Here is a 57671-nt window from a genome sequence, read left to right on the forward strand (position 1 = left end):
GATCGTATCCCCGGCTCCCGAATCAAGGAAAAAGGTTGGCACAAAGAGCCCCAGGGAAATACCGCCGATGATAAGATCCTTTTTAAGATCCCAGGTATATACGCTTTCCGAAAAAACATTTCCGGCAATCAGCAGCATGGCGCAGACACACAGTATACATCGTTTCATACATATTCCTTTTTTAAAGGTATTGTGGGCGGCCCCGCAGCCCGGGGCCCCGTCCGATTTTAAGCAGAACCAGCCATACCGCCCCCAGGACCGCGCAGATAAACACCAGCACGGATGTACAGCAAAGAACCGCAGCCGCAGCAACCACTTTTAAAAATAACCTAAGAACCGTCATACTTCAACCTTCTTTTCGAACAGCCAGGAGGATGCCCAGAAGAGCAGTGCCGCGATAATCAGGTAGAGAATAAAAGGCGCCACGGGAATGAAGAATTCCTTTACGATCGGAAAATTTATAATCCGTTCCGAGGGATCAATGGGCGGATTAAAATGTTCCCCCATTTTAAAAAACAGCCGGCCGTACCATCCCAGATGACGGCTTATAAAAACCCCCAGGCGGAAGGTCCAGTGAATAATAAAAAAGAAACCCACCGTAGCGATCGCTACGGAAGCGCTTTTCCGCCGTACAATGGACCGCGAAAGCACGGAAACAAAGTTTATTATGATTCCCGTTACGATAAACATAAAAACCAGGATAAAAGCGACCCAGAGAACCGTATCGAAATTCAGAATGAACAGTTCCCTAACCATATATCCCAGGAATTTCCAGAACAGAGCCGGGGTCGCGGAAACGAGAATCAGGCCGATTATGCCGTGAATTGCCGACAGGACTATTATCGAAGCAGCGTATATAAGGTATTCCAGGAGGCCCGCCACAAACCTGCCGCCGAGCACCTGCCAGCCCCGCCGCGGAATGGTAAGCATAAGATAACTGGTATCCTTGTAGAGCAGATCACTCACATGGCCGGAGGAACAGAAGATAAACTGTATTACCATGATGATGAACATTATCCCGGAACACAGGGCAATCCAGAATACCAAAGACGAGGTGAGTTCGTGGCCGCCTTTAAGTATCTCGATGCCCTCCAGGATCCATACCACTGCGTGAAGTACCGTGATTATTCCTATGGTAAGGAGCATGGCCTGCCTGCGGCTTTTAAGCTGGTATTTAATTATGTTTTTCACCGGAGCCTCCTAACGGTTCCCGAAAATATCTATATAAAGCTGGATAATCGACCTGCCTCGTTCGATCCGGAGGGCCTCCGCGTCACCGGTAAGGATAATCTCTCCGGCATCGATAAGCGCCACTTCATTAAAGAGCTGTTCCACATCGCTCAGAAGATGGGTACTGATAATAATCGCGGAATCCTCACTCCAGGTCTTTATGATCGCGGAAACAATCTGCTCCCGGGCTACCGGATCAATCCCGCCCAGGGGTTCATCCAGGAGATAGAGCGAAGCCTTCCGGGAAAAAGCCAGTACCAGATTGAGTTTTTCCACCATACCCTTGGACATGTTTTTTACACGTTCTCCCGCATCGAGCCGCATAAAGCCGAGCATGTCCGCGGCTTTGCTCCGGTCGAAATCGGCGAAAAAATCACCGTAAAAATCTATGGCGTCGGACGCCTTCATCCAGGGATACAGGATGTTCCGGTCGGGAAGGAAGGAAACCCGTTCCTTTGTCTCAATTAGTTTTGACGATCCCTGAACCCGGAAGGTACCGCCGGAGGCTTTCTGCAGTCCCGCCAGTATCTTGAGCAATGTCGTTTTGCCGGATCCGTTGGGACCCGCAAGGCCGAGGATCCTTCCCTTCTCCAGGGTAAAGCTGACTCCATTGAGCGCCTTTTTTGTGATATAGTTTTTCGTTAAGTCTTCAACTTCCAGTACAGGAACCATTACCGCCTGCCTCCTTTTATGGTCTTCCGCAGCTCCGTTAGTATTTCTTCATGGGAAAATCCGAGATGCCTCATACCGTCCAGAAATGTATTGGTAATATCCCGGGCCATTTCGGATTTCAACGCCCGGATGAGATCAGGGTTATCTGAAATGTATGAGCCCATGCCCCGCCGTGTTTCGGTTATCCCCTCCCGTTCGAGTTCCTGGTACGCCCGCTGTACCGTGTTGGGATTAACCGAAAGCTTTTCCGCGTAGTCCCGGACCGAAACGAGCCGGTCGCCCTGGCTGAGGGTACCGGAGACTATGTCCTGCTTAAGGATATTCATTATCTGCAGGTAGATCGGAATATTCGGATCAAAATCGGCCATTCTCCGTCCTTGTCATAGTGTATTAATTAATTAATACACTATGACAGCAATACTGTCAAGGGAATAAAAAATATTAACCGGAAAAAATGGTATCAGGAACTTTTTTTAAGAGTGGCGCAGAGGCGGCATCCCGTAGGGCTGGCCGCAATACCGCCCAGGGCCGTTTCCCGCAGTTCAACGGGAATCCGCTGGCCGACCTGGTTCATGGTATCGACCATTTCATCAAAGGGAACGATTTCCGTAATGCCGCTCAGGGCCATTTCCGCGCAGATCATTGCGTTGGAAGCGCCCAGGGCGTTCCGTTTCTGACAGGGCGCTTCCACAAGCCCCGCGATGGGATCACAGATAAGCCCCAGAAGGTTCGCCAGGGCCGAGGAGGCGGCGCTGAGGCAGGCGGCGGGTTCCGCGCCCATAAGCTCCGCCAGGGCGGACGCGGCCATGGCCGAAGCGGAACCGACTTCCGCCTGGCAGCCTCCCTGGGCGCCTGATACCGTGGCGTTCCGCATGATGAGGTACCCCACCGCGGCGGCGTTGAACAGGGCCATCACCATGGCGCTGTCGGAAAGGCTGAATTCCTCCTGGACCGCCATAAAAGCCCCGGGGATCACACCGGAAGATCCCGCCGTAGGGGCGGCTACAATGAGGCCCATGGAAGCGTTCACCTCGGTAACGCCCATGGCGTACCCCGCGGCCTTGGACATGAGAGTTCCGCAGACCGGGCGGCCGCTTTCACGCCGGGCCCGCATCTTTGCCGCCTCCCCGCCGATGAGCCCGCCCATGGACGGAGCCGGAGAATCCAGGGCCTTTTTAACGGCATCCTTCATTACCGAATACGACCGCTCCATAGCGGACAATAGGACATCCCGGCCCGTACCGCTGATCCGCGTTTCCCTGCGCAGCATGACCTCGCCGATAGTACACCGCTCTTCTTCGCAGAGCTTTAATAATTCCTCTCCGGAACGGAAATCCATGGTTCTCCTCACTGGATCAGTATTGCGCTGTAGACCGCGGGATGTTCTTCAATGGCCGAAACAACGGGGCTTGAAATTTCCTCATCCGCTTCTATGATCGTATACGCCTGTTCTCCCTTGTTTTCGCGGTAGAGGCGCATAAACGCGATATTGATATTATTCTCACTGAGTTTTCCCGCGATATAAGCAACCACCCCGGGGGCGTCCCGGTGCTTGATAAAGATCGTACTGTATTCTCCGGCGAGTTTAATATCCACCCCGTCGATTCCCCGGATTTCCGCCCGGCCGCCGCCCACGGAAATTCCCCGGACCTTCATGGATTCGCCGTTTTTCCCGGAAAGGCAGATGTCCACCGTGTTCGGGTGAATATCCTTGGTTTCCCGGTCCAGGGAAAACTCCGCGGTGATGCCCGCTTTTTCCGCCAGGGCAAAGGAGTCGGGTATCCGGGGGTCATCGGATTCAAAGCCAAGAATTCCCGCAATGAGAGCCCGGTCGGTTCCGTGGCCCTGGTAGGTTTCCGCGAAAGATCCGTACAGGACAAACCTGACCGCGGCGATTTCGGGCCTGAACATCTTCCGCGCGAGCAGGGCAATCCGCAGCGCCCCGGCGGTATGGGAACTGGACGGGCCGATCATAACAGGCCCGATAACGTCAAATGCTCCGATTTCTTTCATGCCTTCCCCGGTTTCGTTTTACACAGCTGCCATCAGTATACGACAAAAGCGGGACTTGTGCGACAGCCAAAGCTGGGATAGGATTTACCCGAGGAGGATCCAATGGATTTTCACCGAATTGTCAGCGCCGCGTTTTCCGGAACCCGGTTCAGGTCCGTGGATACCGGCGGTGAAATGCCCCGGCTGGAAGGCGGCAGGCTCCTTATCCCGCCGGCGCTGCTGCAGGCAGCAGCCCGGGAGGCGATCAGGGATTTTTCATTCTATTTCAGGGAAAGCCATCTCAGGCTTATGGCCGAAGCCGGGGCCTCCCCGGAGGCTTCGGAAAACGACCGGCTGGTCATACGGACGCTGCTTCAAAACGCCGTGGTATCCGCCCGGGGTGAGTTCGCCCTGTGCCAGGATACGGGAACCGCCATCGTGTACGGATGGAAGGATGAAGGGGCCGTTACCGGCGCCGACGACGGCGCCCTGCTTTCGGCGGGTATTGCCGAGGGGTATAAACAAAACTACCTCCGGGCATCCCAGGTGGCTTCCACTTCATTTTTCGGCGAATTCAATACCCGGGACAATCTTCCGGCGCAGATTCATATTGCCGCCGCGGGGAATACCGGAGACGCTCCGGCGTACCGGTTCCTTTTTGTCGCCAAAGGCGCGGGTTCATCAAACAAGACTTCCTATTTTCCCATGACCAAGGCGCTTCTGGAAAAGGACCGGTTCGAAGCGTTCCTCAATGAAAAAATCCGGCTCCTGGGAACCGCCGCGTGCCCGCCCTACCGTCTGGCGGTGGTGGTGGGAGGCCTCAGCCCGGAACTAAACCTGGAGGTTCTCAAACTGGCGACCACGGAAATCCTCGACAGCGCGCCTTATTTTGCCGAGGGAGAGGACGAAGCCCTGTCCCGTTCCATGGGATGGCTCAGGCGGGACCGGTACTGGGAGGACCGGGTTTCAGCCATAGCCCGGGAAAGCGGGCTGGGAGCCCAGTTCGGCGGACGGGCGCTGGCCCTGGACGCCCGGGTTCTTCGCATGCCCCGGCACGCCGGGGCGTGTCCGGTGTCCATAGGGGTTTCCTGCTCCGCCCACCGGAACATACTGGCGGTGATCGACGAATCGGGTCTCAGAATTGAATCCATGGAAACCAATCCCGGGAAGTTTCTTGAAATGATCACCCCCCGGGACAAACCGGTTTCCCTTGAAACCGGGACCGGAACCCAATCTATCCCCGCTGTCGATCTTAACAGGCCTATTCCGGAGATTCTTTCCGATCTTACCCGGTTCAAACCCGGTGACAAGGTCCTCCTCTCGGGGAAACTCCTGGTTGCCCGGGACGCGGCCCACCTCAAATGGCACGAACTGCTGGCGGAGGGGAAGGAACTGCCCGGTTACCTGATGCGCCATCCCATTTACTACGCCGGTCCGGCGGAGACACCCCCGGACAGACCCATCGGGAGCCTGGGGCCGACCACGGCCCAGCGCATGGATATTTACGCAGAAGAATTCATGTCCCGGGGAGCGTCCCTCATAACCCTGGCCAAGGGAAACCGGACCAAAGACTGGACAGAAGCCTGCCGGCGGTACGGCGGCTTCTACCTGGGCACCATAGGCGGCGCCGCCGCCATCCTGGCGGAGGAAAACGTAAGCGCCAGTGAGGTAATCGATTACCCGGAACTCGGCATGGAAGCGGTCCGGCTCATAGAAGTCAGGGATCTTCTGGCGTTTGTGATAACCGACGACAAGGGAAGCGACCTGTACGCGGATATGGTCCGCGGAAGCTGAACAGGGGAACCATGGATATTGCCTCGTACAACTGTGATGCCTGGGAAGAGGAAGTAAAAAAACGGAATAAATGGACCGTGCCGGCGGACAGCGAAACCATTGCCGCGGCCCGGAAGGGCATTTTCTCACTCCTTCTGACGCCGGCGATTCCGGTTCCCGGCGGCTGGTTAGGGGATATTGCCGGAAAGGATATACTCTGCCTCGCTTCCGGAGGAGGACAGCAGGGACCGGTACTGGCGGCGGCGGGCGCCACGGTAACGGTCTTCGACAACTGCGGCGCCCAGCTTAACCAGGACCGGCTGGCGGCGGAACGGGAAAGCCTCAAGCTGAACTGCGTCCGGGGAGATATGCGGGATTTATCGGCATTTCCCGATGGATCCTTTGACCTCATCGTCCACCCTGTATCCAACGTATTCGTGGCACCCATACAGCCCGTATGGGATGAATGCAGCCGGGTCCTCAGGCCCGGAGGAGCGCTTCTTTCGGGGTTCTGCAATCCCGTGATCTATATTTTCGACTATACAGCCTGGGAAAAATCCAAGGAACTGCGGGTCCGGTACGGTATACCCTATTCGGACCTTGATGATCTGCCCGAAGCGGAACTGAAGGAACGGATTGCCCGGAAGGAACCCATGGAGTTCGGCCATTCCCTGGATGATCAGATCGGCGGCCAGCTGCGGGCGGGGTTTTCCATTGCCGGATTTTACGAGGATACCGCCGGCGGCGGCATGCTGGATCCGTATATCAAAACCTTCATCGCCACCAGGGCGGTAAAACAGCGCCTCTGAGAATCAGCCTTGTCAGGCGTCCGCCCCTTCCCGGAGCAGGGCTTCGTAATCCGCGGTTTTCAGCGGGACGGGGTTTGACTTAGCGGCGGCCAGCGCCGCCAGCCGGGGGATCTCCAGAACATCAAACCCGAAGGCAGTCCACGGCGGAAGCCGCGCCAGTTCGGTAAAGCCCCTGATCCGTTCAAGGAGCAGCCCCGCTCCCCGCTCGAATTCAATGCCGCCGGTTCCATAGAAGCACGAGTTGCTGTCGCCGTTCAGGAGGTATCCCGCCCGGGCATAGGCGGCGTAGGCCTGCTCGTAATTCCGGCGGTCCCCGGCACTCAGCTTTCCGGAGCCAAGCCCCCGGGCCAGCCGCTCAATATTGAGCCGGGCGCCGGCGCCGATAAGCCTTCCGCAGATAGTTCCATGGGGAACCGGGAACCGCCCCCCCACAACGGAAGCCAGGGCGTGGACAGAGCCGAGGCCGGCGTTTGCCAGGGCCAGCCCCGAAACATAGGCGGCGTAGGCCAGATCCGCCCGGGCTTCAATATCGTTTCCGTCCTGGAGCACCCGTTCGTACCCCCTGCCGAAGGCCTGCACCGCCCCGGCGCAGAGATCCGAAATAACAGGCGTTACCAGAGGAGACGTCCAGGCCTCCAGCAGCTGGGTCAGGGCATCGAGGCCGCTGGCGGCGGTAATATCCCGGGGACAGGAAAGGGCCAGTTCCGGATCCACCACCGCAGCGGCCGGAAGATACCTGTCGTGGCGCAGGGATTTTTTGAATCCCTCCTCACCGACCCGGGAAATCACCGCGTTTTTAGTGGCCTCAGAGCCGGTCCCGGCGGTGGTGGGACAGGCAATAAACAGAGCGGTAGAGCCGTCGGGTTTTCGGGTGCCCACTCCTTCGAGGAAATCCGCCACAGACGGCGCCGGTATATCCCGGGCCGCAGCGGGAAGCATGGCGGCTATGGCTTTTCCCGCGTCCAGGGCACTGCCGCCGCCGATACCCACCACGGCTATTTCATTCCGGATTGCCATTTCCTGGCCCCAGGAAGCAAAAACATCCCTGACAGCGGTGTCAACGAATTCCGGCGACGGTTCCCCGGAACAGCGGAAATGGAGGATCTTGAAGCCTTTTTCCCGCAGAGCGGCGGTGAACTTACCGAGCTGCGGGATCCGGTCAAAGGAAGCTCCCCCGGTAACCAGGACCAGATGCTCCGCCGTTACACCCGCGCCGCCCGCGTTTTCCCTGATAATCTCCGGAAGGCGGCTGACCGCGCCAGGACCGAATTCAAGGCGGCTGTTTCCGCAGTGGGTAAATTTCATGATAAATCCTCCGTATATGAAAGCCCCTGCCCGGAAAGCCACTGGTCGATTATGCGCCGGGCGATGGCGCCTTTTTTCGGGATAGTGGGGAGTTTATCCCCGGGAAACCACTGTGCGTCATGGATTTCGACCCCGTCCGGCTTGACCGTACCGCCGGTGTACCTGGCTTTAAATCCGATCATGAGGGAATTCGGAAAAGGCCAGGGCTGGGATGTTATGTACTGAATATCATCCAGATCAATCCCGACTTCCTCCTTTGCTTCCCGGGCAACGGTTGATTCGAGGCACTCCCCTGCTTCAACGAAACCGGCAATAAGACTGTACATGCCGTTCAGGAATTTACGGTTGTTTGCCAGAAGAATCCGGTTGCGGTCATCGTAAATAAGAACGATTACCGCCGGAGAAATCCGGGGGAATTCAATCCTTCCGCATTGCGGACAGATCCGGGAGATATCGTCGGGACAGTCCCGGTTGGCGGCGCCGCACCGGCCGCAGAAAACCGATTCCTTCCGCCACTGGATAATATGGTAAGCCCTGAGTATATCCCATACCGGGTGGTTCCGGCAGGAGGATTCTTCGGCCAGCGGAATAAATGAACGGATCGGAAGGGCCCGCCATCCGGGCGGCAGAGCGGCGGATTCATCCAAAAGGATGCAATCTATGGTTTCCGAACAATCCAGAGTCGGAACCGCTGTTATTTCAGCTCCGGGGAAAAACCCGGCGGCACCGCTGCCGGCCCCGAAGATAATTTTATCATCCGGCACTGTTCCGGGCGCGAGCAGGTTTGTTCCATGAAAAATATATACACTCCGGTTCCGGTTTTCTTCAGACATACGTTCTCCCTATTATTATAGTAGGGCATACCGCCGTGGTGAAGTCAAGGGTTACCGGGAGTTATGGCGCCCGCATTGCAGCAGTATCGGTGCTTAACCCAATATCCGGACAATCGTAATAAATAATGCAGGTACCCGGGATATATTTAGTATCTTATATACGAGGGTGCTGTAATGAATAATAAAAAAACCGAAACCGCGGTCCTGGGCGGAGGATGCTTCTGGTGTATCGAAGCGGTTTTCCGGAGAATTCCGGGAATCATATCCGTCACCGCGGGATACGCCGGCGGAAGCCGGGAAAAACCGGATTACGCCCAGGTATGTTCAGGGCTGACCGGACACGCGGAAGTTGTCCGGCTGGAATACGATCCGGAACAGATATCCTATGCGGCAATACTGGATATTTTCTTTGCTGCCCATGATCCGACAACCATAAACAGGCAGGGAGCCGATACGGGACCGCAGTACCGCTCGGTGATTCTGTACGGGGATGATACACAGAAGGAAACGGCGGAAAAAAAGATCGCGGAGCTCGCTGTTTCGGGAAAATTCAAGCGGGACATTGTCACGGAGGTTCTTCCCCTGGAACATTTCTGGGAAGCCGAAGGAGAACACCAGGATTACTTTGAGAAACATCCCTATGCGGGATACTGCCGGGTGGTTATTCAGCCTAAAATCGACAAACTCAGACTCCCAGGACGCGCTTAATCAGGATGTACAGATTTAAAAAGCTTGATTGTCCCCTTTCCTCATTTTATAGTTAATAGAGTAGATTGGGGTTATCCGGAAAGTCCGGACGGCCTGCGGATCATACCACAAGGAGCCTATCGTGAGCATCAGCAGCTATCTGAATACCCTCCCCCTCAGCGAGGTCATCAAATACGCCGGAGGGCCGCCCAAGGACGCGATTCCCTTTGAGGGCGTCCCCAAACAGCATCCGTCGGATAAAAAAAAGCTCATCCTGCTGTACGATCCCCTGGGAGAAACTCCCACGGTAATCGAATTCAAACTGGAGGATCTGCTCCATATTGAGGACCTCCACTCCGCGGTAACCGAAGCCGGGGAAGGCATCCATCTGGTGAAACTGTGGATCCGCAAGGGCGCTCGCGGTGTGATCATGGAACCCTTTGAAGTGGATAATCCCATTTATTTTAAACAAAAAATTGAGGATATACAGGACCGGTTTCTAAAATCCGTCCACCGGCAATGAACGACAGCGTCCGTTATTTTGACAGCCAAGATCCCCGCACCGGCGGAAACTCCCTGATCTGCGGCCTCTGCCCGAACCGCTGCAGTATTCCCCTGGGCGGCGCCGGCCGGTGCCGGGTCAGAAAAAACAACGGAGGCCGAGGAGAACTGCCCTTCCAGGGATATATCACCGCCATGGCGGAGGATCCTATTGAAAAGAAGCCGCTGTACCATTTCCGCCCGGGATCATCGGTATTGTCGGTAGGATTTGCCGGGTGCAACCTCCGGTGTCCCTTCTGCCAGAACTGGCATATTTCACAGAATACCGACTGTCCCGGCGCGTTCAGTTCCCCCGGTGAATTAACCGAAGCCGCGGCGCGCCGGGGCTGCACGGAACTGGCCTACACGTATTCGGAACCTCTGGTGCATTTTGAATTCCTCGTAGCGGCCATGGCTCTTGCCCGGAAGGCGGGAATAGCGAATGTGCTGGTAACCAACGGCTGCATTTCCGAGGAACCCGCCCGGGAAATCCTTGATCTCACCGACGCGGTCAACGTGGATTTAAAGTCGTTTTCTGAAACCACCTACAAAAACACCCTCGGCGGCAGCCTAGACTGCGTGCTCGGGTTTATCCGTGCGGCCCGGGATCTGGGGGTCCATACGGAAATAACCACCCTCATCGTTCCTGATCTGAATGACAGCCCTGATGAAACCGGAGAAATCATAGATTTTATCGCGTCCCTTTCGCCGGATATTCCGTGGCACCTCTCCGCCTACCATCCGGCTTTTAACTGGAACGCCCCGCCCACGGATCCCTTCGCGCTGGCGGAAATAGCCCGCAGGGCAAAGGAAAAACTCCACTTTGTGTATGTGGGGAATCTCCCGGGTTTTGACAACGAAACCCGCTGCACCGGCTGCGGTGCTGTACTGGTAAGCCGCCGGGGTTACCGGACCGAAATCCCGGGCCTCGCGGCGGATAAGCTGCCGGGGCACAAGGGCTGCAGCTGCGCTTCCTGCGGAAAAACCGCTCCTATAATTCCATAACCGTGATTACCGGAGAATAAAATACAGCGCCGCGGAAACCGCCAGCACCGCCAGGGCAGTTACCAGGTATACCCATGGGGGCAGCCTTCCGGCGGTGTGGACTTCACGCTGTTTTAGAGGGGTGCCGCCGGAGGGCGGCGCGGAGTATCCGCAGGAGGGACAGCCCTGGGCGAAGAGATTTTCGGCGCCGGTAAAGTCGCATTTCGGACACCGGACCGACGCAAAGTACCGGCCGCAGCTGGGACAATGCTTGGCGTCCCGGGGTACTTCCGAACCGCAGTTCTCACAGAAGAAACGGGGACGCTTTTTCATGAATTTCCCGGAAAGACCTTAACCGGCCACCTGTGAATTCCCCGCGCAGCCGCTGTCGGCTTTTGAGCAGCCGGCGCAGGCCGTTTCGGAGGATTTGGAAGTCGTTTTCTTTCCGCCGCCGCCTTTCTTGTCGGTAACATAGAAACCGGAGCCCTTAAAAATGACCCCCATCCCGCCGTTGATGACCCGGCGGACTTCCTTCCCGCATTCGGGGCAGACTTTCACCGGTTCGTCGCTCATGTTCTGGAAAACATCGAAATAATGCCCGCAGGTTTTGCATTCGTATTCATAGGTAGGCATAAAATAACCTCATTATAAACGGTAAACCCCTTCCCTGGAGAAGGGGTGAATATTGAAAGGATTGTTTAGTAAACGTACATTCCCTTATTCAGAATATACTGAGAACATGCTGAAAAGTAAAGCCATACCCTCCGCTGTCATGGGCCCTGTCCGTATAATAAGGGAGGAACCGTCCAGTTCCGGCGGGTGCGTGAAAAGCGCCGCCATGGCCTCTGCCGCGGGATCGTCTTCCCAGGCCGCCGCGGAACCTAAAAAGGCCCGGGCCAGGGAAAAAATGGACTGGAACGCCCGGGCCTGGCTCGGGGTTGGGGTTTCAACATAAAAAAGCCCGCTGTACAGGTCGAAACCGGAGGATCCGGTATTGCCGGGGTCTCCATAGAGCCCGAAAAATATCCGTTCCGCCGGAAATTTGAGGGAAATTCCCAGGGCTGAGAAGAAACTGTTGATGGGGTCCGCCGCGTCCTCGACGAGGCCCGCCATGGCCGAACCGGCCTGGAGTTCCCGGAGGCGTTGGGGGGACTCAAACCCCGGGGGAACAATAAAGGGGTCCCCGTCGGACACATAGGCGGTATTCTTATTCAAAGCCATGGAAACACCAAAAGCATCCGAATGCCAGTAGGCATTGCCGGTTTCGGATTTGTTCTTTTTCCATGATGAACTGAACGTAAACGACAGCGCGCTCCGGAAACTCGGGAACTTTCCCTGGGCAACGGCCATATACCGCCGGGCGGTCCCCTTTGGGTAGAGGGCCGCCGCCGCGGTTTCGGTCATGTCCAGGGCATCCTTGGTTGCCAAGCCGCTTATGGCCCCGAAGTCAGCCAGCTCGAGGATGGGCCGGGCGGCGGGCACATCGATATAGAGGTACGCCGACGCACCCGGGGCAAGCGGAGCAAACACATCGGGCAGTTCCTTATAAAAGGAAACCGGCTTCGGATTGCTCGCGCAGGACGCGAGAACCCAGAGCCCCAGTATGGCCGCCGCGGCTTTTGCCGTCCGCATACAAATACGGCTCATGGCGCTACGCTTTCTCAATTTTTACCGACCAGGATTCGTCCCCGGCTTCGAGTTCCGTCATACCCTCTGCGGAGCCCCACTCTATCCGGGTCGCCAGGGTTTCCGCGGCGACGTAATCGGCAAAGTCCTCCCAGGCGGCTTTCAGCCGGTCCGACCCTGACAGGCGCAGAACAATCCGGTCGGTCACGGCCAGGCCTATTTCCTTCCTGAGATTCTGTACGCCCCGGACAAGGTCCCGGACATCCCCTTCCCGGGACAGTTCCTCGGTGACCTCCGTATCGAGCCCTACTGTGAGGGTTCCTTCGTTGAGCACCTTGAGGTTCGCCTTTTCGAGCCGCCGGATGTCGAGTTTTTCCGCGGTGATGTCCACGGTTTTTCCGGCCACATCGATGGAAAGAGTCGCCCCGTCCAGAAGGCCCTGTATCTCGGACTGGCTCAGGGTTTCGATGCGTCCGGCCGCTGTTTTCATATCCTTGCCCAGCTCTTTGCCCAGAACCCGGAAATTCGCCTTGGCCTGGTATTCGACCAGGTCTTCCTCGTTGTCCCGGAAGACTACGTTTTTTACGTTCAGTTCTTCCCGGATGATGTCCTCCATTTCCAGGAGCACCTTTTTCTCATCCGGATTCCGGGTTACCAGTTCCACGGTTTTCAGGGGCTGGCGGACTTTTACGTTGTACTGTGACCGGAGGGCCCGGCCCATGGAGACCGCGTGCTGCACCGCCGCCATTTTAAATTCCAGGTCCCGGTCGCGCCGGGCTTCGTCCACTGCCGGAAAATCCGTCAGGTGCACCGATTCGGGGTCGTTTTCATTTTTGAGGTTGAACCAGATCGCGTCGGTGATAAAGGGCATTATCGGGCACGCCACGGCGATCAGGGTCCTGAGCACGGAATACAGGGTTCCGTAGGCTTCGGTTTTGTCCCCGTCGTTCTCACTGCGCCAGAACCGTCGGCGGGACCGCCGGATGTACCAGTTGTTGAGCAGGTCGATAAAATCGATGATGGGGTCCACCGCTTTGGACAGGTCGTACACGTCCAGGGCGCCGCCGACCTTTTCCTTGAGGGCTTCCGCCATGGAAAGGATCCATTTATCCAGAGGATTGGAGGGATTCGCCGGAGCGGCCGCCGGGGTAATGCCGTCGATGTTCGCGTAAGTTACGAAGAAACTGTAGGCGTTCCAGAGGGGAATGATGATGCTCTTCATGATATCCCGGACGCCGTCGTCGGTGTACCGGAGATCGTCGGATTTAACGATGGCTGAATGCATCAGGAAGAGGCGCACCGCGTCGGAGCCGAAGGTATTTACCACCTCAATGGGATCGGTGTAGTTCCGCAGGCTCTTGGACATTTTCTTGCCGTCCCCGGCGAGGACCAGGCCGCTGACCACGCAGTTGAGGAAGGCCGGCCGCTTGAACAGCGCCGCCGCCAGGACCGTCAAAGTATAAAACCACCCCCGGGTCTGGTCGAGGCCTTCGTTGATAAAATCCGCGGGAAAATGGGCGTCGAAGAATTCCTTGTTCTCAAATGGATAGTGGTTCTGGCCGTAGGGCATGGCCCCGGATTCGAACCAGCAGTCCAGTACCTCCGGGATGCGGTGCATGGTTCCGCCGCATTCGCAGGGTATGGTGATCCCGTCGATGATGTGTTTGTGCAGATCTTCCGGCTCGGCGCCGGAAAGTTCCTTGAGTTCCGCCCGGCTCCCGATGCAGATGGTTTTGGCGCAGTCGCCGCATTTCCAGATCGGCAGGGGATTGCCCCAGTACCGGTTCCGGCTGATAGCCCAGTCCCGGGCGCCTTCGAGCCATTTGCCGAAGCGGCCGTGTTTAATATGCTCGGGAACCCAGTAGATCTGTTCGTTGGCGTCGATCATATCCTGTTTGATGTCTTCCACCCGCACAAACCAGGAACTGACCGCCCGGTAGATGAGCGGACTCTGGCAGCGCCAGCAGTGGGGATAGGCATGGAGGATCTGTTCCCGCTTGACGAGTCTGCCCTCAGCTTTGAGGCGGTCCATGATGGCCTTGTCCGCGTCCTTGACAAAGAGTCCCTTAAAATCCGGTACCTCATCGGTAAAACGGCATTCCGCGTCCACCGGGCAGATTGTGGGAATTCCCGTTCCTTTGAGAACCCGCTGGTCGTCCTCACCGAAACCCGGTGCGGTATGGACAATACCGGTGCCGTCCCCGGTGGTGACGTAATCTCCGGGATAGGTTCTGAATGCGTTCTCCGAAGCGTCCCTGAAGTACGGAAACAGCGGTTCATATTGGATACCGATCAGCTCGGAACCTTTCTTTTTCCAGATAACCTTGTATTCCGATTCATCCTTATAGTAAGCTCCCAGCCGGGCTTCCGCCAGGATATAGCGGTCACCGCCGTCCTCAATGAGCACATAATCAATATCCGGGCCCATAACCAGAGCCAGGTTTGACGGCAGGGTCCAGGGTGTGGTGGTCCAGGCGAGGATATAGGTTTTCCCGTCCCCAAGGCCGTCAAGACCGCCGGCAGCCGCGGGAGTACCCGCCGCGGTTCCTTTTACCGTAAACCGGACCGTAATGGCCGGATCGTGGACATCCTTGTACCCGCCGAGGTTGAGCTCGTGGTTGGACAGTACCGTGGAACACCGGGGACAGTACGGCAGAATGTAATAGCCTTCGTACAGGAGCCCCTTATCCCAGAGGGATTTCATGACCCACCAGATGGACTCCATGTAATCCGGGTCCATGGTCTTGTAATCGTTGTCGAAATCCACCCAGCGGCCGAGACGGGTGATTACCCGGCGCCATTCATCGACGTACTGGAGCACCGAGGCGCGGCAGGCTTCGTTGAAGTTGGCGATCCCGTATTCCTCGATATCGGTCTTTGAGTTGAGGCCCAGTTCCTTTTCAATGAGATTTTCTACCGGAAGGCCGTGACAGTCCCAGCCGAACCGGCGCTCGACCTTCATGCCCTTCATGGTTTTATAGCGCGGAATAATGTCCTTAATCACATTGGGAACGAAGTGCCCGAAATGGGGCATGCCCGTAGCAAAGGGGGGACCGTCGTAAAATACGTACTCCTCCGCCCCTTCCCGCTGTGTTATGGATTTTTTGAAAATTCCGTTTTTTTCCCAAAAAGCCAATACTTCTTCTTCGAGTTTGGGAAAACTGACCCGGGGGTCCACGCTTTTATACACCTGTGTGCCTCCACTAAGACCGGCCCCGCAAAGGGCCGTTTCTGCAATAGTTTCTATAATATGCCATAAGTTGTATACTTTTTCCAGTAGAAACCCAGGGCATCCGCAGTATACTGAGACCTCCCCGGCGCAGCATGGAAAAACAAATTCCCGGGGTCCTGTCGGATGGAAACAATCCCCGGATCCGGGTATTGCGTTCCATCCGACACCCCGCGTTTCCTGTTCTCACCATGCTGCGGGGCTGCTGCCCGGGCATACTGCGGGTGCCCTGCCGCAGCGGGTGGTACGCGGTCATGGCAGCCTGTTCGGGCTATAAGAGGAGGATTTTATGGATTCAGGGGAAAATACAAAACAGAAGGGAAAACGCCTGGAGAAGATAATTACCGTCCTTCAGCCGCTGTATCCCCGGCTGAAGCCCATGCTTCATTATAAAACACCCTTTCAGCTGCTGGTTGCCACGGTGCTGGCGGCCCAGTGCACCGACGCCATGGTCAATACGGTAACCCCTGCCCTGTTTTCCCGGTATCCCGATCCCAAGGCCCTTTCCGAAGCGCCCCTGGACGATCTGGAAACCATAATCCATTCCACGGGGTTTTACCGGGCAAAATCCCGGAACATCAAAACCCTGTCGGCCATTCTCACCGCGGATTACAGCGGAGAAGTTCCCCGGACCATGGATGAACTCACCCGCCTCCCCGGGGTGGGACGGAAAACCGCGGGGGTAGTGCTTTCGGCGTTCTTTGATGTCCCGGCCATCATTGTGGATACCCATTTTATGCGGGTTACCCGGCGCATGGGATTCACGGATTCGGACAATCCGGCACATATCGAAAAGGATATAGCCGCCGCGGCCCCGGAATCCCAATGGACAGCCATAAGCCACATTCTCAACCAGCACGGCCGGGCCGTCTGCCACGCCCGGAAACCCGAATGCGGTGTCTGCACCGCCGAATATCTCTGTCCGAAAAACGGTGTCCCGGAAAAACCGTAGTCCCTGCCTTTCCTGCCGGATTTTCGGGGCAATTGCCCGTGCAGAAATGATAATGCCTCTCGGTCTCGATCTACCATCTCCCCGGAAACGTCCGCCACCCCAGCCGCAGGCCGCTGAGGAGCTATTCCCCTTGTGATACGACAGGCCCCGCAGAACCATTATCCTCGGGTGCTTTCCGGTTTGAAAGACCCGGTACTTCCCCCTCTCCAGCTTGAAGTTATACCAAATTTGTCATACCATTGTACCGGGAATGTTTTTTCATGTCCCCTGGAGAGCAGCATGAAAACAAAGCATCAGATGCTTTTTACGGACATTCAGAATAAGATCCTCAGCGGCGAATGGTACCACAGCATGCTCATGCCCACGGAGAACGAGCTGTGCCAGATGTACGCCGTGAGCCGGATCACCGTCCGCCGTGCCCTGGATGATCTCGAGCGGATCGGCCTGATAAACCGGATACAGGGAAAGGGCTCCTTCGTAAGCCATGAGATACTCCGGTCCGGAGAAAGCCAGAAAGGCTTCAGCCAGCATCTCGGGGACCTTGGCATACGGATTAATTCTGTGCTCCTGGAAAAGGAATTTACCGGTGCGCCCCAGGACGTCAGCCGCCGGCTGCGGCTTCCCGGCGGTACCCCGGTCTGGCATTTTTCACGGCTCAGGCTGATCGGGGATAAACCCGTGGCCATAATGAATACCTATGTCGCCGAGGCCATGGGCAGGGCCATGCTGGACTACAACCTTGAGGAAGAGTCGTTCTACCATCTCTATGAGAAAATAAGCGGAAAGCCGGTGGCAGCCACCGACGGTACGATAACCGCGATTATCCCGAAACCGGAACTCTGCGATCTTCTGAAGGTTGAGCCCGGATCGGCCCACATCTGGTATAAAAGCGTCGGTTACCTCGAAGGCAATGAACCGGCGGAGGTGAACTATTCAATCTTCAACGCTAATTTATATGAATTTTCGGTCAGCATGAGTGACGTACGGATCATGGAGGTGCCCTGACCGTCAGGGCGCTTTCCACAGCCGGAACTGCGGTTCATATACGCCGAAACGGTCCAGGATTTTTTTACCGGTATCTTCCACAATAAGCAGGTTCCTTTTTTCACGCTCCATAAAACCGGTTTCCGTCATCCTGTCCAGCATGGCAATAAGGGGATCAAAAAAGCCCTCTACATTGAGGAGGGCCACAGGCTTGTCCGACAGCCCAATCTGAAGCCAGGTGAAAATTTCGGCAAATTCATCCAGGGTGCCGATGCCCCCGGGCATGACAATAAAGCCCTGGGCCAGGCGGTACATGGTTTCCTTGCGCTGATGCATGGTTTCCACCAGGATGTATTCGTCTATTTCGAAATCCCTGCTGTGGCTGTGGAACCGCTCCGGGGACACCCCCGTAACGTAGCCGCCGCTCCGCTTTGCCGACAGGGCAACTTCGCCCATCAGGCCCCGGCTTCCCGCGCCGTAGATCAGGGTAATGCCGTTTTCCGCCAGGGTTTTTCCCAGTTCCGATGCGTATTCCCGGTACTTTTCATCATTTCCGAAACTTGATCCGCAGAATACACAAATACGGGAAATATCCACACTGCCCTTCCTTACGTTTTTTTAATCCATATCGGATTTGAAATCAGCCGCATGGTCCGGTGGTCCCGGTGGGCCATACCGTAGAACTGGGATTTTACCAGGTCCTCGTGGAATTCAATCCTGAAATAGGATGATCCGGTCACGGCGTTGCGAACCGCCTCGGGGCCGGCGGAAAATGAATGGGTTTTGGTTTCACCGAAATCCGCTGAACCGAAGTAGATGATATCATGGATCATTCCGTCGGTAAATATAAAGAGATTGCCCGAGCAGGGGGTGTTCAGTTCCGCGGTAAAAGTGCATTCCTGCCCCGGGGCAAGTTCCAGGGTATCCCCCATACCGTATTCCTGGCCTCCGGAGCGGCACACAAACCGCAGTCTCGACGTTCCCATGGCAATATAGGAAGCGCCCCGTTTGAGCCCCCGGAGGATATCTTCCCGGCAGAGGGATTCCGCGTATACCCAGTTCCGGATCTGGCCCAGCTTCCACGGGCCTTCTTGGGTGGGATGGTGGGAATCGCTGCTTCCGATCCCGGTAAGGCGGATGCCCCGGCACAGAAAGCCGTCCCAAAGGGTGGGATACAGAAACGCCGTCTCCCGGTCAGGAAGGCACCAGATTTCGAGGAGGTCCGCTTTTTCCAGGGGAAAATCATGGTAGCGCCAGGCCACGAGACCGCTCAGGGGATGGTTTATGCAGAAAAGGCCCCCCTGCCGGTGGGCTTCGTCGGCGATACCTTCCATGGAAGGAGGCGTTTCGAGCCCGAGAAATTCCGCCAGCTCCCGGTTATCATCCACCAGGGGATTGACCCAGGTACGGAGGCCGTGGACGTTGGCGTGGCCGAAATCCCCGGAAACTTCCATACTCTGAATGAACAGGGGCGGCCCCTGCCGCCGCAGTTCTTCTATCCGCAGCCAATGGGCCGCGGTAAAATGGTCGGTCAGGGCAACAAAATCAAGATTTTCCCGCCGGGCGGCTTCGTATATTTCGGCGACATCCGTCCTCCCGGTGCTTTCGTTGGAATGGACGTGGAGTTCCCCGGAATACCATCCCGGGGCATTGCCGTACCGGTCACCAGCGAAGGTGAGGTTCCCGGGGAATATATTCGAAGAAGAGAAACCGGCGCCGTCCGTCTCAAAGGCTGCCGAAACATCCACGGTAACGGGAATATCCTCGGAAAACCGCCGTTTGTACAGCAGCAGGTGCCACTCACCGGCAGGGAGGGGACCGGGAATTCCCCCGGGTCCGGCTTCGCGGATCCCGACGAGGGAAACATCCTCCGTATCCCCGATGGTTCCTTCGGAAATACGCATGAGCCGGATGGTTCCTTGGGAATCGAAGAGAATCACCGGGATCTGCGCGGAAAAAACGGAGCTGCGTCCCACCGTGACGGAGATACCGGAACAGCCCCGGGGAACGGAAAAGGCGATTCTCAAAAACCGCCGGGACTGAGCGCCATCGGAACCGTCATGCAGCAGGGTATATGATTCATGGAATAGTATTCGGGATGTCACGCCAAGTCCTTTTCAAAAAAGGCGGCCCGGAAGAACCGATGCCGCCGTATTCATTGAGTATACAGAAATCAACGGATCTGTTCGATAACTACCGTTACCGGACAGGGTTAAAAAATAAATTCACCGTTGGCCTTGGCCTCGTCGATTTCTTCCTGGAACTGCCGGGTGTATTCGTCCAGGACCTTTTTTACATCCTCATTGTTGAGGATTATCCGGCTGATCATATCATTGACCCGGTTAAAAACATCCCGGATGTTTTTAGTTGTGCTGGGCGCGGCTTTTCCGTACTGGAGCTGGTCCACCATTTTGACGTACAGGGGATTCTGCTGCATAAAGTCCCGGATATCCTGGCGGCTGCTGACGCTCTGGCGGACCGGAAGGTTTCCCGTACCCATGAAGAATTCCGCCACAATATCGGGGCTGGACATGTATTCAAGGAATTTAACCGCCGCTGCCGTCTGGGCCTGGCTGGCGGCCGCGGTGACGGCGAAGTTCCCGCCGCCCATGGTGATGGCGTGGCCGCCCTTTCCCGCCGGAATGAACTCAAAGGAGGATTCGCTCTTAAGCAGGTTCTGGACTGTGGGAATAAAGGATGAAGTCTGGAATACGGAGGCCACTTTTCCGTCCAGGAACGCGCCGTTCTGCTCCTCAAATCCGCCCACCAGAACGGGCTGCATCAGAAGCAGGCCTTCCTTGTACATCCGCTGGAAGTAGGTCATCATTTCAACCATTTCGGGGCTGTTCAGCAGAACCGTACCGTCGGGGGTGCTGATCTGGGCGCCCCAGGAATAGGCAATCGCGTCGAACAGGAACTGGTGGAAAAAGGCGTATCCGTAATAGTAATCCCTGCCGAGCTTCTTGAACTGTTCCGCCTGGGTCCGGAATTCGGTCCAGGTCTGGGCCGGCTTGGTGATGCCCGCCTGCCGGAGCACATCCATGTTGACGAAAAAGCCCTGGGTGCTGCGGTTGTAGGGAACGGCGTAGAGCTTACCCTGAAACTTAAGATCACTCAGCATGGCAGGGTAAAAATCCTGTACCAGGGAAGCGGGAAGCAGGCCGTCCAGGCTTTTCAGGAGGTTGAGCTGGGCGTACCAGGCGACATCGAGGTAATCCACGATCAGCAGGGCCGGCATATTGCTGCTGTTTGCCGCCGCGGCCACCTTCTGGCGCAGGATGCTGTACCCGCCCTGGTGGACCACCGCGACCCTTACATCCTGCTGGGACGCGTTGAACCGGGCTACCTGCTCATCAAAAAGGGTCGCCTTGCTGCCGCTCAGGGAACTCCACAGTTCAATTGAAACCGTACCGCCGGCGGATGCATCCTCTTTTCCGCCCCCGGCAAACGCAAACGGTACAAGCAGGATGGCCAGACAAAAGACCAGCACGCTTTTTTTATTCATACAATTACTCCTTTACAGAAATTAAATAAACCCGCACAGCCCGGTCTGACAGACCCCCGGCAGTACCGGAAACATTACCCTTTCATTCCGCCCTTCATATAATCGTTGGTAAAGTATTTCTGGAGCGCCAGGTACAGTATTATCATGGGGGCGAGAACGATTATGGTCGCCGCCATGAGCAGATGCCATTGGGTGCCGCCGTCGCTGACTTCCTTCATCATGACAATACCCACCGGCATGGTTCTCCGGTTGATGCTCGAGGTCATGATAAGAACCCAGAAGTAGTCGTTCCACCGCCACTTAAACGCCATCAGGGCATAGGCGATCAGCGCGGGCTGGGCAAGCACCCCCATGATGGTAAAGGCGATCCGGCCGTGGCCCGCGCCTTCAATCCGGGCGGCTTCAACGTACGCCTTCGGTATGGTGCTGAAATTCTGCTTAATGAGAAAAACGCCGTAGGCGTCCACCGCGAAGGGTATTATCAGTCCCTTAAAGGTGTCGAGCCATCCCAGCTTCGATATGGTTGAATACAGGGGGATGATTGCGACCTGGGTCGGCATCATCAGCACCGCCAGCACAAGAATAAACAGGAAGTTCTTCCCCGGGAAACGGAGGTTGGTAAAGGCGTACGCCGCCAGGATCGCGGTAATCAGCTGGAGGACCGTGGCGGAGACAGCGGTAATAAGGCTGTTTACCGCGTAAATCCCGAAGGGCTGCACCACCCAGGCTTTCGCGTAATTGGAGAACCGCGGCGGCCAGGGAATGTTGAGCGGCCGGGTAAGCACCGCCGATGAGTCCGGCTGCAGGCTGGTTATTATCATCCAGAGAAAAGGCACCACCATACACAGGGTCATGAGCGCCATAAATACGATGCCGATGCCGCTAAAGATTGTTTTTCCGGCGTTCCGGCCGGGGGATACGGCTGCGGTGCTCATGATTCGTATTCCCCCTTTTTCGATGAAATGGTCCGCTGGATAACGGTCAGAATAAGCAGTATAAAAAACAGAACCACCGACAGCGCCGCGGCGGTTCCCGCGCGGTTCCGGGCGAAAGCGGTCTGGTAAATATACAGATTAAGCACATTGGTGGTGTTGTAGGGACCGCCCCCGGTCATGACCGACACAATGTCAAACACCTGCATGGCCTGAATCAGGGATGTGATAACCAGGAAGTAGGTAGTAGGCGCCAGCAGGGGAATGGTTATCTTGAATACCTGCTGCACCGGGGAGGCTCCGTCGATTCGGGCCGCTTCGTAAATTTCATCGGATATTCCCGCCAGGCCGCTCATGTAAATGAGCATCACATACCCCACACTCCGCCATACCGAAAGGGAAATGATTATCCACATGGCGTATCCGGGGGTTAAGAGCCACCGGGGACTTTCAAGGCCCAGGGCGCCGAAAATCTGTCCTGACAGACCGAAGTCCGGATCAAAGAGCCATATCCACAGGATGGAGACCGCCGACGCGGTGGTAACGTTGGGTATAAAAAAAACAGTACGCAGTATCTTCGAGCCCATGGTCCGGCGCTGGTACAGCACAACGCCGACCAGAAATCCCAGGACAATCGAAATAACCGTGGACCAGATTGTATAGGTGAAGGTGTTTTTCAGGACCAGCCAGAATGTTTCCGAAGCGAATATGGACTTGTAATTCTGAAACCCGACGAACTTTTTAACCGGGGAAAGAAAATTCCAGGATGTCAGGCTGATCCGGAAATTATCGATCAGAGGGAGGTACTTGAAAACGATAAATATGGCGAAGGCAGGCAGCAAAAACAATGCGGCGGTACCGACTTCCTTCCGGGAGTACCTGGCTGAAAAATCCTTGGGACGCTGCTTATTGAGCATTGGACCTCCTTTCCCGGGAAAAAATCTTCTCCAGCACCGCGTTGGTACAGGCGTAGGTGGAATCGACCCCGTCGGTTTCGAGGCTGTTATCCAGGCGGTGCAACGAAAGAGGATTGTCCGAAACGTAATGGATTATGCCCAGATCCATATCCAGGGACACCATACTGACGGTCTCGTTTTCGGAATACCGTTTGGGCCAGGTCATTTCATACACCGCCGAAAGATAGGGCCCCGCTTCCATCTCAATGTCGGTGATACCCGCGGCCTGGAGGCCGTAGAGCATGTCCGTGTTCTGGAGCAGCGTTCCCAGAACGGTTACCGCCCGCTGGTTGTCGTAAATTCCATGCACGTCCGCGTCGAGAAAGGGCGTTACATCCTTTGCCCGCATGCAGTTTTCGATAAAGTACTGGTTCCGGGTGTGCTGGTCCAGAATCACCGCGGGAATAATCACATCCCCGCGGTCGGCGATCAGGGACGCGGCCTTGCCGATGACGTATACCCCCAGGAGTTTTGTCGCGTGCTCGGCGATTTTATCGAGGATGAAATACGCGGTCCGCCCCAGGGGGTAATCGATATTCAGGATCAGGGCGTTGGATTCCTCCAGAAAAGCCGGGAGCCAGGGACAGTCCTTCTTCTGGGAGGAATACCGGGCGAGTTTTTTAAGATCGATAACCTGGGTAGGAACATCCAGAGTTTTCGGGCTGGCAATCCTGACAATGCCCGCGTTCGATTCCCAGGCGAGGCGTTTCTCCGTAATCGCCGGCCCCTGTTCCGGGTCCTGTTCGTATTTCATCAGAAGATAGAAAAGGATATTGTCCTTCCGCTGTCTGGAATCACCGGGAATCCCCGATTTATTTTTATGGTACTCATTAAGAAGGTCAGCGGAATCCGGGACCGCAGCGGCGTAATCAAGGATTTCCGTTTCGTGGTACCGGGCGAAGCCGCTGAGGACATTGATAAGGCTGTGGGAATTCGATGAAACGAAATAAATCGGCCGGGATTCGATTTCCGGACACCGGGCGTAAATTTCATTCCACCAGATTTCGGTTTCCTTCCGGTACCGGCAGTAGGAGGCTTCGTAATTCTGGACCGCCAGGCTGCACTGTTTTTCCCGGATGGTTGCAATAATCCGGGGAAAGTCTTCTTCGAATATCCGGCTGAGTTTTCCGAGCTGTTCGGCGGTGATCCCCAGGGCGCGGGCGATGCCGTCATACACCCCGCTGTCCAAGGGCGCATCCCCGGAGGGGAGCTGAATCTGCTGCAGAAGGTCATGTGCTTTGTTCCATTCAATCTGAAACGCCAGAAGCGCGGGGATCATGTCGTCAATGTCCGATTTGCTCGCGATAAAGGCAATGAGCGTTTCCGCGCCGTTGTACAGGTACCGCCGCCGCCGTGACTTGGCGTAGACCTCCGCCCATGAGGCCATGGGGACGCCGTTCTCCTCCAGTATCGATTCGGACTGACCGAAGAGAATCTGCTTAACAGAAAAAATACACCGGGGCAGCCGGGAACATACATAGGAGAACGCGCCGGCGTCGAGAAAATTCTCTCCCGCGGATTCATGGATGACATTGTTCATGGCCAGATAGGATGATTCCAGGCGGCTTAAGGGAACCGGGGCGGAACTGTTGAGGGTCTGGTAGGTCAGCTGTACGAAACGGTTGATCGCTTCATTTTCTTCAAGGTAAATTTTCCGGCCGTTCATGAAAGTCCCTTATCAGGTCTTCGGAACCGCGGCGGTGCGCAGTTCCGAGCGGAGTTCCATGAGCAGCTTCCCGAGCATGCTTTTACCGGTTCCGTCCGCGCCGATTCCCCAGAAATAATCCTTCTGGGAATCCTCCATAAGCACGGCGTCTCCGGTATCCAGGAGCTGCCGTTTCATGGCTACATGCTGGGTAAACTTGGCTTCCAGGGCCTTCCGCATCACATCGACCTTGTACGTACCCCAGTCCTCCCGGAGTACGAGCCCGGGGCTGTTTCCCAGGGTCTTGGCGTCGTCACAGGTGGGGGCGTTTTTTATGCGATCCGCCATTTCCGGGTCAAGGGTTTTCTGGGATTGATAGTAATGCTCCACCGAACGGTACACTTCGCCGTCCACTGATATATCAATAACAAAATAATTGGATAAATATCCGTGTTCCTTATATTCGTAATAAAATTTCACTGCATCCATTTGGTATTCTCCGCATCCGTTCCGGTATTAAAATAGCATTGTTATAACATATTTGTTATAACAATAACGTTACATTACCATGGTTTAAACATGAAGTCAATAATTTTTATCGGGAATGATCCGTAAGCTCCGGTAAAAACTGTTGGGCGGACGAGTTTTTTCTTGACTTTTTTATCGATTTATATTTATCGTATTACTAATTACAAAAATATTCAGTACCTACAAAAAGCTAAGGAAGTTACCGTGGCAAAACAGAAAATAAGCGCCGCCCCGTCGGTCCGCCGTCTGCCTTCATATCTCCATATAATCCGGCAGGTAGAACGCGAAGGAAGCGAATATATCTCCGGTACGATTATCGCCCAGGAGCTCAATCTTGAACCAATCCAGGTCAGGAAAGACCTTTCCATAACCGGAATAATCGGAAAGCCGAAAAAGGGATATCCCGTTCACGCGCTTATAACCGCCATTGAGCACTTTCTCGGGTGGGACGACATCCAGGACGCGGTCCTTGTGGGGGTCGGCAACCTGGGAACAGCCCTCATGGGGTACCAGGAGTTCCAGTTCCACGGACTCAATCTTGTGGCGGCCTTTGATATGGATCCCCGCAAAATCGGTTCCACCGTCCATGGTGTACCGGTCCTTCCCATTGAGTCCATGGATATCCAGGTTAAAAATCTCGGGGTAAAACTGGCAATCCTTACGGTCCCCTCCCCCCACGCCCAGGAAACCGCTGATATCCTTATCAAATCCGGTGTGGATGCCATCTGGAATTTCACCAATGTCAAACTGAAGGTTCCCGACAGGGTTCTCGTCCAGAAAGAGGATCTTTCTTCGGGGTACGCCATGCTCTGTGTGATGATGCAGGCCCGGAAACTCGAAAATAAAAATGCCTGATTCCCCGGCGGATACCAAAACCGCCCTCCAGGCGGAAATGCTGTACAACCGGCTGACGAAACGTTTCAGGCACCTCAGAAAATGGGCCCGCCGGACCGGTACCGGCGCCTACAGGCTGTACGACCGGGATATCCCCGAAATTCCCCTGGTCCTCGATGTATACGGTGAAAATTTGGCGGGGGCGCTGTACAAGCGGCCCTATGAAAAGGATCCGCAGGAGGAGGCGCTTTGGCTTGCGGCCATGGCCGCCGCCGCTTCCCGGGCAGCGGATATTCCCGAAGACAGCATCTTTATCAAACAGCGGGAACGCCAGCGGGGCAAATCCCAGTACGAACGGATACAGGCGCAAGGGGTCTTCCGGGATGTTTCCGAAGGGGGCCTTCTGTTCAGGGTCAACCTTTCGGACTACCTCGACACGGGACTGTTTCTCGATCACCGGAAAACCCGGTCCATGGTGCGGGATACGGCTGCGGGCAAACGGGTGCTGAACCTTTTCTGCTATACCGCGAGCTTTTCGGTGTACGCCGCCGCCGGGGGTGCCGCGGGCATTGACTCCGTGGATCTGTCAAACACCTATCTCGACTGGGGAATGGTTAATTTCAAACTCAATGGATTTGATGCTGAAAAAATAACCCCGGAACAGTTTACCGCCGCCGGCCGGCGCGGAAAACCCTACCGGTTTATCCGGGGGGACGGCATCCGGTTTCTCCGGGAAGCCGCCGCCGCGGGCCTGCGCTGGGATCTCATAATCCTCGACCCGCCGACGTTCTCGAATTCCAAAAAGATGAGCGGAACCCTGGATATCCGCCGGGATTACCGGGAGCTCACGGACCGGTGCCTGACCCTGCTCTCCCCCGCCGGCACCCTCTGGTTCAGCACCAACGCCCGGAATTTCACCCTGGATCCCGGGGATTTTCCCGGCTTCACGGTCCGGGATATGAAAAAAGCGACCCTGGATGAAGATTTTAGGGGAAAAAGCCACCGTTCCTGCTATACTTTTACCTATGAAGTATAAATTTTTCTGCGGGGTTCTCGCGGTTCTCTCCTGGGCAGTGATTTCCGGCTGCGTTTCCGGTCCCGGCGGCAGCACCGCGGAATACGGCGGAACCGGAGCCGCGGCGGAACGGGGGACCGGCGGCAGCCCCGAACGGCCCGGGGATTTCGATGACGGCCTGAATACGGCAGCCTTCCGTTCTATTCCCGCGGAAGCCGGAGCGTATCTCAGCCTGCTTTCCCGGGCTTTTTCCCAAAGGGACGGCGATTTTCTCATGGCCCAGGGGGAGCCCCTTTTTGAAAAACAGGTACGCCCCGATTACGACGAAGACGAATACCTGGCCATGCTGTACCGCATTGGTCCCTATGCCGCGGAGTCACCGGACGCGCCGGACAGGCTGCCCCGCCTTACGGTCCGGAATATCCGGGGAATCCGCTATACCGCCTGGGATGAGGTCGATTTTATGCTGGAAATCAGCGGGAGGATTGTCTTTACCGACGGCGCCGATACTCCCTGCCGGATAATGCTGCTCTGGCACCTTCCGGAGCCGAAAATCCTCGGCTGTTTTCCGTAACCCCGTCAGGCCTGCGGGGATAAAAAAAACCGCCCCTTGGGGGCGGTTTCCTGCAGTAACCTTTTGATCAGCTTTCTTTGATGTTGTACTTCTTCCGGAACCGCTCAATCCTACCGGCGGTATCCACCAGCTTCTGCTTGCCCGTAAAGAAGGGGTGGCAGGCAGAACAGATTTCTACTTTAATATCCTTTGCGGTGGAACGGGTTTCAATCACGTTCCCGCAGGCGCAGGTAATTTTAGTGGGTTCGTATTTGGGATGAATTCCGTCTTTCATCTTCATATCCTCCAAGTATCAATATACTAAAAAATAGGTAAAACGCAAAATTTTACGGCTGCGGTTAATCCATTCCGGCGGATCCGGTATTCATGGACCGCAGGAACGCCTCATTATTCTTGCTTTTCTTCATCTTGTCAATAAGGAGTTCGATAATCTCCACGTCATCCAGGGGGTTGATAACCTTCCGGAGTATCCAAATCCGCTGCATTTCCTCTTCCGTGAGGAGCAGTTCCTCTTTCCGGGTTCCGGATTTTTTGATGTTGATCGCCGGGAACAGGCGGCGGTCGGAGATACGCCGGTCCAGGTTGATTTCCATGTTGCCGGTTCCTTTGAATTCCTCGAAAATAACTTCGTCCATGCGGCTCCCGGTTTCCACCAGGGCGGTTGAAATGATGGTCAGGCTGCCGCCTTCCTCGATATTCCGGGCCGCGCCGAAGAAACGCTTGGGTTTGTGCAGGGCGTTGGAGTCCACACCGCCGGAAAGGATCTTTCCCGACGTGGGGACGGTCTGGTTGTACGCCCGGGCGAGCCGGGTGATGGAGTCCAGAAGGATAACCACATCCTTTTTATGCTCCACCAGGCGCTTCGCCTTTTCGAGGACCATCTCCGCGACCTGCACGTGCCGGGTCGCCTGTTCGTCAAAGGTAGAGGAAATAACCTCCGCCCGGACGGTCCGTTCCATATCGGTAACTTCCTCGGGCCGTTCATCGATAAGAAGAACGATCAGGTATACCTCGGGGTGGTTCCGCGTGATGGCGTTGGCTATTTTCTGCATCATGATGGTCTTTCCCGTCCGGGGAGGCGCGACGATAATAGCCCGCTGGCCTTTGCCGATGGGACAGAAAAGATTGATGATCCTGGGGGAAATTTCCTCGGTGGTGGTTTCCAGGTTGAGTTTCTCATTCGGGTACAGGGGGGTCAGGTTGTCAAAGGGAATGCGGTTCTGCGCCACCGTGGGGTCGTCGTAGTTTACCGTCTCCACCCGGAGCATGGCGAAGAAACGTTCCCCTTCCTTGGGGCTCCTGATCTGGCCGTAAACGGTATCGCCGGTCTTAAGGGCAAAAAGCCGGATCTGGCTGGGACTGATATAAATATCGTCCGGGCCGGGAAGATAGGAATTCTGGGGGCTCCGGAGGAACCCGTATCCGTCGGGCAGGATCTCCAGCGAACCGTAGGCGTAGATGATGCCGCCCCGTTCGGTATGGGCCTTAAGGGTGGAAAAAATAACTTCCTGTTTTTTCATGGCTACCATATCCTCGTGGGATATGCCGTAGCACGCCGCCAGGTCCCGGAGATCCATCATATTGAGCCTGGTTAATTCGTTTATTGAAAGTCTCGGTTTGCCGTTATCCTGGTCGCTCCGGGGTTCGGGTTTTCCGTAGATATCGGGCATGGGAGGAAGGCTTTTCGGAAGTCCCGGCACGGGTCCGGATGCGACCTGGGCCGTCCCGTTGCTGCCCGGTCCCTGGGCGCCGCCCCGGTCATAGGGCCGCCGGCCTTTGCCCCGGCCCTGGAAATTAGCGGTGGCTCCGCCCGTTTCGGGAACGGATTCGCCGGATTCCGGCGGGGTATTCTCATTCCCCTCGGAGAATGAGTCCTGGTCACCCTGATGCGGGGCCTTTCTGCCCCCCGAAGACCGGGAAGCGGCTTTTTTGGGCCGGGCGCGGACTACCACAGCCTTGCCCTGGTTTTCGGCCCCGTCGTCGGAAGCGTTTTCTTCCGAGGATGTTTTTTCCTGGGCTTCTCCGCCGTAATCCTGGGAAGAGGCTTCCGGGCTGTCGAATGCCTGGGAAGAGGTTTCCCGGGGAACAGCATCAGCCAGGGCTAATTCACCCTGCTCCGTTCCTCTGGATTCCGCCGCGTTATCATTTTTTGTCTGTCTTGTTTTCTTCACAATTGCCATGGAGTTGCTCCGTATACGTACCTATCGCACTGAAAGATCTGGTAGGACGTGAATGAATAAGTTATTTTTGCCACGGTTTCTCAAACGTGCTTTTTCCTGTTTGTCTGATTGAATTGGTACTGAAAGGATTGTATTAATAACTATAATTCCTTTCGCCTGTTTCTGTCAAGGCAAGCGTTGTCCGGCTACCGAATACGGTTATACAGCTCCCGGAGCGCGTCTTCCGCGGCGGCCCGCCGGATCGTGTTCCTGGATCCGGTATACCGGTACTCCCGGGCGGATGTGCCCGATCCGGAAATTGTAACCGCGATCCATACGGTCCCCACGGGAAGACCGGATCCGTCGCCGTCGGGGCCCGCCAGACCGGTAACGGAAACCCCGCACTGGACGCCGCTTTTTTGGCAGGCTCCGGAGGACATCGCCCGGGCACAGGCTTCGCTGACCGCTCCGTGCCGGGATATCAGGTCCGGGTCTACCCCCAGCATGCTGGTTTTTGATTCAATGCTGTAAGTAACATAAGAACCCCAGAATACCTTCGAGGCTCCGGGGACAGATGCCATCAGATCCGCCACAAGGCCGGCGGTGCAGGACTCGGCCGCCGCCAAACGCCACGATTTTTCCGCCAGTTTTTTAATTATGGATGACACTGTATCATCAGCCATTGTTTCTCTGCAGTTCCGCCTTTATCTCCTCCGTGGGACGGGAAAATATTTCCACATCCTTGTCGAGGCCGGTCATGCTGCATTGCCCCTCAAAAAGAACGCCGTCCGCGATCCGGAGATGGGCCGCCTGTATATCTCCCCGGACTTCCGCGCCGGGGAACATATCAATTTTATCAACCGCCCGGACGGATCCGATTACGGTCCCGTATACGGTAAGGGATGCCACGGAAATGTGATCCGCTTCAACCAGGGCTCCCTTGTCGATAATCAGCGCGCCGGTAGCTTCGATGGTACCTTTGAATTTCCCCTGAATTTTAAGGGTTTCCTTAAACTTGAGCCGGCCGCTGAACTGGGTTGTGTTTCCGAACACGACAATCGGAGCGGCGCCTTTTTTTGCAGACCCTGAATATTTTGCCATGAAGTATCCTATTTGACCATATCCGGCTCGGGCCGGGAATCCCGTCTGATTTGGTTTTCCAGAGTTTTGAGGCCGATTTCCTTTTTCTTAAGATCGTCCCATTCAACCATGGTCCGTTCGATCCGCGCGTCCAGCTCGGCGATGTTCTTGCGCACCGCGGCGGTCTTAGCCTGAACCGCCTGGACCACCTTAACGGTGGCCTCTTCATCCATGGTTATTCCCTTCTGGTTAAAGACCGCGATGGTATTGTCCAGGTCATCCATGCTCTGGAGGAAGGCCGCAACTTTATTTTTCATATCCGTGCTCAGTTCTTCCGCCAGGGTAAGCCGGGATTCGCGGACAACGATCTGTCCCAGAAGCTCGCGGTTCCGCAGGACCGCCCGGATACGGGCGAGGACAACGGAAAAATTGTAGGGTTTGGTAATGTAATCATCCACACCGAGCTCAAACCCTTCGACCTTATCCTTGACATCATCCATGGCGGAAAACATGATAATGGGAATTTCCCGGTATTTCGGATCATTTTTAAGGGTCTTGGTTACTTCCCAGCCGGACATCTTGGGCATAATATTGTCGAGCATAATCAGGTCGGGCATAAACCGCTTTACCTTTTCCAGGGCTTCGACCCCGTCCTCGGCCTTTTCGACAATAAACCCAAGTTTGGTCAGCATCACATCGAAGAACTCAAGGTTTATCTGTTCATCATCAACGATGAGTATCTTCTTTCGGGAATTCATATCTTCCTTCCTTTGATTAATCCAGGGGAAAAACCGTATTTCATTTTCCTACGACCATAATATCTTGTCAATCGGAATCATGGTATTTCGATTTTCTGATTTTTATGATTTTTACCACAATTCCCGTAGTCAAAGCAAGCAGGGAGGCCCAGACAAAGATTTTCGCCAGGTAATCCCCCCACCGGGTATACAGGGTCGTGCCGGCGGCAACGGGCACAGATACGGTGAGCTGGCTTTCGGTAAAGGGTTCGGCCATGGCGATGATCCGCCCGTTGGGGTCAATTCCGCAGGTCTGGCCCGACGCGGTGGACCGTACCATGGACCGGCGGTTCTCCACGGTGCGGAAGACCGCCATGGACAGGTGCTGCATCTGCGCGGGCAGACTGTGGGACCAGGCGTCGTTGGTAAGGTTGACAATCACCTCCGCCCCGTTCCGGACAAATTCCCGGGAAATATATCCGAAGGTATCCTCAAAGCAGATGGGTGTGGAAAACCGAAGTCCGTTGATATCGAAAACCGTGGCGTCCGCGCCTTTTTCCCAGAAGTGGGTATCCGCGTTCGCCAGGGCTTCATACACCCAGGGAAGCTGTTTCCCGTAAGGGAAATGCTCCGTAAAAGGCACCAGGTGCAGCTTCCGGTACTGACCGGCAATCTCGCCCCGGTCAAAGAGCATCGCCGCGTTGTAATCCACCCGCTCCCAGGTTCCGTTTTCGCTCAGCTCCCGGCGGGCGTCGTCGTTCCCGATCACAAAGGGAACGGTCTGCTCCGAGAGGAAGTCCAGCAGTTCCCGGACAAGCTCATAGGAACCGCGGTCTTCACGGTAGGTGGTATGCCAGTGGATCCGGGGAACAAAGGCGGTCTCGGACCAGACCACAACATCGGGTTTATCTTCCTGGTCCAGGGCTTCCAGGGAAAGCCGTTTTAATGTTTCGTAGTTCATCCGGTACTGCGCAAGGCCGCCCCGCCAGGGGTCGGTGTTGTGCTGGATCAGGGCAAAACGCGCCGCCGGCGCCGTGGAATAATCCTTTTGGGATGCGGCGCCGAATATGAGGGTTCCCCCCAGGGCCGCAATCCATAGGGCCGCGAAAAACCATTCCCGCCTGAAAAAAACCGTTAGGCTGCTCCGGTCAAAACCGTTCTTCAGGGCCCGGGCAATATACGCCGAAGGAAAAATCACCAGGGCCGATACCGCCCAGACGCCGCCAAGGCTGGCGATCTGGATTACCGGCAGCATATTCCACTGGGAGTATCCGGTTATGCCGTAGGGGTATCCCAGGAAGCCCTGGGTCCGCAGGTACTCATAGGCGATCCAGAGCGCCCACTGCAGGATGTACCCGCGCCGGGGAAAGAGCAGCGCCGCGCCTTTCAGAACCGGAAAAAGAACGGCGAAATAGAAAAGGTAAATTATACCGACGATGAGTCCCGCCAGGGGATGGAATACGCTGAGCCAGTAATTGAACAGACCGTAGGCGGCGTATCCGTACAGGGCTCCCCAGAAAATGGAGGCTTTTATGCCGACATCATTGATAAGCCAGAAAATAGGAATATAGGCGATCCAGGCAAGAAGGGGGAGACCGTTTTCAAAAAGAAGATTCGGAAAGGAGGCGGCAAAAAGAACGACCCCCGCAATCAGCGCGCAGAAGTGCAGAAGGAATCGGCGCAGGCCGGGCCGGCTGAAAACTGGCGTCATAGGGCTGAGACCGGCCCCGTATTATTCGGCTTTGTCGGTGATATTCCAGACATCCTGTTTTAACTCTTTTCCCGGCCGGAATGCCGCCACTCCGTGGGAATTTACCGATACGGGCTCGCCGGTCTTGGGATTCCGTGCCTTTTTCCGCCCCTTCCGGACACGGATTTCAAAGGTCCCGAATCCCCGCAGTTCAATAACATGGTTTTTTATAAGGGCATCCTTTATTTCATCCACAAAAGAATCGACCACCATCCGAATATCCTTCCGGTTAAGTCCTTTCTTCTGATAGATTGAATCAATAATGTCAGCTTTGGTAACTTTATTCCCCGCCATTACGCCCCCAATATCCATGTTTTCCCGGAGGAATCATGGGACCGGAATCACAGCCGGCACGTACCTATTACTGTGCTGTTTTAAGAGAATTGAACAGCAGCTGCATCCGTGATTTTTTCCGGGACGCAGCGTTTTTCTTGATAATCCCCTTCTGGGCAGCGGAATCGATTTTTTTGATCATATCCTTGAGAGCAGCTTCCGCCTCGGGGATATTCTTCTGCTGTGCCAGGACAACGAATTTCTTAACACTGGTACGCACTGAACTTTTTGCGCTCTTGTTGCGGATACGCCGTTCTTCACTCTGCCGATGGCGTTTTTCTGCTGAACTACTTTTACCTGCCAAAGGAAAACCCCCAAAAAACTAATATTGCTTATTGAATATACAAAACTCTGCTGTTTTCAAAGCCGCAGCTCTGAAAAACCTTTCGAAAATCAGAATACCAGGCTATCAAAGCGCCGGTATCGTGTCAATTGTTATACGTACCGCTATTTAAAGTCCGAAGGACGGCGTTCGGTCCGTTTGCATTTTTCGCATTCGGCAACATTCTTAACCTTGCCGTTTTCGAACAGGGTCTTCATCTTTACTTCTCCCCCGCAGGAGCAGAAAAACTTCTGGGTGGTGCTGGAAGTACGGGCATTCTTACTGGCCTGAGCCATAATTCTTTCTCCTTGCCATTTTCCTCAATGGCGTCTTTAGGTGTACCTTTTTGTAAGGTCTTTTAATACCATAAGATACTACGTCAGACTACGAACTGTCAACCGCGGCGCTGCGGATAAAAAGCAAAGAAAAAAATTACACTATAGATGAATTTTTCAATACTGTGGTATAATTATATGAGTAAGGTTGTCATAAAAAGTTTTGGAGCAAATATGAGAATTACCACCCGCGGCCGCTATGCCCTCAGGGCAATCCTGACGTTGGCCCGCCTAGGCAGTGAGGGCTCTCCGGTTTCAATTAACGTCCTGTCGGAACAGGAAAACATTTCCTCTGTTTTTCTGGAGCAGATTTTTTTTAAGCTGCGGAAGGCGGGTATCGTTAACTCGGTACGGGGTCCCGGGGGCGGTTTTTGTTTTGCCCAGCCGATTGAGAAAATCACTATAAAAGAAGTTTTAGACGCCGCCGGGGAGGCGCTGACGCTGACGCCCTGCAAAAAGACCGACCTAGACTGCCCGAAGGTCGGTTACTGCCCCGCCCACCCCGTCTGGATGGAAGTAACGAATATAATGAACAACTATTTTAACAGCCTGACCATCGCTTCGGTCCTTGAAAAAAACGGCGATATAACGGACATTATAGGTGCAGAAATAAACACCTGAATCCGGAGTGTCCATGAAGTATCCTGTAAAGGATGAAAAAGCTTACCAGAAAGTTATTGATGCTTTTAAGAAACAGCGCCGGGGCGCAACCCTGGCGGATATTACCGCGCGGACGGCCCTTTCCCTGGAAACAGTCCGTGAACTCGTTCCCGTGGCGGCGGACGAATTTTCCGGCCGCCTGGAGGTTACCGAATCCGGGGAAATCCTGTATTCCTTTCCCCAGGGATTTTCCAGCAAGTACCGGGGGTTCCGGGCGGGTTTAAAACGGTTCGGCAAAAAACTGAAGACGGCCCTCAAAACCGCCGGAACCTGGACTTTCAAAGTCTGGATAATGGTCATGCTGGTGGGCTATTTTGTTTTTTTCATGCTTCTTGCGCTGGCCTCCATGGTCATATCCGTAGGGGCCAGTTCTTCCTCCCGGTCTGACAGCCGTTCCTCAAACCGGGGCGGAGGGTTCGGCGGGATGTATATGGCGTCGTCCATATTCAACCTTATTATCCGGATCTGGTTTTATTCGGAACTGACCAAACCCCTGGACCCTTCGTATTACAACAATCCCCGGAAACGGCCGAAAGGCCGGCCCCTGTACCACGCCATATTCTCATTTGTTTTCGGCGACGGCGACCCCAACGCCGACTGGCCCTCCAGGGAACGGCAGAGCGTGCTGGCGTATATTCAGGCCAACCGGGGGGTGATCTCCCTGCCGGAGTTTATGACGTTGACGGGGAAATCCCCCGAAGAAGCGGAAAAGGAAATCACGGCATACTGCGTCGAATACGAAGGGAGCCCGGAAGCAACCGAAGACGGCACCATTGTATACCGGTTTGACAGTCTGCTCCTCCGGTCCGACACAAAGGACCGCACGTTCCGGGGATTTTCATCCCCCCTTAAACGGCTTAAGGCGTTTTCGTCCAATTCAAAAAAAATGAATACCTGGTTTTCGGTTATCAACGGGGTCAACCTGGGATTCGGCTCGTATTTCCTGTTTAATGCCCTCAATACCGGCGCGATCATTACCCAGGCCCAGCTGGAAGCGAGTTCCTACCTGTACGGGGTTTCGTACGTCCTGTTTTACCGGTTTCTTGAAAATCCCCTGCCGGTAATCACCATCGGCCTCGGGATCATTCCCCTGGTGTTCTCGGCCATCTTCTGGCTGATTCCCGGACTCCGCAAGCTCTTCAATAAAAAAGAAAATGAAAAGATAAAATTCGAAAACCTCAGGAAGGATGCCTACGCCCGGATATGGGAAAAGCCCGTTGATTTTTCCGAAAAGGAAATAGACCCCCAGACGGAACTGTGCCGCCCCGAGAATATGGAAACCAGCCGGGAGACCATCATAAAGGAAATAGGCAGCTATGCCATGCCGGAGGTTGCCCTGGATGACCGCGGAAACACCCGGTATACCTTTACCGGTCTGCAGCATGAAAAGGAAGCCCTGAAAAAATACCGTGACGAAATCGATCCCGCGGAAGCCGAGCTGGGAAAAACCATCTTCGACAGCCACGGCAGGGAGTAGTCCTCCGGCAGCTCAGGGAAACAGGAAGGATTCCGTTTCCCGGAGCATGGAGTGGAAATCCGAAAAGCTCTGCCGGGTTTCGGGAAGGGACCGGATAAACAGTTCCCCGTACCGTTTGTGGAGCACCCGGCCGTCCAGGACGGCCACAACCCCGTGATCGCTGGAACGGCGCATGAGCCGCCCGAAGCCCTGTTTAAACTTCATCACCGCATCAGGAAGGGACAGTTCCATAAAAGGGCTGCCTCCCCGTTCCTCCACCGCTTCGGACCGGGCTTCAAATACGGGATCGCTGGGAGCCCTGAAGGGGAGCCGGCAGAGGATCACCAGCCGCAGGGTATTACCCGGGGCGTCCACCCCTTCCCAGAAGGAGTCAGTGGCGAAAAGCACCGATGATTCATCCTCGAGAAAAGCCTGGAGCAGCCGGCCGCGGTCGTCGTCACCCTGTTTGAGGCAGCGGATTCCCAGTTCCGTCAGAACCGGGGCCGCCGCCGCGTAGGCGCTCCGGAGGGCGTCGTAGGACGTAAACAGCACCAGCGCCGATCCGCCGGAAATTTCGGCAAGCTGTCCCACCGCGGCGTCCACGAAGCCCCGGTAGCTTCCCTGATCCGGAAGGGGCGCGTCCTGAGGTATTGCCAGGAGAACCGACCGGGAATAGGGAAAGGGCGACGGATACTGGCCGGTGAGTGTTTCCCGGGTTTCCCCGAGCGAAAGCCCGGAACGGCGCATCCAGTAATTGAATGAATCCGCGATGGTTAAAGTCGCGGAAACACAGACCACGGTTTTATTCGGCGAAAAAAGCGCGTCCCCCAGGGACGGCGCCACATCCAGGGGGGTTTCGGTGAATTTAACCCAGGGATCTCCGGAGGAACCTTTGTGGCGTTCCAGCCAGAGGACTTCATCGGGATGCTCCTCAAAGGCGATAAAATTCCCCGCGGTGCTTCCGATAGCCTCAAGTCTCCGCACCAGGGATTTTACCTCCCAAATTACCGGATTGTCGTCATCATGGGACGGCACCGATTCGATCATATCCCGGACCATTCCCGCCAGAGAGGCGATGTGCTTTCTCACATCCAAGAGATGGGGAACCAGGGTGTTTTTTACGGCGGAAGCCCGGTCCCGGGTCAGCCGGTATACCCCTTCCCCGCCGCACAGCTCCAGGGCCGCGGTATCCAGAGCGTCCGCCGCGGAACGCAGCCGCTGGATCAGGTCCACCGCGTCATCGAGCTTGTCGCCGTTGGCGCTGATAGCGGCCAGCCTGAGCAGCAGGCCGGTCTGCTTGGTCCGGCGTTTGCGGTAAAGCCGCCCGGTCTGGCGGAAAACACCGAGCCGGCTGAATTCCCGGGAAAAGAAGGACGTTGCCGCCCCTTCGATAGTATGGGCTTCGTCAATAATTACCCGCGTATAAGGCGGAAGCACCACCGTGCTGTCGTAGCCTGCCCCCTCATGCCGGGCCGCGAGGTCCGCGAAGAGCAGATGATGGTTGACCACCAGAATCCGGGCGTCGGCGGTCTCCCGCCGCAGAGCAAGGAAAAAACAGCGCTCCCGCTCCGGGCACCGCATACCCAGGCACATGTCCGGTTCCGAACAGACCCGGGACCAGCTGCTCTCCAGCGGCAGAAAGGGAAGATCCGAACGGCTGCCGGTTTTGGTGGTTTCCGCCCATTCCGCGATGGACCGGATTTCGGTATTTTCGGTTTCATCCAGGGATGGCTCGGTCAGGGCGTCCTGCAGGCGCCGCCGGCAGAGGTAATTGCCCCTGCCTTTAACCAGAACGGTCTTTATTTTTTTCCCCAGGGCCGACGCGACCAGGGGGATATCCTTGTCAAAAAGCTGCTGCTGGAGGTTGATAGTGGCCGTGGAAATTACAATCCGTTCGTCGTTGGCCAGGGCGAAACTGAGGGCCGGCAGCAGGTAGGCGAAGGATTTCCCTACCCCGGTACCGGCTTCCGCGGCCACCAGGGCGTCTTCGTTGAATCCCCGGATGATAAGCCGCATCAGCCCGAGCTGGGATTCCCGGTTTTCATATACCGGGAGCCGGGAGGCGATGGCACCGCCGGGCTCCAGCGCGGCGGTGATTTCCCCGGGATCGAGTTTTTTTAAAACCCGGCGGCGGGTCGGCTCGGCGATCACGTACACCCGGGTTACCCCGTTGTCCACAATAAAAGAACCGATTCCGTTTTCAGCCGCCCGCGAGGCTATTACCAGATCGTTGTCGCTGGGGGTGAGGAATCCCGACGGATGGTTGTGGATCATCACATCGGCTTCGCCCATCCGGTCCCTGAGGGCAAGGACCGAATCCTCATTGCCCCGGGACGCGACTTCCAGCCGATCGATTATTCCGTCTTCTCCGATATATCCCAGGGCAAATACCTCATTGCCCCCGGCGTCGGCTATTTCCGAACGGAGTTTTGATAATGCTGTTTGAGAAAAACGCTTTGAAGCCTGCACGGTCAGTTTTGATTCCCTGGCCGTAGCTTACTATGAATACCGGATTTTTCCAACCCGGGATGAGGGGGAACACCGGGTCTTTCAATCCGGAAAGCACCCGTGTATAACGGTGCCGCGGGGCCTGTCATAGAGCAATGGGTTTGGCTCCTCAGCGGCCTGCGGCCTCGAAAGTCGTTTTATACGACAGACCCGGCGTTACCAGTACGCCGGGTACTTTCCGGCTTAACCGGCCCGGCGCTGCCCCGGTCAGGAGGGCTTCGCGTGTTCAGATCTATGACATCTAAATATATCATACCTACCGTTAGGTATATGTCTTTACCTCATAGGACAACTGATAATCGGAGCCGGGCACACCACCACCCCGAAATACCAACCCATACCCAGCACCTCTCAACGGCAGGGTACCCGCAGTATCTGCCCGGCAGCGGCACAGAAGCATGGTTGTTTATTGGTAACGCGGGGTGGCTTGAGGAAAGGGTGTATGAGCGACTTTCGAGGCCGAAGGCCGCTGAGGAGCCATACACTCTTTCCTCAAGACAGGCCCCCGGACCCGTTACCGCCATGCTTCTGTGAATGGTCTCTGTATACTGCGGGTACCCTGATTCCCTACCTGGGCCACCGTTCCATTCTGGGAAGCAGCGGTCCGAAGGGTACATGGGGTTCAGCCTGGTACCAGTACGCCACGGTGGAAACATCATCCTGCCGCTCGAACAGCCCCCGGGCATTCACCCCAATCTGCTGAACCGTAACCTTCAGATTCTCTTCGAAACGGATAGGATCGAGAATGTGCCACCGGTAAAAACTCCGCATAGCCGGAGTATAATCGTCGTGGTACGGAAAGGTCACCGCCGAGTTCCTGGTCGAATGGAAGGGATATCCCAGGAAAGGAGTACAGTACTGGGTTTCGTGCATATTATTGAATTCATCGTATCCAGCGAAACTCCAGGAGCCGCCGAAATAATCCTCGAGGCCGGTACCGCAGATGGTCGGATAGTCCGTATCACCGTCAAAGTAGAATTTGACTTCCCCTTCGCCCCACCAGTACCGTTCCAGGGCCGACAGAGCCATGAACGTTCCGATATAGTGGCCCTTTCCCCTGACATTATCCAGAATCACGTAATCCACGCCTTTTTCCGTTATTGCCTGACGCCGCCACTGGGCGTGGAAATAGGCGGTTTCCGCGGGAAGCTCATCGTACAGACAATAATCAATATGGTAGAAGAAGGACGGGATCGGTTCTTCGTTCTGGTTTTCCAGGGTTATCCGCGCTTTTTTTCGGAAGGGCAAGGCGAAATAACTGTTGAGGCCCCGGCTGGGGTTAACCGCGATGGGCATGGAATTAACCGTATAGCTCTGGCCGAACCCGCAGCAGAAGAAATCCCCCAGGGGGGACTCCACCGATGGATTCTCCTCATCGTCCCAATACATCCGCAGCACCAGATCCCGGAGCACAAAGGGATTGCGGTCACTGGTTTTGTTGATTACCGTAAACCAGATATGCTGAATGATTCCCGGGCCGTCGATTTCCGCCAGCACCGCGGTTTCTCCGGGTTTTATTTCCGGAAGGCAGGGCGCTCCTTTGCGGGATTTTCCCAGAATACTTGAAGCCTGGCCGCCGGCGCCTTTTTCGCCCCGGGGGTTTTCGGCGTTGATAGCCCTGCTTTTCCCGCTGTTCATCAGCGGCAGCGATGACAGTCCGTTCATAAAAATATGCATTTTTTCTCCTTACGATGACAACCTGCGGTGAGGTTCAATATTTAAGAATGAGTTAAAAACTGCGGTAACTTACCGGGGCCTCCGCTGTTCCGCCGGCGGCAGGGCCGGGAAAGCACCGTGGGGTTCCATCTGGTACCAGTAGGCCGTGGAAGCAATATCGTCGGACCGCTCAAACAGGGTGTCCCCGTCGTGGCCGATCTGCTGCACCGTAATAAGGAAATCCTCTTTGAACCGGATGGGATCCAAAATATGCCAGCGGTACAAACCGTGCATGGGCAGCGCGTCGTATCCGTAGGCCTTGGGCCGGGTATTGTCGATTTTTGAATAAAACGGATAGCCCATAAAGGGCGAACAGTAGGTTGATTCCTCGGTCCTGAAATATCCCGATTCATCGAGTTCGTAGAAACCCCAGGCTCCGCCGACGTAATCCTCCACACCGGTTCCGCATATAGTCGGGAAGTCCGTATCACCGTCGATGTAGCACTTTATTTCACCCTCGCCCCACCAGTACCGTTCCAAAGCGGTCCAGGCCAGATAGGTCCCGACGTAATGGCCCGTTCCCCGGATGCCGTCGGCAATAACGTAGTCCCGGCCTATTTCGGTGACCCGTTCCCGGCGCCACTGGGCGTGGAAATAGGCCGTCTCCGGAGGAAGTTCCGGAACCAGAGAATAGTTTACCGTGTAAAAAAACGCGTGCATCGGTCCGGGATGCTGGTTTTCGATGGTGATCCTCGCCCGGCGGCGGAAGGGCATTGAGAAAAAGGAATTGAATCCCCCATAGGGAGCCACCAGAATCGGCATGGAATACACATTGCATTTGGTCGAAAAACCGTTGCAGAAAAAGTCGCCCAGGGGAACCTCAACGGAGGGCGTCTGTTCATCATCCCAGTACATGCGGAGCACAAAATCCCGCAGTACGAACACACCCTTATCGGTTTTGTCCTGTACGGTAATCCAGATATGGTTTATGACCCCGGGGCCTTCAATGTCGGCGAGAACCGCGGTTTCACCCTGATCGATATCAATATACGCCCGGCCTTTCCTGCCGGGACCGAGTTTGCCCGCGGCCTTTCCGCCGCCGCCTTTGGATCCGCCGGGGTTTTCCGGGCTGACCGAACGGGATTCTTCATTCTTAACAAAGGGCAGACCATTGAGACCTGAATACAGCATTCCTCACCTCCGTCCTACTGTTTTACTCCGCCCGCCATGAGGCTGACGAGATAACGCTGGAGATAAATAAATAACACTACAATAGGAAGGGTGACAATCACCGACATGGCCATTATTTCGGCCCAGAGAATGGTATGTTCCCCGCGGAAACTGGTAAGCCCCAGGGGCATGGTCCACTTGGAGGCGGACTTGATCATCACCGACGAGAACAGATAATCACCCCACCCGGAAACGAACGCCACCAGCGCGATGGACGCGATGGCGGATATGGACAAAGGAATAATCATACTGAAGAAAATCCGCCACACCGAACATCCGTCAATCTTCGCCGCTTCCTCAATCTCAATGGGAATATTGTTGAAAAATCCGACAAACAGCCAGGTGCTGGTGGGCAGAAAAACCGCCAGGTAAGTGAGGCTCAGAGACCACAGCTTGTTCACCATCCCCAGCTGGGCAATGGTTATGTAATACGGGATCAGGATTACGATCCAGGGAACCGTCTGGGTCAGCATTATGATGAACCACAGTACGGGCTTTCCGGTAAATTTGAACCGGGAAATCGCGTATCCGCACATGGCCGCGAAGAAGGTCGCCAGGAACGTGGCAGCCAGATTGACCGCAAGGCTGTTCCAGCTCCAGGTAAGAAACCCATATCCGCTGTAACTGTAATTAAACAGCGCGTGCTTGTACGCCGCCAGGGTTGGCTTTGAGGGGAACAGGGAAACATCCAGGGAAAAAATATCCGTGGAAGTCCGCAGGGAATAGGTAACCATCATCACAAAGGGAAGCACAATAAAAATGCTCACAATGATAATAAGAAGGTAAAACCCAAACCGGGAAAAGCCCTTTAAGAATTTACTGCGGGCCATATCAACGCTCCATTTTTTGCTGCTGGCGGTAGTAGATAACCGCGAAGATCAGGCAGAATACCAGAAGCATCATGCCTTCCGCCGAGGCGGTCCCGACTTTGTAAAACCGGAACGCGTTGAGGTAAATATCAACCCCGATAACCGCGGTTCCGTTGTCCGGCCCGCCCCGGGTTATCAGGTATACGAGTTCGAATTCCTTAATGGTCCAGAGTATCTGGAGTACCATGGTGGTATTCCAGATCGGCCGTATGCTCGGCCATGTTACGCTGGCAAACTGCCGCAGCGCCCCCGCTCCGTCAATGGACGCAGCCTCGTACAGATCCTTTGATATGCCCTGGAGAGCGGCCAGCAGCATCAGCGAAATAAAGGGAAAGTTCTTCCAGATGCCGATGAGGGTTACCATGGTCAGGGCAGAGCCCTTCTGGGTAAATACGTCAAAGGGCTGCTTCATGATGCCGAACTTAACCAGGTAATGGGTTATGATCCCGTAAGTCGGCGAGAGGGATACGATAAAAACGGTACAGACCACCACCGCCGGCATTGCCCAGGGAATGAGCATCAGCCCCCGGACAAAACTGCGCCCGAAAAATTTCCTGTTGAGCAGCAGCGCAACCCCCAGGCCGAGGAGCATCTTCCCCGCGACGCTGGCGGCGGTGTAAATCAAGGTCACCGAAATCATCCCGGGAAAATTCGGGTTTGTCACCGCGTCAATGTAATTCTCAAATCCGATAAAGGGATGGTCCGGACTTCCGGATGATAAAAACCATTCCTGGAAGGACATGACCACAGTCCGCAGGATAGGGAAAATAATAAATAAGAGGATAAGAATCAGAGCGGGAAGAATGAACTGCAAGGCAATGATGTTGTTCCGGGCTCTGGGTGAGAACTGGGTCATACCAACTCCGTTACAATAATTTTCCGGGCAGGGACAGAGCCTCCCGCCCGGAAACAAACACTACCGGCGCTGTCCGAGGATCCGGACCATTTCAGCCTGTCCGTCATCAAGGGCCGCCTGTACGGATTTTGTCCCGAGAAGGGCCGACTTGATTGACTGCTGAACCACATGGTCGAACTGGTTCCACTGGACAATGTCCGGTACGATCCACATCTCATAGGGCTGCACCATCTGGACCATCTCAGCCTGCTTCGGGAACAGCTGGGAGTATTCATCATACACGAGTTTGTTCGTCGGCGATGCCCTCACCATTTCCCGCTTCTGGGCGTCCTTGGAATGCAGGAAAGCGATGAAGTCAAAGGCTTCCTTGGGGTTTTTGCACTTTGAAGAAATCGCCAGAGGATTGCCCCAGGAAACACAGACCGGCTCCATGCGCCTGCCGCTGACCACCGCCGCCGGGAACGGAACCATCCCGACATCGTTCATGTAATCCGACTGGGACATATCATTGGCAAAATTCGCCAGGGTCCAGGTGGCGATCTGGATTGTGGAAATGGCGCCGTTGGCGAACATGGTATGGAGTTCGCTTATATTCGTATCCCCCGAAGGCGCGGCGGCGTCCCGCAGTTTCTTGAGGAATTCAATGGCCTGCACATTCTGGGGGCTGTTGAAAATAAGACGGTCCGCCGTATAGGGGCCTTCCTCCCGGGGGAAGATGCCGCCGCCCATGGTCCACAGCCAGTGCATGTGCCACCAGCGGCTGATGACTTCGGCGTTGCTGGGATGGCCGAATCCGTATTTGTCGGTCCTGCCGTCACGGTCGGTATCCCTGGTCAGTTTCCGCGCCGCCTCATAATAGCTGTCCCAGGTATCGAGTTCCTTGGGATCGACTCCGGCCGCGCGGAGGTCGCTGACGCGGTACGCCGTAACCGGAGCGGAAAACATAAGGTACGGAAGGGCGACTATTTTTCCGTCCTGCTTGACCGAATCAATCAGGAGGATATCCTCTTCCAGCCTCGTTCCGTCGGGCAGTACGTAACCTTTGATGTAATCATCCAGGGCAATAAAAGCGCCGCCCTGGCGCTGGGAATAGTACCCGAATACCCCCGCGCCGGTATCGAGGGTAACGATATCACCTTCCACGCCGCTGGCGATATCCAGCGAAAGCCGGTCCCAGTAGGCGTCATTGGTGATTGCCGCCAGCTCAATTTTAACATTCGGATGGAGCGCCTCAAATTCGGCGATGGTCGGTTTAAGGACATTCTCATGGGTCGCCGCGTCAAACCACTGATACCAGGTAAGGACGATCTTTTCGTCCTTTTTCCCGGAACAGGAAGAAAATACAAGTAGCAAAGCAGCTAAAAGGACAAGACAACTTTTCCGCATATATACTCCTTTAATTTAAGTTTTAACGTAAAGAATTAGCTAATTCCTTACGTTAAAAACAGTTACAATTGGAAATAGTAAAATAAATTATTTTACTATAAACCTCCAGGGATTTTCTAAAAGATCAGATAGCCGCAGTATCTTTTTTGATATTATCACGGTATATATAATGGTTTGTCAATGTTTTATTTCATTTTATCAAAATATAATTATTTTATCATTACACTTTATCATAATATTTATTGATATTTTTATTATTTTAGATATTGTTAACAAAAATCACGGATACTGAAGAGGATACGGCGGGAAATGAGACAGGATTCGGGGGTTAGATTTTCCGCTGCAGCGGAAGCGGATACGCGCCGGTCTCCCGTTTCGCGATCAATACGCCGCAGAGTTCCTCCCCCAGGGTTCTGAAACTCGGCGCCGTACGCCGCACCGGGGCAAGGCCGCTGTAGAGAAATTCGTCCCCTTCACAGTCGTACACCAGGAAATTGTTGTTCCGCACCGGAATGGAATACTGGATGAACTTTGCGCCGGCGATATAGTTGGCGGAATAATCGGCGGAAAAAACGGCGCACCGGGAATCAAAGGAATGGAAAAAGGAATCGATGCGGTTCATTGATCCCATATCGGTCAGGCAGATATACTGGATGTCCTCAAAATGGTCTTTGACGGTATCGTATATTCCCTCGTACCGCCGGTTCCGCTCCTTCGGATTGTAGCCGACAATCAGGAGCCGCCGGTATCCCGATTCCAGCAGGATCCGCCCCGCCTCGGTTGCGTGGCGGTAATTGTCGGTCTGAACCGCCGGAAGGACCGGCAGCTCATCAATAATAATGTCCGCCACCACATCGAGTCCTTCCTTGAGAATATGGTAAAACGGAAGGGCGGATTTCCGGAATGACAGGGCGATGATTCCGTCGGTTTCCAGGTTGAGCAGGTACTCGCCGAATGACAGGGCTTCCACATTCATATCGTGGACCTCCGTACACATGACCGAAATACCCCTGCCGTCTGCCACCGCCTGAACGCCGCTCATAAAAGCGTTGTTGAAGCGGGTCTCCGCTTTCGCGGACACCACAGTTATCCGGTATCCTTCCAGGGTCTTCTGCGGCCTGTGGGAGAGAACGGTAATACCGGCTTTCTGCTTAACATCTATGTATCCGAGATCCTCAAGCTTCTTTACACCCCGCTGGGCAGTCTGGAGGCTTACCTCGAATTTTTCCGCAATACCGCGGATGGAAAGATATTTATCCCCGGGACGGTAATGTGTTCTGATATCCCGCAGTATGTTCGAAAAAAACGAATCAAAAATTTTTTTTGGCATAATATATCCTTATAAATTATGATTAAAGGATACAGTATGGCGGATTGTTTGTAAAGAATTTCTATTTTTCAGAAAGGTACAGCCCGCGCCGGCTATACTCGATTCCGCCTGCGCGGCGGATCACTCGTCCGGGTCCAGGTATACGGTTTTATGGTACGCCTTTTTGCAGCTTTTAAAATCCTTCGCCTTCAGAGCCTCATAGATTTTAACATGGGTATCTTCTTCGGAAGTATATCCCCCCACACTGCCTTTCTGTTTGCGGATGGAAATGATAGTAGTCAGATACTGCCGGATATAATTGCGGGTCAGGAGAAAAATATCCTCATATATTGAATTGCGGCTTATCCTGCAGATCTGGTAGTGGAACAGCAGATCCTCATCCACCAGTTTTTCCAGGTCCGCGGGGTCTGCGCTGTTCTGGCAGATTTCCTTGGCCTCCAGGTAGCGCCCGAGCTGTCTGTTAAGGTCTTCCATCTCTTCGCCGGTGGCATTGTCGATGGCCAGGCGGCAGCACTCCACTTCAATCAGCATACGCAGCGCGTAAATTTCATCATGGGGTTTGCTTTCGGCGAAAAACTCCGAAACACCGTCAAATACCCGGGCAAGCGAAAAGTCCCGTACATAAGAACCCGCTCCCACCTTGGTTTCGATGATACCCAGCACATTCAGCTTCTGCAGAGCCATACGTACCGTAAGGCGGTTTACACCGTAGATTTCCGCCAGTTCACCTTCCGAAGGAAGACGGGTGCCAACCTTCCATTGGCCCGAAGTGATGGCCTGCTTGATTCGTTCGCTCACCTGGTCCACGGCGGAGATATGGCTGATTTTCGTTTCGTTTTTATCGTTCATGTACACCGTTTTCCATAATTTTATTCAATTCACATATTTTTGCATAAACCATGATGAATTGCAACGTCAGGGCGGCCGCAGTACACGAAGCACTCTCCACAGAAGCATGGTGCCGCTGCGGAAGGGAATAACTGGTATGGCAATTTATTTGGCTGTACCCCGGATCCGCAGAAACAACACCCGAGTAATATATAAAGATTTTATTGACATGGCTTTTATCTGTGGTATCATTTTTACCTAGCGAACAGGTCGCCTAGTCGCCTTTACGCTATCTTTATGTCTTGGAGGAAAAGACCATGAAAATTACCAAAATAGACGTGTTTCAAATCAACGATCCGGCAAATCCCATCTGGAAGCCCGTGCTGTGCCGCATTTACACCGACGAAGGCCTCTACGGTGACGGCGAAGCGGCCATGGCCTACGGTATCGGCTCCACCGGCGCGTACGGTGTGGTTCAGGACCTGGCCAAGCTCATCATCGGCATGGACCCTCTGGACAATGAAGTAATCTGGACGAAACTGTACAAACAGACCTTCTGGGGCCAGAACGGCGGCAGTGTGTTTACCGCGGGCATGAGCGCCATTGACCTTGCCCTCTGGGATATCCGGGGTAAATTCTTTAATGTACCGGTTTACAGGCTCCTGGGCGGCAAACGGCAGGACAATCTGCGTACCTACGCCAGTCAGCTGCAGTTCGGCTGGCAGCCCAGAATGGAAGAGGCCCGCACCCTGGAGGATTACGTACGGTATTCCAAAAAGGCCGTGGCCGAGGGGTACGACGCCATTAAAATCGACTTCTTCACGTACAAGGAAAAGAAGGAAGAAGGCAGCTACAGCGATATAGAGCACACCACCCTCCTGCCCCCGGAACGGCTGAACACCATCGTGCAGCGTGTGGCGGCCGTTCGTGAGGCCGTTGGCCCGAACGTGGATATCATCATCGAAAACCATTCTATGCTGGACGCCCTGTCCTCGATACAGTTCGGACGGGCGGTGGAACCCTACAATATCTTCTATTACGAAGAACCCAACACACCGGATCCGTCCACGGCGCGGTACATCAGCCGCAGCCTCAATATTCCCATCGCCAGCGGCGAGCGTATTTATACCCGCTGGCAGTACGCAAAGTATTTCGAAGACGCCTCCGTCCAGGTCATCCAGCCGGATCTGGGCACCTGCGGCGGCATCACCGAGGTAAAGAAAATCGCGGATATGGCCTATACCTACGATGTGGCGGTGCAGATTCACGCCTGCGGCAGCCCCATCTCCACGGCGGCAGCGCTTCAGATCGAATGCGTGATCCCGAACTTTATCATCCACGAACACCACATCGTCAACCTGTGTGATTTCAACAAGCGGCTCTGCAAATACGACTACCAGCCCGAAAACGGCCGTTTTAAGGTGCCGGAGCTGCCCGGCCTGGGCAACGAACTGTCGGATTTCGTACTTAGCCAGCCCAAAGCTACCATTTCGGGAGACAATGTTTCCTGGAGCATGTAAAGAGAGTCTGCGGTACAGATCCGCATAATCAGGGGGATGTATGAAAGAAAAAGATGTGAATCAGAGTGAAGGCGTACTTGGTTTTACCGAGCTTTGGGCCCTGGGTATCGGGCAGGTCATCGGCGCGGGGGTCATCACCCTCATCGGGCCGGCCATTGGACTCACGGGGCACTCGGTTTGGCTGGCCTATCTGGTGGCTATCCTTCTGGGCGGCCTCACCAACCTGCCCATTATAATTTTTTCGTCGGTTACAAAATACTCCGGGGGTGATTACTCTATCATCACCATGCTGGGGGGCCAGAAAATCGGCGGTATGTACATTGTGGGTTTCTCGCTGCAGATGCTGGGAATGTCCTTATTCGCGACGGCGCTGGGGATCTACGTACACTCGATGTTCCCGATGGTAAACGGAACCATCGTGGGCATTGTGTTCCTGGTGCTGTTCTATATCATCAACATGATGGGTATCGCCAACATGGCTAACGCCCAGAAGCTCATGAGCGCCATTCTGATAGCGGCCCTGCTGATGTTTATTATCGGCGGCGCCATCAAGGCGGATTTCAGCAAGTCTTTCAGACTATTCGACGGTTCATTTTACATGGGGGGAGCATCGGGTTTCTGGTCGGCGGTAATGCTCCTGGTGTACTCCTGCCAGGGCTATAAATTCAACGTGAATTACGGAGGGCAGACCCGCAACCCCACCCGCAACATGCCCCTTTCAATGCTGGCGGTCATCCCAGTACTGATTGTGGTGTACTGCGGCGCGGCGCTCATCGCCTCCAGTGTTCTTCCCCTTGACCAGGTTGCCGGCAAGCCCCTTACCCTGGTAGCTCAGACCGTCCTGCCTAAGGCGCTGTTTTACGCCTTTATGTTCGGCGGCCCCATTATGGCGCTGCTGACTACCATGAACTCCAGCTTCGCGGCCATGGTAGGTCCTTTTACCAAGGCTTCGAAGGACGGCTGGTTCCCCGCGAAACTGGGGGCCACAAATAAACGCGGCGGAGCGTATATCATCCTGTCCATCCAGCTGGTGGTAGGACTCGTACCGGTGCTGCTGAACTTTTCCGTGGGACAGATCGTGAACAACCTAATGCTGATCACCACCATATACAATTTCCTGCTGTTTTTCTCCCTGCTGCGGATGCCGAAAAAAATGCCCGCGAAATGGAAACAGGCCACCATGCACATGCCCAACGGCGTATACTACGCCATCCTGGCCCTGGCTTTTATGGGCCAGGCCCTCATCGGCTGGAATTCCATGCGTTCGCTTACGCTGCCCCTGGCCATCTTCAACGTTGTCGCGCTGGCTATTTGTTTCGTATACGCCATCTGGCGCCATAATTCGGGCCGCACCCACGTGGATACCGAAGGCATGCTGGAACTCGAATAGTAATAAAAAAGAGGAGACAGAAATGAAAATTACAAAGATCGAAATTTTCCATCTCAACACGGCCAACAATAAAATGAACAGCCCCATCGGCTGCCGTATCCACACCGATACCGGCCTGTACGGAGACGGCGAGGCCGGTATGGCCTACGGTACCGGCGGCTCGGCGGCCTTCGGCATGGTGTGTGATCTGGCGGAAAAAATCGTCGGTATGGATCCGCTGAACACGGAAGCTATCTGGGAAAAGATGTACAAGAGCACCTTCTGGGGCCAGAACGGCGGGCCGGTGATCTTCTCCGGTATCGCGGCTATCGATGTGGCCCTATGGGACATCAAGGGCAAGCACTTTGATGTGCCCTGCTATGTACTTCTGGGGGGAAAGGTGCGGGACAAGCTGCGCTGTTACGCAAGCCAGCTCCAGTTCGGCTGGGGAAAACAGGGAGAGCCGCAGCTGTGGGCCGTTACTCCGGAGGATTACGCCAGCAATTCCCGGCTTGCCGTGGCGGAAGGCTATGACGCCATAAAAATCGATTTTTTTGACCGGGACGAAGCGGGCAAACCCCTTTCATCCCTGGAACAAACCGGCCTGCTTTCACCCAGGAAAATGCGTATGGTGGAAGCCCGCATCCGCGCCGTACGGGAAGCAGTGGGGCCCGATGTGGATATCATCATGGAGAACCACTCCTACACCGACGCGCTGAGCGCCGTGCAGGTCGGCAGACTGGCGGAAAAATACGATATATGGGCCTTTGAGGAACCCAACACCCCCACGGTGAAAACTTCCGAGTATATTGCCAAAAACCTGAAGATCCCCCTGGCAAACGGCGAACGGCTCTTTACCCGATGGCAGTACGCTCCGTTCTTTGAGCAGAACCTCATCCAGCTGGCCCAGCCGGACATCGGCAACTGCGGCGGAATCACCGAGGTGAAAAAAATCTGCGATCTGGCATATATCTACGATGTGGCCGTACAGGTCCACGTGGCGGGCAGCCCTCTGGCAACCAATGTGGCTTTGCATGTGGAAACGGCTATCCCCAATTTTACTATCCACGAACACCATGTGGCAAACCGCATGGATACTTCCGAAGGGCTGACAAAATACAACCTGCAGCCCGAAAACGGGTACTTCACCGTGCCGGAACTGCCGGGGATCGGCAACGAGTTCCTGCAGGAAGCCATCAAGGCGGCCTATCAGTATAAAGTTGTTGATTAGACGGAAATACCCGCGCTCACCAATGCCCCCGGTTCTATGGAACCGGGGGCATTTTCTTTCCGGCATTGCCCGTAAAAATACCTATGTTCTTGACATTACCGTAACATTTCTGTATAGTCACCAATACCTAGATTACGCGTCTCCTTCGTCTAGGGGTTAGGACATCGGGTTTTCATCCCGACAACAGGGGTTCGAATCCCCTAGGAGATGCCGCTACAGGGTAAGGAATCATCCTTACCCTTTTTTTTGCCCGAAAGGATTCTCCATCGTTCTGGCGCGGGTATTTCCGTCTTTTTTCTTTCGTTACATCTTCAGCTTTTCAAGAACCATGGCCCGGAATTTCTTAATGGATTCCGAATCGGGCTCGAGAACCAGAGCGGCTTCCGCGTCCGCCAGGGCCCCTGGGTAATCCTCGATATGGAAGTACGCCTGTCCGCGTCGGTAGAGCGAGAATGGCTGGTAGGGATTTATCCTGAGGGATTCGGTAAAGTCGTTGATGGCTTCGGAATAATCCTGAAGTACCGAACGGACGACCCCCCGGTAGTACAGAACCTTATACGATTTGGGGTCCAGGCTGAAGGATTGGGAAAAATCATCGATCGCTTCTTCGTATTTGGACTGGGCAAAATTAGCCATACCCCGGTGTTTGTATATCAGGGATTTGATTGTATTGTCGGGATCGGCGTCGAGTATTCTGGTGTAATAGCCGATGGCTTCGTCAAACTGGTTCTTATTATGCGCGTACAGGGCGTTGAGCAGAAGATCATCTATTGATTCCCCGCCGGAGGGCGTGGCATACGGCAGCGGGGCCTCCGCCTGTTCTGGTTTGCCGGGAGTTTCCTGTGCTGAAAAAAGAAGGCCGTCGGTGGAATCCTCGATTTTCTTGAAAAAGGAATCCCGCCGCTTCCCAAGCTGGCTGTTTAACTGGCGCTGGTAATCCCTGATTTCCTGGAAGATTATATCCGCCAGGGAGAGGCTCGCGTTTACCGCCGCAAGCTTACGCTTCATGGGTTCGTCGAAGGGGGTAAATTCAGCTTTGTACACGAGCTCATGCTCAACTTCCGCCCAGGCATCCTGCAGGATGGTCCGGATCTGCACTTCCGCGACCTCGCTGTCACAGCCGCCCCGTTCCTCAAGAATATCCCCGGGGATTTTTATCAGAAGGTGGGTTGATTCATACCCGAATTCCTTGAAGGTATGGTTAGACCCCTTCCGTTCAACCTCGATTACTTCCAGGGTCCGTTTTATGGTCTGTTCCGCGGCGGAAAGATCCTCTATGAACGGGCAGACGATTCTGACAGCGATCAGGTCCGTGATCAGCGGCGGTTCTCCGTTCTTGCCGTTTTCCTTTAAAATCCGCAGATACTTCCGGAAATAACTTTCAAAATTTTTAGTCCTGCTTTTTATGGTGGGATGGGTCGGAAAACTCTGGAAGATTTCCTCCAGACGGATCTGGAGATCCCTGGTTATTAAGGACCGGACTTCGGAGTACCGCTCGTATTTTTTTTTCAGCTCATTTCGGTCGGGCAGCGGGTTGTTTTTTTGCATGTATAAACTCTGGTATCAATTGGTATACTCAGTGTACATCAAACTGCATAAAGGGACAACAAAAAAACTGCCTAAAGAACCGAAGTTCCTTAGGCAGCCGTTATTTAATATTCCGGATTAAAGATAATCCATCAGGCTTTTACTGCTGTTCGTTGGTGGTCGCAGTCGGAGTAAAGGAGTTTTCCGTGGCCTGTTTCTGTGACTCGAGATAGCGGAGCACCTGATTCTGGCCGAAGCGGCTCATTTCCCAGGCTTTCTTCGCATTTTCCCGGTCCCTGATAATATTCCACAGGGATTCGTCGTCAATGTCGCGGTCGGTTTCGAGAACGGCCTTATCGTAGATAACCTTTACATCCTTGAAATAGGTGATAAAGTCGCCGCCTTCATTGGCCGCGTCCCGCTGTACCAGGAATCCGCCGAATTTAATGAAAGGAGTCGATTTGGGGTAAAGCGGGTACAGGCGGAGTTCCCTGTTCCGTACATGGACGACATAGGAAGGATTATCCCAGCGGAGTTCGCCCCAGCCGTCGTAGTTGAGGTAACCCATGTTTACATACTGTTCGTTGCCCTGGGAATCAACCAGGATCACCGCCAGTGAATGGGGGAAGTTAAGGCCATAGGCGTTGACCGCCACGGATTTTATGGTTCCCACGTTCTTGATAACGCCGAATCCGTCCTCAAACCGGGTTGAGCCGGTATTGGTGAATTCACCCGACTCGGGTTCCTGGATATTGCCTTCATCATCGATTTCAGCCGAAGCTTCAAACGCAGGAATATCAAAGGGCGGTTTGATGATTGCCCATGAATGGAAGGGTTCTACCGGGAAATGAACCCGGACACCCATAACGGTTCCGAACTGCTTGGAGGGAGCCTCTACTGTATAACTCCGAATCTGGTTGTCAACGGTGCGGCTTGACGAAGCAAGCACCACTTCCCAGTTGGGTATAGCAAGAGAGGTCTTCATCACCGATTTCTGTTCGGTGGTGAAGCTGCCGCCGGCCACGTTGGCGTAATCCATCATGGTCGCACGGTTTTGAGTAGGTGCGTCGTCCTGATTGGGAATGATGTCAGCTACCAGTTTCGAGAAGTCAATAAGAATGGCTTCATCAGCAAACAACGATCCCGCTGCAAACAACGCGATGGCGACAAGAATGAAAATCCGTTTCATTCACAGCTCCTTTCTATTTACGTGTTGAACATATAAAACTCGACAATAAAAAGTATACGAGATACATTCCATTTGTCAACGCTTTTAGGTCTATTTCCTTACTCATTAAGCGATAAAGCTCTGAATTTTTCGGGAAAAGCTTCATTTCCCGCAATAAAAAGCCGTACATCCCGGACATAAGAGAAATTTCTTCTTATACCCATATTGAATACATATAAATTATGATACAAATCCCCTCCCCCTTCAAGGGGCGGCAGGGCCGCCTGTTCGGAAAGGTCCGCGTACACCACTCCGTCCCTGAAAAGCAGGGATTCCAGGGTTGTGTCCTTGGCGATAAGGGGCGCGGAATCCAGAGAAATCGGCCCCAGGAGGGTTTCCTCGGCGTAACGCCGGATATCCGTTTCCTTTGAACCGGTACGGGGAATCATCCGGTCCTCCACCGTGATAACGGAATCCTTGATGGTGTAAAAAACAAAGGTCCGCCGGTCGGAACCTATATAGAGAAATTCACAGAACGCAAAAAGCCCCAGGACACAGAGGTACAGGAGCCTCCGTACGGGTTTCCGGATGATCTGGGATCCAAGGGTTTTGAAAAACAATGTCACGGAATTGCTCATTGAATCTGGGTAAATCCTCCGGACTGCTCGAACATGGTAACGAAATCGACAATACCGTTATATATTGCTTCGGAGAGTTTCTTCAAGTAGGCCCCGTCAGCCATAAGTTTGGCGTCCTCGGGATTCGTGACAAACCCCAGTTCAATGAGCACCGACGGCATTCTGGCGTTCCTGACCACGAACCACTCCTCCGCCTTGATTCCCCGGGACGGACTCTGGCTGCCGATACTCTGGTCGAAACGGTTCATTATGAACTGCGCCATCATGATACTTTCGGTGGTGTATTCCTCTTCCAGCATGTCATTGAGAATCGAAAGCACCTCCGCGGCGTCGGTGTATTTATCCTTGTCGATAACGGTCCGGCGGTATTCCGGGGAAAGGTACCACACTTCATAGCCCCGGGCGTTTTTGTTGAAGGACGCGTTGGCGTGGACCGAAACGAACACAATAGCCTCGTTGTCCTTGAGCGGAACAGAATGGGCGATGGAAACCCGGTCTTCCAGGGTCGGATAGGTATCCCCCTCCCGGGTCAGGAGGACCCGTTTGTCGGGATACGCGGCGGCGAGCCGGCTATGGAGATCCTTCGATACCGACAGGGTAATATCCTTTTCCTGGAGACGGAGCTGTTTTCCGTTTATGGTATGGGTGCCGATGGCGCCGCTGTCCTTCCCGCCGTGGCCGGGGTCAACGATAATCGCGGCGATCCGGTACCGGTCACGGTCGTCCCGGGCCGCGGTGTCCAGGACCGCTTTGAGGGACGCGACAAAGGCTTCGGGAAAATACAAAAGGCCTTTCTCCACATACGGGGACGGAAGCGTCAGGACATCCCGGCCGTCAACCAGAACCAGGGCTTCCGATCCCCGGGGACCGGTCTCAAAGGCCGCCCGGTGGTTTCCCGCTTCAATAACGCCGGCCTGGAAAAAAGGATTCCACCGGAGGGCGGCGCCGAGGCTCTTCAGGGCGTCATCCAGCGGCATGGAGGAGGGTTGCTGGGCGTGGAGCACCGCGCCGGGCGTGAGCAGAAGAATGAAGAATACAGTATGCAGGGTGCGATGAAAATCCCGGCGGTCCATATCCCGTTCCTACGCCTCCCGGTTCCGGATAAGGGAATCCACCGTATACGCGGCTCCCTGGTATCCGCCCCGGACCAGGGCTGCCCAAAAACGCCTCCCCAGGACCGGGGAGCCATTTTCAGAACCGCCGCCGGCAAAGGGCAGCGGCAGTCCGGTTATTTTCCGTACGGCCTCGATGGATTCCGGAACCGACCGGCCGGTATAATCGGTTATCTCCGGGCGGTACAGTCCGGGAAAGGGAATAATAAAAATCTGCGGACTCCCCTTCCCGGCCGGTAGAAAATCCGGATCGGGAATACGGGCCAGAAGGGACCGCTGTTCCGGGGAAAGGGTAAATGCGTCGGGTGGGAACTGCCCCGCCGGCGGATTTTCGGATTTTTCGGAAAGGAAGGCGTCGGTATCCTGGTCCGGAGCTGCCAGGCGGAGCAGTATTGACCGGGCCGCCCGGTCCGCCGCGGCCGCCGCTGCAGTCCGGGTTTCCGCGGCTGCAATAACGTTGCCCGCCTTTTCCACGTTATTCTCGGGAAAAACCATCCAGGAACCCGGTTCCGCCCTGAGGAAAACATCCCGTATTCCCGGGATGGCCGCCGCTTCTTCGGCCCCGTGAATGGAACGGACCGTGCCGGGAATCGAGATAAACGCCCGTTCCGCGCTGGTCCAGCGCCGTACGGGCGCGGTTTCCGAGGGAGCCCTGCCCAGGGCAATCTCAATGGCCCCCCGCACGGGATTTACCCCGGAAGAATAGGGATAGGTCCACCCCGACATATATCCCCCGGAAAGCCGGGCGGCGATTTCGCCGATCATGGGCCCCGAGGGCGTCAGCTTAATATCCCCCTTGGCCGCTCCGTTCCGGATACCCAGGGCAGCGATTCCCAGCTTAAATGTATCCAATAGCGCAGCAGCGGCTTCGGGTTCCAAAACCGCGGGCATGGTATGGCCCATTTCAATAAAATAGGGGGGGAAAAAAATATGCCGGTCCGCGAGGCCGCAGATAGTCACGTCGCCGCCGAAAACCAGGGCATCCACCGAATATTCCGGACCTTCCATGTAAGATTCCACAATAGCGGAACCGCTCCGGGAAAAAGCCAGGGCGTCTTCCGCCGCGGGAATCAGCTCGCCGGCGCCGCTGACTTTTCGGCAGCCCCGGGAGCCCATATTATCCACGGGCTTGACCACCGCGGGATACGGAAAGGGAAGTTCATAGGCAGCCCCGGGAACCGCGTCCAGGGTTATGAAGGCCGGGGACGGCACCCCGGCGCTGCGGAAGCATTGCCGCATGCGGGATTTATCCGACGCGTTCAGGGCGGTTTCATAGGGAATTCCCGGAAGTCCCAGGCGCTCCGCGACCCAAGCCACGGTGGCTGAAAAATCGGTACCCGCGGTCAGAACCCCGGAAAGCCCGGCGGATTTTTTTTCGGACAGGGCAAATTCGGCGATGGCTTCTTTGTCCTTGAGGTCGATGCATTCAAAACGGTCCGCCAGACCGGCGCAGGGAGCCCGGGGATTCCCGTCGATTACCACCGTTTCCAGCTCCATATCCCGGGCGGTCCGTATGGCGGGCCCCTGCATTATTCCCGCGCCGAGTATCATTATCCGTTCAGCCATGTTTTGCTCCGTTCCCCGGTTTCCTTCACGCCATAAAACTCATAGGTGTCTCCCAGCCTGAACCGCCGGCTCAGACCGCCGAGAAACCAGTAAACCGCTCCCTGCCCCGGCCGGAGTCTCGGCCCGATCACCGGGAACCTTTCAGGATGATGGCCGGTGGTAACGATTTTTTCAAGGCTGAAGCCCTGTTTTTTCAGTATATTTCCGGTTTTTTCCGGTTCCCAGATGGTCCAGTGGTCCTCGGGACTCCGGCGGAGAAATTCCTCCGGTTTTGTACGGCCGCTGATACCGGAAAATGAGGGAGTCGAACAGGCCAGGATTCCGCCGGGTTTGAGAAGCCGGGAAATTTCATGGAGAATGAATCCCGGATCGGTAAAATGCTCAATCACATACCAGAGGCTCACCACATCAAAGCCGTCACCGATTTCAAAATCAGGAAG

At 55.0% G+C, this 57671-nt stretch carries 56 protein-coding genes, 1 tRNA gene and 1 pseudogene (2 of these 58 only partly in view); 16 read left to right on the top strand and 42 right to left on the bottom strand.

Annotation, left to right across the window (positions count from 1 at the left end):
- The 6 genes from JFL75_RS05370 to sdaAB form a co-directional block, all read right to left on the bottom strand.
- Positions 1-168: the beginning of a phosphatase PAP2 family protein gene (locus JFL75_RS05370; protein WP_215625660.1), read on the bottom strand. It extends 603 nt beyond the left edge of the window; the window shows 168 of its 771 coding nt (coding positions 1-168); it begins with the start codon at positions 166-168; its stop codon lies beyond the left edge, outside the window.
- 171 nt (positions 169-339) lie between these two features.
- Positions 340-1191 (bottom strand): hypothetical protein, encoded by an 852-nt coding sequence (locus JFL75_RS05375; protein ID WP_215625661.1) that lies wholly within the window; start codon positions 1189-1191, stop codon positions 340-342.
- 9 nt (positions 1192-1200) lie between these two features.
- Positions 1201-1902 (bottom strand): ABC transporter ATP-binding protein, encoded by a 702-nt coding sequence (locus tag JFL75_RS05380; protein WP_215625662.1) that lies wholly within the window; start codon positions 1900-1902, stop codon positions 1201-1203.
- Positions 1902-2270 (bottom strand): GntR family transcriptional regulator, encoded by a 369-nt coding sequence (locus JFL75_RS05385; RefSeq protein ID WP_215625663.1) that lies wholly within the window; start codon positions 2268-2270, stop codon positions 1902-1904. Before JFL75_RS05385 ends, JFL75_RS05380 begins: the two co-directional genes overlap by 1 nt.
- A 92-nt stretch (positions 2271-2362) precedes the next feature.
- Positions 2363-3241: an L-serine ammonia-lyase, iron-sulfur-dependent, subunit alpha gene (sdaAA, locus tag JFL75_RS05390; protein ID WP_215625664.1), complete on the bottom strand. Its 879-nt coding sequence runs from the start codon at positions 3239-3241 to the stop codon at positions 2363-2365.
- Between the two features lie 8 nt (positions 3242-3249).
- Positions 3250-3915 (bottom strand): L-serine ammonia-lyase, iron-sulfur-dependent subunit beta, encoded by a 666-nt coding sequence (sdaAB, locus tag JFL75_RS05395; protein WP_215625665.1) that lies wholly within the window; start codon positions 3913-3915, stop codon positions 3250-3252.
- Between the two features lie 102 nt (positions 3916-4017).
- Between sdaAB and JFL75_RS05400 the strand changes: the two genes are divergently transcribed.
- Complete coding sequence (locus JFL75_RS05400) at positions 4018-5688, top strand: FumA C-terminus/TtdB family hydratase beta subunit (protein WP_215625666.1); 1671 nt, start codon at positions 4018-4020, stop codon at positions 5686-5688.
- Positions 5689-5699: 11 nt separating this feature from the next.
- A complete protein-coding gene (locus JFL75_RS05405) occupies positions 5700-6476 on the top strand; it encodes a class I SAM-dependent methyltransferase (protein ID WP_215625667.1) in 777 nt (258 codons plus the stop codon).
- A 12-nt stretch (positions 6477-6488) separates the two neighbouring features.
- Here the strand turns inward: JFL75_RS05405 and JFL75_RS05410 are convergent, their stop codons facing one another.
- Together JFL75_RS05410 and nudC are read right to left on the bottom strand one after the other, a co-directional pair.
- The gene (locus JFL75_RS05410; RefSeq protein WP_215625668.1) at positions 6489-7781 is read right to left on the bottom strand and encodes an iron-containing alcohol dehydrogenase; all 1293 of its coding nucleotides are present in this window, start codon (positions 7779-7781) and stop codon (positions 6489-6491) included.
- Complete coding sequence (gene nudC, locus JFL75_RS05415) at positions 7778-8614, bottom strand: NAD(+) diphosphatase (protein WP_215625669.1); 837 nt, start codon at positions 8612-8614, stop codon at positions 7778-7780. The genes JFL75_RS05410 and nudC overlap by 4 nt, the downstream gene beginning before the upstream one ends.
- A gap of 174 nt (positions 8615-8788) precedes the next feature.
- On the opposite strand from nudC, the gene msrA reads away from it, so the two are divergent.
- The 3 genes from msrA to amrS all read left to right on the top strand — a co-directional run bounded on the left by msrA (position 8789) and on the right by amrS (position 10846).
- Positions 8789-9322, top strand: a complete 534-nt coding sequence (gene msrA, locus JFL75_RS05420) for a peptide-methionine (S)-S-oxide reductase MsrA (RefSeq protein WP_215625670.1) — start codon at positions 8789-8791, stop codon at positions 9320-9322.
- A gap of 121 nt (positions 9323-9443) precedes the next feature.
- Positions 9444-9824, top strand: a complete 381-nt coding sequence (locus tag JFL75_RS05425; RefSeq protein WP_215625671.1) for a hypothetical protein — start codon at positions 9444-9446, stop codon at positions 9822-9824.
- Entirely contained in the window at positions 9821-10846 is a 1026-nt protein-coding gene (gene amrS, locus JFL75_RS05430; protein WP_215625672.1) for an AmmeMemoRadiSam system radical SAM enzyme, read from the top strand. Before JFL75_RS05425 ends, amrS begins: the two co-directional genes overlap by 4 nt.
- A gap of 6 nt (positions 10847-10852) precedes the next feature.
- Here amrS and JFL75_RS05435 read toward each other — a convergent pair whose 3' ends face one another.
- From JFL75_RS05435 to ileS, 4 genes are all read right to left on the bottom strand, one after another.
- Entirely contained in the window at positions 10853-11158 is a 306-nt protein-coding gene (locus JFL75_RS05435) for a zinc ribbon domain-containing protein (RefSeq protein WP_215625673.1), read from the bottom strand.
- An 18-nt stretch (positions 11159-11176) separates the two neighbouring features.
- Complete coding sequence (locus JFL75_RS05440; protein WP_215625674.1) at positions 11177-11458, bottom strand: FmdB family zinc ribbon protein; 282 nt, start codon at positions 11456-11458, stop codon at positions 11177-11179.
- Positions 11459-11542: 84 nt separating this feature from the next.
- Positions 11543-12457, bottom strand: a complete 915-nt coding sequence (locus tag JFL75_RS05445) for a hypothetical protein (protein ID WP_215625675.1) — start codon at positions 12455-12457, stop codon at positions 11543-11545.
- A 19-nt stretch (positions 12458-12476) separates the two neighbouring features.
- Positions 12477-15641, bottom strand: a complete 3165-nt coding sequence (gene ileS / locus JFL75_RS05450; RefSeq protein ID WP_215625676.1) for an isoleucine--tRNA ligase — start codon at positions 15639-15641, stop codon at positions 12477-12479.
- Positions 15642-15969: 328 nt separating this feature from the next.
- Between ileS and nth the strand changes: the two genes are divergently transcribed.
- Both nth and JFL75_RS05460 read left to right on the top strand, forming a co-directional pair.
- On the top strand, positions 15970-16632 hold the full coding sequence (gene nth / locus JFL75_RS05455) for an endonuclease III (RefSeq protein WP_215625677.1): 663 nt from the start codon (positions 15970-15972) through the stop codon (positions 16630-16632).
- 279 nt (positions 16633-16911) lie between these two features.
- A complete protein-coding gene (locus JFL75_RS05460) occupies positions 16912-17637 on the top strand; it encodes a GntR family transcriptional regulator (RefSeq protein ID WP_215625678.1) in 726 nt (241 codons plus the stop codon).
- Between the two features lie 3 nt (positions 17638-17640).
- Here JFL75_RS05460 and JFL75_RS05465 read toward each other — a convergent pair whose 3' ends face one another.
- The 7 genes from JFL75_RS05465 to ybiA all read right to left on the bottom strand — a co-directional run bounded on the left by JFL75_RS05465 (position 17641) and on the right by ybiA (position 25143).
- On the bottom strand, positions 17641-18213 hold the full coding sequence (locus JFL75_RS05465) for an LOG family protein (protein ID WP_215625679.1): 573 nt from the start codon (positions 18211-18213) through the stop codon (positions 17641-17643).
- Between the two features lie 11 nt (positions 18214-18224).
- A complete protein-coding gene (locus tag JFL75_RS05470) occupies positions 18225-19721 on the bottom strand; it encodes a CehA/McbA family metallohydrolase (RefSeq protein WP_215625680.1) in 1497 nt (498 codons plus the stop codon).
- A 107-nt stretch (positions 19722-19828) separates the two neighbouring features.
- Positions 19829-21121, bottom strand: coding sequence for an ABC transporter substrate-binding protein (locus tag JFL75_RS05475; RefSeq protein WP_215625681.1), 1293 nt, complete (start codon positions 21119-21121; stop codon positions 19829-19831).
- Between the two features lie 74 nt (positions 21122-21195).
- A complete protein-coding gene (locus JFL75_RS05480) occupies positions 21196-22056 on the bottom strand; it encodes a carbohydrate ABC transporter permease (protein ID WP_215625682.1) in 861 nt (286 codons plus the stop codon).
- Entirely contained in the window at positions 22053-22970 is a 918-nt protein-coding gene (locus JFL75_RS05485; protein WP_215625683.1) for a carbohydrate ABC transporter permease, read from the bottom strand. Before JFL75_RS05485 ends, JFL75_RS05480 begins: the two co-directional genes overlap by 4 nt.
- Positions 22960-24675: a DUF6909 family protein gene (locus tag JFL75_RS05490; protein WP_215625684.1), complete on the bottom strand. Its 1716-nt coding sequence runs from the start codon at positions 24673-24675 to the stop codon at positions 22960-22962. The genes JFL75_RS05485 and JFL75_RS05490 overlap by 11 nt, the downstream gene beginning before the upstream one ends.
- A gap of 12 nt (positions 24676-24687) precedes the next feature.
- Entirely contained in the window at positions 24688-25143 is a 456-nt protein-coding gene (gene ybiA, locus JFL75_RS05495; RefSeq protein ID WP_215625685.1) for a riboflavin biosynthesis intermediates N-glycosidase, read from the bottom strand.
- Positions 25144-25386: 243 nt separating this feature from the next.
- On the opposite strand from ybiA, the gene JFL75_RS05500 reads away from it, so the two are divergent.
- Genes JFL75_RS05500 through JFL75_RS05510 form a run of 3 tightly spaced genes read left to right on the top strand, consistent with a single transcriptional unit; the run spans position 25387 to position 27605 of the window.
- The gene (locus tag JFL75_RS05500) at positions 25387-26037 is read left to right on the top strand and encodes a redox-sensing transcriptional repressor Rex (RefSeq protein ID WP_215625686.1); all 651 of its coding nucleotides are present in this window, start codon (positions 25387-25389) and stop codon (positions 26035-26037) included.
- Positions 26030-27052 carry a class I SAM-dependent methyltransferase gene (locus JFL75_RS05505; RefSeq protein WP_215625687.1) on the top strand — a complete coding sequence of 341 codons (1023 nt, stop codon included), beginning with the start codon at positions 26030-26032 and terminating at the stop codon, positions 27050-27052. The genes JFL75_RS05500 and JFL75_RS05505 overlap by 8 nt, the downstream gene beginning before the upstream one ends.
- A complete protein-coding gene (locus JFL75_RS05510; protein WP_215625688.1) occupies positions 27042-27605 on the top strand; it encodes a hypothetical protein in 564 nt (187 codons plus the stop codon). The genes JFL75_RS05505 and JFL75_RS05510 overlap by 11 nt, the downstream gene beginning before the upstream one ends.
- A gap of 67 nt (positions 27606-27672) precedes the next feature.
- On the opposite strand, the gene rpmE is transcribed toward JFL75_RS05510, so the two are convergent.
- The 9 genes and pseudogenes from rpmE to JFL75_RS05555 all read right to left on the bottom strand — a co-directional run bounded on the left by rpmE (position 27673) and on the right by JFL75_RS05555 (position 34282).
- The gene (gene rpmE / locus JFL75_RS05515; protein WP_215625689.1) at positions 27673-27879 is read right to left on the bottom strand and encodes a 50S ribosomal protein L31; all 207 of its coding nucleotides are present in this window, start codon (positions 27877-27879) and stop codon (positions 27673-27675) included.
- A gap of 64 nt (positions 27880-27943) precedes the next feature.
- Positions 27944-29227 (bottom strand): annotated as a pseudogene (gene rho / locus JFL75_RS05520) (transcription termination factor Rho); the annotation flags it as partial.
- 743 nt (positions 29228-29970) lie between these two features.
- A complete protein-coding gene (locus JFL75_RS05525; RefSeq protein ID WP_215625691.1) occupies positions 29971-30447 on the bottom strand; it encodes a CinA family protein in 477 nt (158 codons plus the stop codon).
- Complete coding sequence (locus JFL75_RS05530; RefSeq protein WP_215625692.1) at positions 30440-30865, bottom strand: bactofilin family protein; 426 nt, start codon at positions 30863-30865, stop codon at positions 30440-30442. Before JFL75_RS05530 ends, JFL75_RS05525 begins: the two co-directional genes overlap by 8 nt.
- Before the next feature lie 8 nt (positions 30866-30873).
- Positions 30874-31602, bottom strand: coding sequence for a response regulator transcription factor (locus JFL75_RS05535; RefSeq protein WP_215625693.1), 729 nt, complete (start codon positions 31600-31602; stop codon positions 30874-30876).
- 67 nt (positions 31603-31669) lie between these two features.
- A complete protein-coding gene (lnt, locus tag JFL75_RS05540; protein WP_215625694.1) occupies positions 31670-33292 on the bottom strand; it encodes an apolipoprotein N-acyltransferase in 1623 nt (540 codons plus the stop codon).
- Positions 33293-33313: 21 nt separating this feature from the next.
- Complete coding sequence (locus tag JFL75_RS05545; protein WP_215625695.1) at positions 33314-33625, bottom strand: HU family DNA-binding protein; 312 nt, start codon at positions 33623-33625, stop codon at positions 33314-33316.
- A gap of 67 nt (positions 33626-33692) precedes the next feature.
- The gene (rpsT, locus tag JFL75_RS05550) at positions 33693-33968 is read right to left on the bottom strand and encodes a 30S ribosomal protein S20 (protein ID WP_215625696.1); all 276 of its coding nucleotides are present in this window, start codon (positions 33966-33968) and stop codon (positions 33693-33695) included.
- Positions 33969-34111: 143 nt separating this feature from the next.
- Positions 34112-34282 (bottom strand): hypothetical protein, encoded by a 171-nt coding sequence (locus tag JFL75_RS05555; protein WP_215625697.1) that lies wholly within the window; start codon positions 34280-34282, stop codon positions 34112-34114.
- A gap of 213 nt (positions 34283-34495) precedes the next feature.
- On the opposite strand from JFL75_RS05555, the gene JFL75_RS05560 reads away from it, so the two are divergent.
- Positions 34496-34942 carry an RrF2 family transcriptional regulator gene (locus JFL75_RS05560; RefSeq protein WP_215625698.1) on the top strand — a complete coding sequence of 149 codons (447 nt, stop codon included), beginning with the start codon at positions 34496-34498 and terminating at the stop codon, positions 34940-34942.
- Between the two features lie 13 nt (positions 34943-34955).
- Positions 34956-36458, top strand: coding sequence for a hypothetical protein (locus JFL75_RS05565; RefSeq protein WP_215625699.1), 1503 nt, complete (start codon positions 34956-34958; stop codon positions 36456-36458).
- Positions 36459-36470: 12 nt separating this feature from the next.
- Here JFL75_RS05565 and JFL75_RS05570 read toward each other — a convergent pair whose 3' ends face one another.
- From JFL75_RS05570 to JFL75_RS05605, 8 genes are all read right to left on the bottom strand, one after another.
- Complete coding sequence (locus tag JFL75_RS05570) at positions 36471-38906, bottom strand: helicase C-terminal domain-containing protein (RefSeq protein ID WP_215625700.1); 2436 nt, start codon at positions 38904-38906, stop codon at positions 36471-36473.
- Between the two features lie 606 nt (positions 38907-39512).
- A complete protein-coding gene (locus tag JFL75_RS05575; RefSeq protein WP_215625701.1) occupies positions 39513-40622 on the bottom strand; it encodes a glycoside hydrolase family 172 protein in 1110 nt (369 codons plus the stop codon).
- Between the two features lie 69 nt (positions 40623-40691).
- Entirely contained in the window at positions 40692-41792 is a 1101-nt protein-coding gene (locus tag JFL75_RS05580; RefSeq protein WP_215625702.1) for a glycoside hydrolase family 172 protein, read from the bottom strand.
- Between the two features lie 14 nt (positions 41793-41806).
- Entirely contained in the window at positions 41807-42661 is an 855-nt protein-coding gene (locus JFL75_RS05585; RefSeq protein ID WP_215625703.1) for a carbohydrate ABC transporter permease, read from the bottom strand.
- A 1-nt stretch (position 42662) separates the two neighbouring features.
- Positions 42663-43556: a carbohydrate ABC transporter permease gene (locus JFL75_RS05590; protein ID WP_215625704.1), complete on the bottom strand. Its 894-nt coding sequence runs from the start codon at positions 43554-43556 to the stop codon at positions 42663-42665.
- A 60-nt stretch (positions 43557-43616) separates the two neighbouring features.
- Positions 43617-44942: an ABC transporter substrate-binding protein gene (locus JFL75_RS05595; protein ID WP_215625705.1), complete on the bottom strand. Its 1326-nt coding sequence runs from the start codon at positions 44940-44942 to the stop codon at positions 43617-43619.
- Positions 44943-45270: 328 nt separating this feature from the next.
- Positions 45271-46272, bottom strand: a complete 1002-nt coding sequence (locus tag JFL75_RS05600) for an HTH domain-containing protein (protein ID WP_215625706.1) — start codon at positions 46270-46272, stop codon at positions 45271-45273.
- A gap of 120 nt (positions 46273-46392) precedes the next feature.
- A complete protein-coding gene (locus tag JFL75_RS05605) occupies positions 46393-47121 on the bottom strand; it encodes a FadR/GntR family transcriptional regulator (protein WP_215625707.1) in 729 nt (242 codons plus the stop codon).
- 296 nt (positions 47122-47417) lie between these two features.
- Between JFL75_RS05605 and JFL75_RS05610 the strand changes: the two genes are divergently transcribed.
- From JFL75_RS05610 to JFL75_RS05625, 4 genes are all read left to right on the top strand, one after another.
- A complete protein-coding gene (locus tag JFL75_RS05610) occupies positions 47418-48620 on the top strand; it encodes a mandelate racemase/muconate lactonizing enzyme family protein (RefSeq protein WP_215625708.1) in 1203 nt (400 codons plus the stop codon).
- A 40-nt stretch (positions 48621-48660) separates the two neighbouring features.
- Positions 48661-50010: an APC family permease gene (locus JFL75_RS05615; protein ID WP_215625709.1), complete on the top strand. Its 1350-nt coding sequence runs from the start codon at positions 48661-48663 to the stop codon at positions 50008-50010.
- A 22-nt stretch (positions 50011-50032) separates the two neighbouring features.
- Positions 50033-51220, top strand: coding sequence for a mandelate racemase/muconate lactonizing enzyme family protein (locus JFL75_RS05620; RefSeq protein WP_215625710.1), 1188 nt, complete (start codon positions 50033-50035; stop codon positions 51218-51220).
- A gap of 138 nt (positions 51221-51358) precedes the next feature.
- Positions 51359-51430 (top strand) — tRNA-Glu (locus JFL75_RS05625).
- A gap of 93 nt (positions 51431-51523) precedes the next feature.
- Here the strand turns inward: JFL75_RS05625 and JFL75_RS05630 are convergent.
- From JFL75_RS05630 to JFL75_RS05655, 6 genes are all read right to left on the bottom strand, one after another.
- Positions 51524-52768, bottom strand: coding sequence for a RelA/SpoT domain-containing protein (locus JFL75_RS05630; RefSeq protein WP_215625711.1), 1245 nt, complete (start codon positions 52766-52768; stop codon positions 51524-51526).
- A 139-nt stretch (positions 52769-52907) separates the two neighbouring features.
- Entirely contained in the window at positions 52908-53936 is a 1029-nt protein-coding gene (locus JFL75_RS05635; RefSeq protein ID WP_215625712.1) for a flagellar filament outer layer protein FlaA, read from the bottom strand.
- Positions 53937-54034: 98 nt separating this feature from the next.
- Complete coding sequence (locus JFL75_RS05640) at positions 54035-54553, bottom strand: hypothetical protein (RefSeq protein ID WP_215625713.1); 519 nt, start codon at positions 54551-54553, stop codon at positions 54035-54037.
- Complete coding sequence (locus JFL75_RS05645) at positions 54550-55626, bottom strand: N-acetylmuramoyl-L-alanine amidase family protein (RefSeq protein WP_215625714.1); 1077 nt, start codon at positions 55624-55626, stop codon at positions 54550-54552. Before JFL75_RS05645 ends, JFL75_RS05640 begins: the two co-directional genes overlap by 4 nt.
- 9 nt (positions 55627-55635) lie before the next feature.
- Positions 55636-57231 (bottom strand): ATP-grasp domain-containing protein, encoded by a 1596-nt coding sequence (locus JFL75_RS05650; RefSeq protein ID WP_223292773.1) that lies wholly within the window; start codon positions 57229-57231, stop codon positions 55636-55638.
- A protein-coding gene (locus JFL75_RS05655; RefSeq protein WP_215625715.1) for a methyltransferase domain-containing protein crosses the window boundary here: on the bottom strand, positions 57216-57671 show its 3' end. The gene runs 1428 nt beyond the window's last position; 456 of the gene's 1884 nt are visible here — the last part of the coding sequence; the start codon falls outside the window, past its right edge; its stop codon occupies positions 57216-57218. The genes JFL75_RS05650 and JFL75_RS05655 overlap by 16 nt, the downstream gene beginning before the upstream one ends.

The organism is Breznakiella homolactica (assembly GCF_016616095.2).
GTDB classification, from domain to species: domain Bacteria; phylum Spirochaetota; class Spirochaetia; order Treponematales; family Breznakiellaceae; genus Breznakiella; species Breznakiella homolactica.

Excerpts from the sequence above, each read along its gene's own strand:
- sdaAB (WP_215625665.1), bottom strand. The coding sequence starts at position 3,915 with ATGAAAGAAATCGGAGCATTTGACGTTATCGGGCCTGTTATGATCGGC.
- JFL75_RS05650 (WP_223292773.1), bottom strand. The coding sequence starts at position 57,231 with ATGGCTGAACGGATAATGATACTCGGCGCGGGAATAATGCAGGGGCCC.
- JFL75_RS05545 (WP_215625695.1), bottom strand. The coding sequence starts at position 33,625 with ATGGCGGGGAATAAAGTTACCAAAGCTGACATTATTGATTCAATCTAT.
- JFL75_RS05505 (WP_215625687.1), top strand. The coding sequence starts at position 26,030 with ATGCCTGATTCCCCGGCGGATACCAAAACCGCCCTCCAGGCGGAAATG.
- JFL75_RS05595 (WP_215625705.1), bottom strand. The coding sequence starts at position 44,942 with ATGCGGAAAAGTTGTCTTGTCCTTTTAGCTGCTTTGCTACTTGTATTT.
- JFL75_RS05460 (WP_215625678.1), top strand. The coding sequence starts at position 16,912 with ATGAAAACAAAGCATCAGATGCTTTTTACGGACATTCAGAATAAGATC.
- JFL75_RS05640 (WP_215625713.1), bottom strand. The coding sequence starts at position 54,553 with ATGAGCAATTCCGTGACATTGTTTTTCAAAACCCTTGGATCCCAGATC.
- JFL75_RS05560 (WP_215625698.1), top strand. The coding sequence starts at position 34,496 with ATGAGAATTACCACCCGCGGCCGCTATGCCCTCAGGGCAATCCTGACG.
- JFL75_RS05635 (WP_215625712.1), bottom strand. The coding sequence starts at position 53,936 with ATGAAACGGATTTTCATTCTTGTCGCCATCGCGTTGTTTGCAGCGGGA.
- JFL75_RS05385 (WP_215625663.1), bottom strand. The coding sequence starts at position 2,270 with ATGGCCGATTTTGATCCGAATATTCCGATCTACCTGCAGATAATGAAT.
- JFL75_RS05445 (WP_215625675.1), bottom strand. The coding sequence starts at position 12,457 with ATGCGGACGGCAAAAGCCGCGGCGGCCATACTGGGGCTCTGGGTTCTC.
- JFL75_RS05490 (WP_215625684.1), bottom strand. The coding sequence starts at position 24,675 with ATGAACGGCCGGAAAATTTACCTTGAAGAAAATGAAGCGATCAACCGT.
- msrA (WP_215625670.1), top strand. The coding sequence starts at position 8,789 with ATGAATAATAAAAAAACCGAAACCGCGGTCCTGGGCGGAGGATGCTTC.
- JFL75_RS05605 (WP_215625707.1), bottom strand. The coding sequence starts at position 47,121 with ATGAACGATAAAAACGAAACGAAAATCAGCCATATCTCCGCCGTGGAC.
- JFL75_RS05440 (WP_215625674.1), bottom strand. The coding sequence starts at position 11,458 with ATGCCTACCTATGAATACGAATGCAAAACCTGCGGGCATTATTTCGAT.
- lnt (WP_215625694.1), bottom strand. The coding sequence starts at position 33,292 with ATGACGCCAGTTTTCAGCCGGCCCGGCCTGCGCCGATTCCTTCTGCAC.
- nudC (WP_215625669.1), bottom strand. The coding sequence starts at position 8,614 with ATGTCTGAAGAAAACCGGAACCGGAGTGTATATATTTTTCATGGAACA.
- JFL75_RS05380 (WP_215625662.1), bottom strand. The coding sequence starts at position 1,902 with ATGGTTCCTGTACTGGAAGTTGAAGACTTAACGAAAAACTATATCACA.
- JFL75_RS05600 (WP_215625706.1), bottom strand. The coding sequence starts at position 46,272 with ATGCCAAAAAAAATTTTTGATTCGTTTTTTTCGAACATACTGCGGGAT.
- JFL75_RS05485 (WP_215625683.1), bottom strand. The coding sequence starts at position 22,970 with ATGCTCAATAAGCAGCGTCCCAAGGATTTTTCAGCCAGGTACTCCCGG.
- sdaAA (WP_215625664.1), bottom strand. The coding sequence starts at position 3,241 with ATGGATTTCCGTTCCGGAGAGGAATTATTAAAGCTCTGCGAAGAAGAG.
- JFL75_RS05645 (WP_215625714.1), bottom strand. The coding sequence starts at position 55,626 with ATGGACCGCCGGGATTTTCATCGCACCCTGCATACTGTATTCTTCATT.
- JFL75_RS05475 (WP_215625681.1), bottom strand. The coding sequence starts at position 21,121 with ATGAATAAAAAAAGCGTGCTGGTCTTTTGTCTGGCCATCCTGCTTGTA.
- JFL75_RS05565 (WP_215625699.1), top strand. The coding sequence starts at position 34,956 with ATGAAGTATCCTGTAAAGGATGAAAAAGCTTACCAGAAAGTTATTGAT.
- amrS (WP_215625672.1), top strand. The coding sequence starts at position 9,821 with ATGAACGACAGCGTCCGTTATTTTGACAGCCAAGATCCCCGCACCGGC.
- ybiA (WP_215625685.1), bottom strand. The coding sequence starts at position 25,143 with ATGGATGCAGTGAAATTTTATTACGAATATAAGGAACACGGATATTTA.
- nth (WP_215625677.1), top strand. The coding sequence starts at position 15,970 with ATGGATTCAGGGGAAAATACAAAACAGAAGGGAAAACGCCTGGAGAAG.
- JFL75_RS05535 (WP_215625693.1), bottom strand. The coding sequence starts at position 31,602 with ATGAATTCCCGAAAGAAGATACTCATCGTTGATGATGAACAGATAAAC.
- JFL75_RS05480 (WP_215625682.1), bottom strand. The coding sequence starts at position 22,056 with ATGAGCACCGCAGCCGTATCCCCCGGCCGGAACGCCGGAAAAACAATC.
- JFL75_RS05435 (WP_215625673.1), bottom strand. The coding sequence starts at position 11,158 with ATGAAAAAGCGTCCCCGTTTCTTCTGTGAGAACTGCGGTTCGGAAGTA.
- JFL75_RS05530 (WP_215625692.1), bottom strand. The coding sequence starts at position 30,865 with ATGGCAAAATATTCAGGGTCTGCAAAAAAAGGCGCCGCTCCGATTGTC.
- JFL75_RS05510 (WP_215625688.1), top strand. The coding sequence starts at position 27,042 with ATGAAGTATAAATTTTTCTGCGGGGTTCTCGCGGTTCTCTCCTGGGCA.
- JFL75_RS05590 (WP_215625704.1), bottom strand. The coding sequence starts at position 43,556 with ATGACCCAGTTCTCACCCAGAGCCCGGAACAACATCATTGCCTTGCAG.
- JFL75_RS05410 (WP_215625668.1), bottom strand. The coding sequence starts at position 7,781 with ATGAAATTTACCCACTGCGGAAACAGCCGCCTTGAATTCGGTCCTGGC.
- rpmE (WP_215625689.1), bottom strand. The coding sequence starts at position 27,879 with ATGAAAGACGGAATTCATCCCAAATACGAACCCACTAAAATTACCTGC.
- JFL75_RS05400 (WP_215625666.1), top strand. The coding sequence starts at position 4,018 with ATGGATTTTCACCGAATTGTCAGCGCCGCGTTTTCCGGAACCCGGTTC.
- JFL75_RS05610 (WP_215625708.1), top strand. The coding sequence starts at position 47,418 with ATGAAAATTACCAAAATAGACGTGTTTCAAATCAACGATCCGGCAAAT.
- JFL75_RS05630 (WP_215625711.1), bottom strand. The coding sequence starts at position 52,768 with ATGCAAAAAAACAACCCGCTGCCCGACCGAAATGAGCTGAAAAAAAAA.
- JFL75_RS05405 (WP_215625667.1), top strand. The coding sequence starts at position 5,700 with ATGGATATTGCCTCGTACAACTGTGATGCCTGGGAAGAGGAAGTAAAA.
- JFL75_RS05575 (WP_215625701.1), bottom strand. The coding sequence starts at position 40,622 with ATGCATATTTTTATGAACGGACTGTCATCGCTGCCGCTGATGAACAGC.
- JFL75_RS05585 (WP_215625703.1), bottom strand. The coding sequence starts at position 42,661 with ATGGCCCGCAGTAAATTCTTAAAGGGCTTTTCCCGGTTTGGGTTTTAC.
- JFL75_RS05555 (WP_215625697.1), bottom strand. The coding sequence starts at position 34,282 with ATGGCTCAGGCCAGTAAGAATGCCCGTACTTCCAGCACCACCCAGAAG.
- JFL75_RS05525 (WP_215625691.1), bottom strand. The coding sequence starts at position 30,447 with ATGGCTGATGATACAGTGTCATCCATAATTAAAAAACTGGCGGAAAAA.
- JFL75_RS05620 (WP_215625710.1), top strand. The coding sequence starts at position 50,033 with ATGAAAATTACAAAGATCGAAATTTTCCATCTCAACACGGCCAACAAT.
- JFL75_RS05615 (WP_215625709.1), top strand. The coding sequence starts at position 48,661 with ATGAAAGAAAAAGATGTGAATCAGAGTGAAGGCGTACTTGGTTTTACC.
- JFL75_RS05580 (WP_215625702.1), bottom strand. The coding sequence starts at position 41,792 with ATGCTGTATTCAGGTCTCAATGGTCTGCCCTTTGTTAAGAATGAAGAA.